This window comes from Serratia sp. JKS296 (genome assembly GCF_900215445.1).
Lineage (GTDB): Bacteria > Pseudomonadota > Gammaproteobacteria > Enterobacterales > Enterobacteriaceae > Serratia > Serratia marcescens.
The window spans coordinates 111,511-169,047 of record NZ_OCMX01000001.1; the positions used below are offsets into that span (position 1 = coordinate 111,511).

Below are 57,537 nucleotides of genomic sequence, written 5' to 3' on the forward strand. Positions count from 1 at the left end.
AATCGTGCCGGGCATTCTGCCGGTGTCCAACTTCAAGCAGCTGCAGCGCTTCGCCACCATGACCAACGTGCGGGTGCCAAGCTGGATGACCAGCATGTTCGAAGGGCTGGACGACGATGCGGAGACCCGCAAAATGGTCGGCGCCAACATCGCCATGGACATGGTGAAGATCCTCAGCCGCGAAGGGGTGAAAGATTTCCACTTCTATACGCTGAACCGCGCCGAGATGAGCTACGCCATCTGCCACACGCTGGGCGTGCGTCCGGTGGCCGCCGCCTGACGGGTCTGTTCCATTTAAAAGGGCGCCGCTTTACCGCGGCGCCCTTTTTTTGTGGGGGAAGGCATAAAAAAACGGCCCCGATAAACGGTGCCGCGATGAGGCGCACTAGCCGGTGTTGCGCATCCCGGCGGCGACGCCGGCGATGGTGACCATCAGAGCCTGCTCTACGCGGGCGTCCGGCTGCTCCTGCTGGCGCGAACGGTGCAGCAATTCGGCCTGCAAGACGTTCAACGGGTCGGTATAAACGTTGCGCAGTGCGATGGATTCGGCGATCCACGGCAGGTCTTCCATCAGGTGCGCATCGTTGGCGATGGTCAGCACCACCTTGATGTCGCTTTCCAGCTGATCGCGCAGCTGTTGGCCCAGCGGCCACAGCGATTTATCCACCAGGCGCTGATCGTAGTATTCCGCCAGCCACAGGTCGGCCTTGGCGAACACCATTTCCAGCATGGCGATACGGGTGGAGAAGAATGGCCAGTCGCGGCACATCGCCTCCAGCTCCGCCTGTTTGCCGGCTTTCACCGCTTCCTGCAATCCGGCGCCGGCGCCGAGCCAGGCCGGCAGCATCAGGCGGTTCTGCGTCCAGGCGAAAATCCACGGAATGGCGCGCAGGCTCTCCACGCCGCCGTTCGGCTTGCGCTTGGCCGGGCGTGAGCCCAGCGGCAGTTTGCCCAGCTCCAGCTCCGGCGTGGCCGCGCGGAAGTAAGGCACGAAGTCCGGGTTTTCACGCACGTAGCCGCGATACATCCGGCAGGAGGTCTCGGACAGGTCGTCCATCAGCGCCCGCCATTCTTTCTTCGGTTCCGGCGGCGGCAGCAGGTTGGCCTCGAGGATCGCGCCGGCATACAGCGCCAGGCTGCTGATGGTGACTTCCGGCAGGCCGAACTTGAAGCGGATCATCTCGCCCTGTTCGGTGACGCGCAGGCCGCCCTTCAGGCTGCCCGGCGGCTGCGACAGCAGCGCCGCATGCGCCGGAGCGCCGCCGCGGCCGATGGAACCGCCGCGGCCGTGGAACAGCGTCAGCGCCACGCCGGCCTTTTCACAGGTTTTGATCAGCGCGTCCTGCGCGCGGTACTGCGCCCAGGAAGCGGCCATCACGCCGGCGTCTTTCGCCGAGTCGGAATAGCCGATCATCACCATCTGTTTGCCCTGGATGAAGCCGCGATACCAGTCGATGTTCAGCAACTGGGTCATCACGTCGTCGGCGTTGTTCAGGTCGTCGAGGGTTTCGAACAGCGGGGCGACCGGCAGCGCGAACGGGCAGCCGGCCTCTTTCAGCAGCAGGTGCACCGCCAGCACGTCGGAAGGCGTGCGCGCCATCGAAATCACATAGGCGGCGATCGAGCCCTGCGGCGCTTCGGCGATCACCCGGCAGGTTTCCAGCACTTCCTGCGTGTCGGCGCTCGGTTGCCATTTCAGCGGCACCAGCGGGCGTTTGGAGTTCAGCTCGCGGATCAGGAACGCCTGTTTATCGGCTTCCGACCAGCTTTCATAGTCGCCCAGCCCCAGATAGCGGGTCAGCTCGGCGATGGCTTCGGTATGGCGGGTGCTCTCCTGACGCACGTCGATGCGCACCAGCGGCACGCCGAAGCAGCGCACGCGGCGCAGGGTATCCAGCAGTTGACCGTTGGCGATGATGCCCATGCCGCAGGCCTGCAGCGACTGGTAGCAGGCATACAGCGGCTCCCACAGCTGCTCGTTGTTCACCAGCAGGTCGTGCGGTTTCAGCACGCGCTCGCCCTTCAGGCGGCCTTCAAGATAAGCCTGGGAACTCATTAGCTGGCTGCGCAGCTGCTTCATGATTTCGCGGTACGGTTCCTGCACCTCATCGCCGCCGGCGCGGGCGCGCAGCTCCGGGGTGCATTCGGTCATCGACAGCTCAGAGACCAGCACCTGGATATCGCGGGTGAACAGGTCGCAGGCTTTCCAGCGGCTGAGCAGCAGCACATGGCGGGTAATTTCGGCGGTCACGTTCGGGTTGCCGTCACGATCGCCGCCCATCCAGGAGGTAAAGCGCACCGGCACCGCTTCCACCGGCAGGCTGTAATCGATGGAGTTTTCCAGCTGTTCGTTGAATTCGCGCAGGAACGCCGGCACGCCTTCCCACAGGCTGTTTTCCACCACCGCAAAGCCCCATTTGGCTTCGTCGATCGGGGAAGGGCGGTGTTTGCGAATTTCATCGGTGTGCCACGACTGGGCCACCAGCTGACGCAGGCGGCGCATGATCTTGTTGCGCTCGTAGTCGGCCAGATCGTTGTGATCGAGCTGGCTGAGGCAGGTGTTGACCTCCACCAGCTTGTGGATCAGGGTGCGGCGGGTGATCTCCGTCGGGTGCGCCGTCAGCACCAGCTCGATGGAGAGTTGCGATACCGCGTGCTGCAGCTCTTTGTCGCTGAGCTTTTTGTCTTTGAGACGGCTGAACAGTTGAGCCAGCGCTTCCGGGTTGCTGGCGGCCTCGCCGTTGGGCGAAATGCTGTGGTACTGCTCGGCGACGTTGGTCAGGTTGAGGAACTGGCTGAAGGCGCGCGCCACCGGCAGCAGCTCGTCGTTGGACAAGTTCTGCAGGGTGGAGAGCAGCTCCTGGCGATGCGCTTCGTTGCCGGCGCGTGAGGATTTGGAAAGCTTACGGATGGTCTCAACGCGATCGAGAATATGCTCACCCAGCGCTTCTTTGATGGTATCGCCGAGCAATTTGCCGAGCATACTGACATTACTGCGCATTGCCGAATATTGTTCGTTCATATAACCCCTGACCCAGTTCTGTATGATTTTTATCTTGTAAATAAATTTCACGCGTCAGGCGCAGACCGCCTGCCTGATCACATCGCGTTCCTGTCCAATCGTCAATTGACACTATTTTTAGCAAAAAAACATCAAAATCGGCGCATTTTCTGAAATTTAATTACGGCGCGTCGGTTATCAGCACGGCTTATTTCGCCGTTTTCTACTTATTTTGAGTTAGGGGAAAGCATAAAGCATTTCCCCTGCTAAATATCGGGTTTATTGCCGGCAAAAGTGATTGACCAGTTGGCCCAGCAGTTTGCGCGTCGGTTCGATAAACGCGGTGTCGATGTACTCGTCCGGCTGGTGGGCCTGATCGATGGAACCGGGGCCGAGCACCAGGGTCGGGCAGACCTGCTGCACGAACGGCGCTTCGGTGCAGTAGTTGACCACCTGCGTGCGGGTGCCCAGCAGCTCCTCGATCACCGCCACCATGCGGTGGTCGGTCGGGCACTCGTAGCCCGGCACCGACGCATGCAGCTCTTCGATGGTCAGGCGGCCCGGCCAGCGTTGGCTCACCGGCTCCAGCGCCTGATGCATCAGTTCGTTAATGTTGTCGAGCGTCATGCCGGGCAGCGGGCGGATGTCCAGGTGCAGCTCGCAGCAGGCGCAGATGCGGTTGGCCGCGTCGCCGCCGCTGATATGGCCGAAGTTCATGGTGGGATAAGGCACGGCGAACGCCGGGTTGTTGTAGCGCTCCTGCAGGGTTTTGCGCAGCTCCATCAGGCGGCCGATGGATTCGTGCATCAGATCGATGGCGTTGACACCGCGCGCCGGATCGCTGGAGTGGCCGGACTGGCCGACGATGCGAATGGCGTTGGCCATGTGGCCCTTGTGCGCGCGCACCGGCTGCAGCGAGGTCGGTTCGCCGATGATGGCGAAATCCGGCCGAATGGCGGTGGAGGCGGCGAAATAACGTGCGCCGGCCATCGTCGTTTCTTCATCTGCGGTCGCCAGAATGTACAGCGGCTTGGTCAGTTTGCTCGCGTCGATGTCGCGCACCGCGTCCAGAATAAAGGCGAAGAAGCCTTTCATGTCGGCGGTGCCCAGCCCGTAGAGCTTGTTGTCGTGCTCGGTCAGGGTGAAGGGATCGCGCGTCCAGCGGCCTTCGTCGTAAGGCACCGTATCGGTGTGGCCGGCCAGCAGCAGGCCGCCGCTGCCTTCGCCGATGCTGGCCAGCAGGTTGAATTTGTGGCGCGATTCCGGCACCGGCTGTACGTCGACGCGAAAGCCCAGGTCGGCAAACCATCCGGCCAGCAAGTTGATTAACGCCTCATTGCTCTGATCGAGGCCGGCATCGGTGGCGCTGATCGACGGAGTGGCGATCAACGCCCGGTACAGCTCAATAAATGGAGGTAATTTCATCTTCACTGTTGACAGCCTTTGGTTAGGATAGTATCAATATTCATGCATTTATTTTGAATAAAAATACAGTAAGCCGAAGCGTAAGGGAACCCGATGCCCGGATGTTTATAAAAGCATCAACGCCTGGCTCCGTGGGTGAACGGCGCAACAACGCTGGCGAGCCCTGTTACCTGGGTCGCAAGCGACCGCACGTCAGTTTAGAAGGTGAAAGGCCACATGTTGAATACGCTGATCGTTGGTGCCAGCGGTTACGCCGGAGCGGAGCTCACGGCTTACCTGAATCGCCACCCACACATGAACATAACCGCTTTAGCGGTTTCAGCGCAAAGTGCAGATGCAGGAAAGTTGCTTTCCGATCTCCATCCCCAGTTGAAAGGCATCGTCGATCTGCCGCTGCAGCCGTTGACCGACGTCGCCAAGGCGGCGCAGGGCATCGACGTGGTGTTCCTCGCCACCGCTCATGAAGTCAGCCACGATATCGCACCGGCCTTCCTGGCGGCAGGCTGCGTGGTGTTCGATCTGTCCGGCGCCTTCCGCGTGCAGGATGCCGGTTTCTATAGCCAGTATTACGGTTTCGAACATCAGCATGGCGCCCTGCTGGAGCAGGCGGTTTACGGCCTGGCGGAGTGGCAGAGCGACAAGATCAAACAGGCGCAGCTGATCGCCGTGCCGGGCTGTTACCCGACGGCGGCGCAGCTGGCGCTGAAACCGTTAATCGAAAAACAGTTGCTGAATCTGGATCAGTGGCCAGTGATCAACGCCACCAGCGGCGTCAGCGGCGCCGGGCGCAAGGCCAGCATGACCACCAGTTTCTGCGAAGTGAGCCTGCAGCCGTACGGCATTTTCACTCACCGGCACCAGCCGGAGATCGCCGCGCACCTGGGCGTGCCGGTTATCTTTACGCCGCATCTGGGCAACTTCCCGCGCGGCATCCTTGAAACCATCACCTGCCGCCTGAAAGCCGGCGTGACCGCGCAGGACGTGGCCGCCGCCTATCACGCCGCGTATGACGACAAGCCGCTGGTGCGGTTGTACGACCAGGGCGTGCCGGCGCTGAAAGCGGTGGTGGGGCTGCCGTTCTGCGACATCGGCTTTGCGGTGCAGGGCGAGCATCTGATCGCCGTGGCGGCGGAAGACAACCTGCTGAAAGGCGCGGCGGCGCAGGCGGTGCAATGCCTGAATATCCGTTTCGGCTTCCCGGAAACCCAATCACTCCTTTAAACCAGCGTGAGTAAACAGCAATGAACCCGTTAATTATCAAGTTAGGTGGCGTGTTATTAGACAGTGAAGAAGCGCTGGAGCGTCTGTTTACCGCGTTGGACAGCTATCGGCAGCAGCACCAGCGCCCGTTGGTGATCGTCCACGGCGGCGGCTGCGTGGTGGACGAACTGATGAAGCAGCTCGCTTTGCCGGTGGTGAAAAAGAACGGCCTGCGGGTCACGCCGGCCGATCAGATCGACATCATCACCGGCGCGCTGGCCGGCACCGCCAACAAAACGCTGCTGGCGTGGGCGATTAAACACCAAATCAACGCCGTCGGCCTGAGCCTGGCGGACGGCGGCAGCGCGGTCGTGACCCCGCTCGATCCGGCATTGGGCCACGTCGGCAACGCGCAGCCCGGCTCGCCCGCGCTGCTCAATACCCTGCTGGGCGCCGGCTACCTGCCGGTTATCAGCTCCATCGGCATCACCGCCGAAGGGCAGTTAATGAACGTGAACGCCGATCAGGCGGCGACGGCGCTGGCTGCGACGCTGGGGGCGGATCTGATCCTGCTGTCGGACGTCAGCGGCATCCTCGACGGCAAGGGGCAACGCATTGCGGAAATGACGGCACAAAAAGCGGAACAACTGATCGCGCAAGGCATCATCACCGATGGTATGGTGGTGAAGGTGAATGCGGCGCTCGACGCCGCCCGCACCCTCGGCCGCCCGGTGGATATCGCCAGCTGGCGCCATGCCGATCAGCTTCCTGCTTTGTTTAACGGCGTGTCGATTGGCACCCGGATCCTCGCTTAATTTTAGAATTAGAAAGGAATAGATCATGCAAAACCAAGGCATCAAAAAAATCGTTCTGGCGTACTCCGGCGGCCTGGATACCTCGGCCATCATTCCATGGCTGAAAGAGAACTACGGCGGCTGTGAAGTGGTGGCGTTCGTGGCGGACATCGGCCAGGAGCGCAGCGATCTGGAAGGCGTGGAGCAAAAAGCCCTGCAGTCCGGTGCCTCTGAATGCCACGTGGTCGATCTGCGTGAAGAATTTATCCGCGATTACGTTTATCCGGTGCTGCAGACCGGCGCCCTGTACGAGGGCAGCTACCTGCTGGGCACCTCGATGGCGCGGCCGATCATCGCCAAGGCGCAGGTCGAGCTGGCGTTGAAAGTGGGCGCCGACGCGCTGTGCCACGGCGCAACCGGTAAAGGCAACGATCAGGTGCGTTTCGAAACCACCTACACCGCGCTGGCGCCGCAGTTGAAAGTGGTGGCGCCGTGGCGTGAGTGGAACCTGCGTTCCCGTGAAGCGCTGCTGGATTACCTGAAAGAGCGCAATATCCCGACCACCGCATCGCTGGAGAAAATCTACAGCCGCGATGAGAACGCCTGGCACATCTCCACCGAAGGCGGCGTGCTGGAAAGCCCGTGGAATGCGCCGAACAAGGATTGCTGGGTATGGACCGTCGATCCGCAGGAAGCGCCGGACCAGCCTGAGCAGGTGACCGTTACCGTCGAGAAAGGCCGCGTCGTGGCGGTTAACGGTAAAGCGCTGTCGCCGTATCAGTGCCTGGAAACCCTGAACGCGCTGGGCGCCAAGCACGGCGTCGGCCGTATCGACATCGTGGAAAACCGTCTGGTGGGCATCAAATCCCGCGGCTGCTATGAAACCCCGGGGGGCACCATCATGGTGGCGGCGCTGCGCGCCATCGAGCAGCTGGTGCTGGATCGCGACAGCTTCAAATGGCGCGAGCAGCTGGGCCTGGAGATGTCCTATGTGGTGTACGACGGCCGCTGGTTCGCGCCGCTGCGCCGCTCGCTGCAGGCCTCTGCCGAAGCATTGGCTGAAGAGGTGAACGGTGAAGTGGTGCTGCAGCTGTACAAAGGCCAGGTGACGGCGACCCAGAAAAAATCCGCCAACAGCCTGTACTCCGAAGAGTTCGCCACCTTCGGCGAAGACGAAGTTTACGATCACAGCCACGCGGGCGGATTTATCCGTCTGTTCTCTCTGTCTTCACGCATTCGCGCGTTGAACGAGAAAAAGAATAAATAATCGATTGGCGTGACTCTGCAAGGGCGCAGCATGCTGCGCCCTTTCGCATAAAAATTCAGGAGTAAGATATGGCACTTTGGGGCGGACGGTTCACTCAGGCGGCGGATCAGCGGTTCAAACAACTCAATGATTCGCTGCGGTTCGATTATCGCCTGGCGGAGCAGGATATCGTGGGCTCGGTGGCCTGGTCGAAGGCGCTGGTGACCGTTAACGTGTTGACCGCAGCGGAGCAACAGCAGCTGGAGCAGGCGCTGAATGCGTTACTGAAGGAAGTCCAGGCCGATCCTTTGGCGATCGTCCAAAGCGATGCGGAAGACATCCACAGCTGGGTAGAGCAGAAGCTGATCGAGAAGGTCGGCGACTTGGGCAAGAAGCTGCACACCGGCCGCAGCCGCAACGATCAGGTCGCGACCGATCTGAAGCTGTGGTGCAAACAGCAGATCGGCGATCTGCATCAGGCGATCGTCCAACTGCAGCAGGCGCTGGTGGAGACCGCCGAAGCCAACCAGGATGCGGTGATGCCGGGGTATACGCACCTGCAACGCGCGCAGCCGGTGACTTTCGCGCACTGGTGCCTGGCCTATGTCGAGATGCTGGCGCGCGATGAGAGCCGTCTGCAGGATACCCTGAAACGGCTGGACGTCAGCCCGCTGGGCAGCGGCGCGCTGGCCGGCACCGCTTATCCTATCGATCGCGAGCAGCTGGCCGGCTGGCTGGGCTTTGCCTCGGCGACCCGCAACAGCCTGGACAGCGTCTCCGATCGCGATCACGTGCTGGAGCTGCTGTCCAACGCCGCCATCAGCATGGTTCACCTGTCGCGCTTCGCCGAAGATCTGATCTTCTTCAACAGCGGCGAGGCGGCGTTTGTCGAGCTGTCTGACCGCGTGACCTCCGGCTCTTCGCTGATGCCGCAGAAGAAAAACCCGGACGCGCTGGAGCTGATCCGCGGCAAGTGCGGCCGCGTACAGGGCGCGCTGACCGGCATGATGATGACGCTGAAAGGCCTGCCGCTGGCGTACAACAAAGACATGCAGGAAGACAAAGAAGGGCTGTTCGACGCGCTCGACACCTGGATGGACTGCCTGCAGATGGCGGCGCTGGTGCTGGACGGCATTCAGGTGAAGCGCCCGCGCTGCCGGGAAGCGGCGGAGCAGGGTTATGCGAATGCCACCGAGCTGGCGGACTACCTGGTCGCCAAAGGCGTGCCGTTCCGCGAAGCGCACCATATCGTCGGTGAGGCGGTGGTAGAAGCGATTCGCCAAGGCAAACCGCTGGAAGCGCTGCCGCTGGCGGATTTGCAGCAGTTCAGCGCGACGATCGGCGACGACGTCTATCCGATCCTGGCGTTGCAATCCTGCCTGGACAAGCGTGCGGCCAAAGGCGGCGTCGCGCCGCAGCAGGTCGCGGCGGCAATCGCCGCAGCGAAACAGCGTTTGGCTTGACGACGACAAGGGCGGCCCTGCGCCGCCCTTGAACCTTTACCCCGCCAGGCGTGCGCACAGATAACGGTTCAGGCTCACGCCTTCCTCCATCGCGCCGATCGCCAGCCGGCGATGCTGTTCCGGCGTCATGCGCAGCACCAGTTTGCCGCTGAAATTTTTCTCCGCCAACGCCTGCGGCGGCGTTTCGCCTTGCGCCAGTATGTCGGCGATCGTTTCGCTCACCACTTTCTCGATACCCTCCAATGCGCCGGTACGCGTGGCGGCCAGCCAGGACAACGAGGGGAATTCGGCGCACAGCCCGACATATTCACGGTCTTGCGCTGACCAGGTGATGCGATAGGTATAGTGTTCATGCTTTTCCATGTTCTTCCTCCATTCTGGCTTCGCCCTTCAATTTAGTGTCATTATTGATATCACTTCAATATCGAAGCATAAAAAATGAGCGTAGGAGGGCAGTGAGGCAAGAGGAGGGAGGAAAATCTGGAAAGCGCTGCGCAAAAAAAAAACCGGGCCTGAAGGCCCGGTAGGTGTGAACGGATAAGGGGCGTTATTCGCCCGGACAGCGCTGACAGCGCTCGATTTCGGCCGTGCCGAGTTTGAGCTTCGCCTGCAGGTCGCGCAGCGCAGTGCGCAAGCCTTCTTCGATCACCGGATGATAGAACGGCATGTCCAGCATCTGGTCGACGGTCATCTGCTGCTGGTGCGCCCAGGCCAGCAGGTGCGCGATGTGTTCGGCGTCCGGGCCGATCATTTCCGCGCCGAGGAAACGGCCGGTGCCTTGCTCGCCGTAGACGTGCAGAATGCCTTTGTTGCGCAGCATCACCCGCGAGCGGCCCTGATTCTCAAACGAGACGTTGCCCACTTCAAAGCAGCCGCAGGCGCTGAACTTCTCGCTCAGCTCGCGGAAGGTTGAGCCGACCATGGCGATCTGCGGATCGGAGAACACCACCGAAATCGCGCTGCGGCGCAGACCCGGATTGATCTCCGGGAATCTGCCGGCGTTGGCGCCGGCGATGCGCGCCTGATCGCTGGCCTCGTGCAGCAGCGGTAGTTGGTTGCTGGCGTCGCCGGCAATGAAAATATGCGGCACGCTGGTTTGCATCGTCAGGCGGTCGGCCAGCGGCACGCCTCGGGCGTCGAGCTGCAAGCCGGTATTTTCGAGGCCTAACCGATCGACGTTGGGGCGGCGGCCGGTGGCGGCCAGCACGTAGTCCACCAGGATCTCCTGCGGTTGGCCCTGCAGATCCTGATAGCGGATAAATACGCGGTCGCCTTCGCGCTGCATCATCTCTACCTTCACGTCGGCGTCGAGGTAGAACTCTTCCCCCAGCGCTTTGGCGGCGTAATCGCGTACGGCGCTGTCGGTCAGCGGCCCGACGGCGCCGCCGATGCCGAATACCTTGGTGTCGACGCCGAGGCGGTGCAGCGCTTGCCCCAGCTCCAGCCCGATGACGCCGGGGCCGAATACCGCTACGGATTGCGGCAAGTCATCCCAGTTGAACACGTCGTCGTTGACGATCAGGCGATCGCCCAGTTCGTTCCACGGCGCCGGCCAGCTGGGGCGGGAACCAGTGGCGATCACGATACGCTGCGCCACGATGCGCGTATGGTCATCGACCTGCAGCGTGTTGTCGTCGATAAAGCGGGCATAGCCCTGAATTTTGTCGGCGGCCGGGATCTCGTCCACGCCTTCCAGCACGAAGCCGACGAAACGGTCGCGTTCGCGTTTGACGCGCGCCATCACCTCGCGTCCGTCGATACGCGTTTTTCCGGTTGGGTGCACGCCAAAGCCCGGTGCACGTTCGATTTGATGCACCGCTTCGGCGGCGGCGATCAATAATTTGGATGGCATGCAGCCGACGCGCGCACAGGTGGTGCCGTAAGGCCCGCCTTCAATCATCACCACGCTGGGGGTAGACAGTTTAGCCGCGCGGTAGGCGCCGAGCCCTGCGGTGCCGCCGCCAATGACCGCGACATCAACGTTCAACAGTTTCATATCCGCTCCTGAAAGGTAAAAAAAGGGCGGGCCGTAGCCCGCCAAAGTTCACGTTGGCTTTGTTATTACTTATTAAGCTGACAGGAAGGTTTCCAGATCGTCGCTGCCGCCGATGTGACGACCGCCGATGAAGACCTGCGGCACCGTGGCGCGGCCGCTGACGGCGCGCAGGCTGATGGTGGTGGCGTCTTTGCCCAGCACGATCTCTTCATACTGAATGCCACGCTCTTGCAGCATCTGCTTGGCTTTGGCGCAGAATGGGCAGCCCGGTTTGGTGAACAGAGAGACCGATTCCTGCACTTTGAATTCCGGCGCCAGGTATTTCAGCATGGTGTCGGCGTCGGACACTTCAAACGGGTCGCCCGGCTTGTTCGGCTCGACAAACATTTTCTCGACCACGCCGTTGCGTACCAGCATCGAGTAGCGCCATGAGCGAGGGCCAAAGCCCAGATCCGCTTTCTCGACCAGCATGTTCATGCCTTTGGTGAATTCACCGTTGCCGTCCGGTACGAAGGTGATGTTTTCCGCATGTTGGTCAGCTTTCCAGGCGTTCATGACGAAGGTGTCGTTCACGGAGACGCAAAGAATGCTGTCGACGCCGTGCTGCTTGAATACGCTGGACAGTTCGTTGTAGCGCGGCAGGTGGCTCGAAGAACAGGTCGGCGTGAACGCGCCCGGCAGCGAGAAAACAATGACGGTTTTGTTTTTGAACAGGTCATCAGTGGTCACATCAATCCATTGGTCGCCCTGACGGGTGTGGAAAGTAACCTGAGGAACTTTCTTGCCTTCTTGACTGGTAAACATTGATTAACCCCTTAATTAGGAAAAGTAATTTTTAGCATTTAGCGCGATATCGCTTCGTTGGGACACATTATTGTCGCTGGGGCTTGATAGATCTAATCGCTCATTGCTATCTTATCTATCGCCATGAGCTATCATGGAATGGAGGGAAACAATGAATATTCGTGATTTAGAGTATCTGGTCGCCTTGGCTGAGCACCGGCACTTCCGCCGTGCGGCCGATTCATGCCATGTGAGCCAGCCCACGCTGAGCGGGCAGATCCGCAAGCTGGAAGACGAGTTGGGCGTCATGCTGCTCGAGCGCACCAGCCGCAAGGTGCTGTTCACCCAGGCGGGTCTGTTGCTGGTGGAGCAGGCGCGTACCGTGCTGCGCGAAGTGAAAGTGTTGAAGGAGATGGCCAGCCAGCAGGGCGAAGCCATGTCCGGGCCGCTGCACATCGGCCTGATCCCGACCGTGGGGCCTTATCTGCTGCCGCAGATCATACCGACACTGCACAAAACCTTCCCGAAACTGGAAATGTACCTGCACGAAGCGCAAACCCACCAACTGCTGGCGCAACTCGACAGCGGCAAACTGGACTGCGCCATTCTGGCGTTGGTGAAGGAAACCGAGGCGTTTATCGAAGTGCCTCTGTTCGATGAACCGATGAAGCTGGCGGTGTATTCCGATCACCCGTGGGCGCAGCGCGAGCGCGTGGCGATGCCGGATTTGGCGGGAGAGAAGCTGCTGATGCTGGAAGATGGCCACTGCCTGCGCGATCAGGCGATGGGCTTCTGCTTCCAGGCGGGCGCGGACGAAGATACTCACTTCCGCGCCACCAGTCTGGAAACGTTGCGCAATATGGTCGCTGCCGGCAGCGGCATTACCCTGCTGCCGTCACTGGCGGTGCCGCCGCAGCGCGAACGCGACGGCGTGTGCTATCTGGATTGCTACAAGCCGGAACCGAAGCGCACCATCGCGTTGGTATATCGCCCCGGTTCCCCACTGCGCAGCCGTTATGAGCAGTTGGCCGAAGCGATCCGCGAGCACATGCAGGGCTACATCGACAGCGCGTTAAAACAGGCGGTTTAAGCCGTTAAGCGCCGCCACCCGGTAGGCTTCGGCCATGGTCGGATAGTTGAAGGTCGTATTAACGAAATACTCGATAGTATTGCCTTCACCTTTCTGTTCCATGATCGCCTGACCGATGTGGATGATCTCCGCCGCACGCTCGCCGAAGCAGTGGATCCCGAGGATCTGCAGGGTGTCGCGATGGAACAGGATCTTCAGGCTGCCGACGTTCATCCCGGCGATCTGCGCGCGCGCCAGATGCTTGAACTGGGCGCGGCCCACTTCATACGGCACTTTCATCGCCGTCAGTTCCTGCTCGGTTTTGCCGACGGAGCTGATTTCCGGAATGGTGTAGATGCCGGTCGGGATATCTTCGATTAGATGGCCGCTGGCTTCGCCGGAAGCGATCGCCTGGGCGGCGATGCGGCCCTGATCGTAGGCGGCGGAAGCCAGGCTCGGATAGCCGATCACGTCACCGACCGCGTAGATGTGCGACAGCGCGGTTTGATACATGCTGTTCACCTTCAGCAACCCGCGGCTGTCCGACTCCAGACCGACGTTCTCCAACCCCAACGAATCGGTGTTGCCGGTACGGCCGTTGGCGTACAGCAGGCAGTCCGCTTTCACCTTCTTGCCGGACTTCAGGTGCACGATCACGCCGTCTTCGGTGCCTTCGATCTTCTCGAATTCTTCGTTGTGGCGGATCACCACGCCGTTGTTCCAGAAGTGATAAGAGAGCGAATCCGACATCTCTTGATCGAGGAACGCCAGCAGGCGATCGCGGGTGTTGATCAGATCCACCTTGACGTTCAGACCGCGGAAGATAGACGCATATTCACAGCCGATCACCCCGGCGCCGTAAATGATCACGTGGCGCGGTTCATGGCTCAGCTCGAGAATGGAGTCGCTGTCGTAGATGCGCGGGTGATTGAAATCGACGCTGGCCGGATGGTAAGGGCGCGAGCCGCAGGCGATCACGATGTGGTCGGCGCGGATGGTGTCCTGGGTGCCGTCCATGTAGCTGACGCTGACGGTGTTGGCGTCGATGAAGCGTGCGTCGCCGGCGAACAGTTTGCACTGGTTCCGCTCATAAAACCCTTGGCGCATGCGGGTCTGCTGGCTGATGACGTTATCGGCGTGGCGTAAAATGTCAGGGAAGGTCGCGCTGAGCGTGCGCGAGTTGTTGTAAAGCGGGTTCTGGTTGAATTCGATAATGCGGCTGACGGCGTGGCGGAGGGCTTTGGAAGGGATGGTGCCCCAGTGGGTACATCCGCCGCCTACGTTGTTGTACCGTTCGATAACGGCCACGCGGGCGCCCTGTTTCACCAGCCCCATGGCGGCACCTTCACCACCAGGGCCCGAGCCAATCACAATGGCATCAAATTGATAGTGCTGTTGCATGTAGGAGAGACCTGTTTTTTTATACAAGATTACAACGGTATCTTAACATCATAGCGCTGCTCACCCAATCACCATTAGGCTTTTTGAGTCAAAGCACAATCGGCTCAGGGCGGAAGTGTGATAGAGCGCGTTAGTATAAATGCTGTTGCAATAAAATTTGCTATATTGCCGAGTCTAGGGCGTTAGACTGAGAGAATGGAACCTATCCGGATATGCATATGGGCGTCAGAGCACAACAAAAAGAACGGACTCGTCGTTCCCTGATCGAAGCCGCATTCAGCCAGCTGAGCGCCGAACGCAGTTTCGCCAGCCTGAGCCTGCGGGAAGTTTCACGCGAGGCGGGCATCGCGCCCACGTCGTTTTACCGCCATTTCCGCGACGTGGATGAGCTGGGGCTGACCATGGTGGACGAAAGCGGCCTGATGCTGCGTCAGTTGATGCGCCAGGCGCGCCAACGCATCGCCAAGGGCGGCAGCGTGATCCGCACCTCGGTGTCCACCTTTATGGAATTTATCGGCAACAACCCGAACGCCTTCCGCCTGCTGCTGCGCGAGCGCTCCGGCACGTCGGCGGCATTTCGTGCGGCGGTGGCGCGCGAGATCCAGCATTTCATCGCCGAACTGGCGGACTACCTCGAGTTGGAAAACCATATGCCGCGCAGCTTTACCGAAGCGCAGGCGGAGGCGATGGTCACCATCGTGTTCAGCGCCGGCGCGGAAGCGCTGGATATCGACGTCGAGCAGCGGCAGCAGCTGGAAGAGCGGCTGGTGCTGCAATTGCGTATGATCTCCAAAGGGGCGTATTACTGGTATCGTCGCGAACAAGAAAAAGCTTCTGTGTCCCACGTATAAAAAAGGTAAACAATGATGGAAAAACCAGGCCGTGAAAATGGCACCTTACTGCTGGCGTTGATTGCCGGCCTTTCGATCAACGGTTCCTTTGCCGCGCTGTTCAGCTCGGTGGTGCCGTTTTCGATCTTCCCGCTGATTGCGTTGGTGCTGGCGGTGTACTGCCTGCATCAGCGTTACCTGAACCGCGCCATGCCCGACGGCATGCCGAAGCTGGCGGCGGCCTGCTTCCTGCTGGGGCTGCTGATGTACAGCGCCATCGTGCGCGCCGAATACCCGCAGATCGGTTCCAACTTCCTGCCGTCGGTAGTGTGTGTGGCGCTGGTGCTGTGGATTGGGGTCAAGCTGAAGGCGCGCAAGACGCTGGATGCGCCGACTCAAGAGCCGTAATGAAACGGGGCGCCATATGGCGCCCCTGTCGTATCAGCGGTGTTTTTCCAGCAACACGCCGCATTCCATGTGATGGGTATACGGGAACTGGTCGAACAGCGCCAGACGGCTGACCCGGTGCGTGGCCTGCAGCGTTTCCAGGTTGGCGCACAGCGTTTCCGGATTGCATGAAATATACAGAATGCGCGGGTAAGCCTGCACCATCTTCACCGTTTCCGCGTCCAGCCCGCTGCGCGGCGGATCGACGAAAATCGTCTCGCAGTTGTAGCCGCTCAGATCGATGCCTTTCAACCGGTTGAATTCGCGTACTCCGTTCATCGCCTGGGTGAAGTCTTCCGCCGCCATGCGGATGATCTGCACGTTGTCGATATGGTTGGCGGCGATGTTGTACTGCGCCGCCGCCACCGACGGCTTGGCGATCTCGGTCGCCAGCACGCGCTCGAAATTGCGCGCCAACGCCAGCGAAAAGTTGCCGTTGCCGCAGTACAGCTCCAGCAAATCGCCTTTGGAACCGGCGGTGACCGCCAGCGCCCATTCCAGCATCTGCACGTTCATGGCCGCGTTGGGTTGAGTGAAGCTGTTTTCCACCTGGCGATAGATCATATCGCGGCCGGCGACCGTCAGCACTTCGTCAACATAATCCTGGTCGAGCATGATTTTGGTCTTCGACGCCCGGCCGATCAACTGCAGGTCAAAACCCTGCGCGCGCAGCTCGTCGCGCAGCTGCTCGGCGCGCTGCTGCCAAACGTCATCCAGCTTGCGGTGGTACAGCAGCGAGGCGATGATTTTGCCGCTTTGCGTCGACAGATAATCGATCTGAAACAGCTTGTGGCGCAGGATCGGCTCCGGTTTCAGCGCGGCGATCAGGGCGCTCATCAGGCGGTTGATCAGTTCGCTGGCGGCCGGGAATTGATCGACGCGAATACGCTGCTTGGTCTGCTGATCGAACATGATGTGATACATGTCGTCCGCGTCGTGCCAGATGCGGAACTCGGCGCGCATGCGGTAGTGGTCGACTGGCGAGCGGAACACTTCCGGCTCGGGCGCCGCGAACGGTGACATCAACGTCTTCAGGCGGGCGACTTTCTCCGCCAGTTGGTCATCGTAACGTTCAATAGGCAAATTCTCGGGCGTCATGTGTGTCTTCTCGTCAGGCAAATTTGATCAGCGGGGATTGTAGGGAATCAGCCCGTGAAGTCCAGTTTTGTCGCGTTTATTATTTGTAACATTAATAGCAGTCTAGACATCTATTTGCATTGATCGTAGCATTGCCGTCCGGCCTCAAGCAGCGAGTGAAAAGGGAATCCGGTGTGAATCCGGAGCTGACGCGCAGCGGTAAGGGGAAGTCACGGCGATAGCGTTTCGACGCAGACACTGTCCATTGCAGGATGGGAAGTCATCGCCCGTTGCCGGTCGCGCCCCGCGGCCCGCAAATCCCAAGCCCGAAGACCTGCCGGTGTTACGTCGCAATGTCCGTGGCCGTCGCGAACTACCGGCCATGATCCTGCGGCATCCGCCAATTAAGTTTGGATGCTTTTCTCATGACAATTACAAAAAATACGCTGCTGGCGGTGGTCTCCTCCGTCACGGCTTTTTCTGGATGGGCGCAAGACAACACCACAGCCACGAATGGCGATAACCTGGTGGTGACCGCCAACCGCTTCCCGCAGCCGGTTTCTTCCGTATTGGCGCCGACCTCCGTCGTCACCCGTAACGATATCGATCGCTGGCAGGCCAAGAGCCTGACCGACGTGATGCGCCGTTTGCCGGGCGTGGACGTTGGCCAAAACGGCGGGTTGGGGCAAAAGAGCTCGCTGTTTATTCGCGGCACCAACTCCAGCCACGTGCTGGTGCTAATTGACGGCATTCGCCTTAATCAGGCGGGCGTCAGCGGCTCTTCCGATCTCAGCCAAATCCCGATTTCTCTGGTGCAGAAAGTCGAATACATTCGCGGCCCGCGTTCGGCGGTATACGGTTCCGACGCCATCGGCGGCGTAGTCAACATCATTACCACGCGTGAAAAGAACGGTACTACGCTCTCAGCCGGCGTCGGCTCCAACGGCTATCAATCCTATGACGCGTCGACTCAACAGCCGTTGGGCGACAGCACCGTGGCGACGGTGGCGGGTGACTACACCTACACCAAAGGGTATGACGTGGTGGCCTACGGCAGCACCGGCATGCAAAGCCAGCAGGATCGCGATGGCTTTATGAGTAAGTCGCTGTATGGTGCGCTTGAGCACCAGTTCAGCGAATCGGTCAGCGGTTTTGTGCGCGGGTATGGTTACGACAACCGCACGGCGTATGATAGTTATTATTCCTCACCGACCAGCCCTCTGCTGGATACGCGCAAACTGTATAGCCAAACCTGGGATACCGGATTGCGCTATAAAGAAGGCATTTACGCAACACAAGTGATTGGCAGCTACAGCCATAGCAAGGATTACGATTACGATCCTCGCCTCGGCATGCATGACAGCTCGGCCAGCCTGGTGGATTCCGAACAGTACAACCTGCAGTGGGGCAATACGCTGCAGGTTGGACAGGGTACCGTAAGCGCTGGCGTCGACTGGCAGCAACAGAAAATCAAACCGGATTCCACCACCGTGAAGGGTGAAAAAAGCCAACGTGATGCAGGCATCTATCTGACCGCGCAGCAACTGGTTGGCCCGGTAACGCTGGAAGGCGCGGTTCGAGGTGACGATCATTCCGAGTTTGGCTGGCATGGCACCTGGCAAACCAGCGCGGCCTGGGAATTCGTCGAGGGATACCGTTTTATCGCGTCGTATGGCACGGCGTTCAAAGCACCGAATATGAGCCAGCTATACGGCAACTTCGGTAACAACACCGATCTGAAACCGGAAGAAAGCAAGCAGTGGGAAGGTGGCTTTGAAGGGCTGACCGGCCCGGTGACCTGGCGCATCTCCGGTTATCGCAACGACATCGACAATTTGATCGATTCCACGGGGGAAACCAACTACGTCTATTACAACGTGGGTAAGGCGACCATCAAAGGGATTGAAGCTACGGCCTCGTTTGATACCGGCCCGTTGACGCATCAGATTGGTTATGACTATGTCGATCCTCGCAACGCCAAGACCAATGAAGTGCTGCTGCGGCGCGCCAAGCAGCAGGTGAAATATGAGCTGGACTGGCAGCTGTATGACTTTGACTGGGCGGTGACTTATCAATATCTGGGTCAACGTTATGACAAGGATTACAGTACCTATCCGGAACAAAGCGTTAAACTTGGCGGAGTGAGCCTGTGGGATCTCGCAGTTTCGTATCCGGTCACATCTCATCTGACAGTTCGTGGTAGAATTGCCAACCTGTTTGATAAAGATTATGAGACGGCCTATGGCTACGCTACTCCAGGAAGAGAATACTACCTCACTGGAAGCTATACCTTCTAACAGCACCGCCACACCTCGCCCGACGGTGCTGGTTTTCGATTCCGGCGTCGGCGGGCTGTCGGTGTATCAGGAGATTCGGCAGTTGCTGCCGGATCTCCACTATATATATGCGTTCGACAACGTGGCGTTTCCCTACGGCGAGAAGTCCGAAGAGTTTATCGTTGAGCGCGTGCTGGAGATTGTCGGCGCGGTGCAGCAGCGTCATCCTCTGGCGATTGTCGTCATTGCCTGCAACACCGCCAGCACCGTTTCCTTGCCGGCCTTGCGCGAGCGTTTCAGTTTCCCTGTCGTGGGCGTGGTGCCCGCCATCAAACCGGCGGCCCGTCTTACCGTCAACGGCATTGTCGGCCTGTTGGCGACCCGCGGCACCGTACAGCGCAGCTACACCCACGAACTGATTTCCCGTTTCGCCACCGACTGCAAGATTGAACTGCTGGGCTCTTCAGAGCTGGTGGAGCTGGCGGAGGCCAAGCTCCACGGCGAAGCCGTGCCGCTGCCGGTGCTGAAGAAGATCCTGCATCCGTGGCTGAGCATGCGCGAGCCGCCGGATACCGTCGTGCTAGGCTGCACCCATTTTCCTCTGTTAGCTGAAGAGCTGATGCAGGTGTTGCCGGAAGGCACCCGATTGGTGGATTCCGGCGCGGCGATTGCCCGTCGCACCGCCTGGCTCATCTCTACGCAGGAAAACCTGGTCTCGAGCCAGGAAGAGAATCTGGCGTATTGCATGGCGTTAAATGAAGATACTGACGCTTTATTGCCCGTTTTGCAGGGCTATGGCTTTAAATCGTTGAAAAAACTGCCGCTTTAACGGTGTTTTGGTCAAACATTCAACGGTTGGAAAAAATATTGAAAATAGGGGTTGCGACCTGCCGAGAACTCCCTATAATGCGCCTCCACTGACCGGGAACAACGACTGATAAGCCGCCGGGTCAGCGAGAAGAAAGCGAAATAAACGCTTGACTCTCCGGGCGAAAAGCGTAGTATACGCAGCCCGCGCCGATGAGTTTCTCGGCACTGCTCTTTAACAATTTATCAGACAATCTGTGTGGGCACTCCACAAGACGATATCCAGCATCTTCGGATGCAAAAAAATATCAAGTCTTGAAGAGTGACTAACTGAAGTAAAATTCATGCAGTAAATCTTTGAGCATCGCTTCTCGAGTGGAAGCAAATCAAGCTTTTAATTGAAGAGTTTGATCATGGCTCAGATTGAACGCTGGCGGCAGGCTTAACACATGCAAGTCGAGCGGTAGCACAGGGGAGCTTGCTCCCTGGGTGACGAGCGGCGGACGGGTGAGTAATGTCTGGGAAACTGCCTGATGGAGGGGGATAACTACTGGAAACGGTAGCTAATACCGCATAACGTCGCAAGACCAAAGAGGGGGACCTTCGGGCCTCTTGCCATCAGATGTGCCCAGATGGGATTAGCTAGTAGGTGGGGTAATGGCTCACCTAGGCGACGATCCCTAGCTGGTCTGAGAGGATGACCAGCCACACTGGAACTGAGACACGGTCCAGACTCCTACGGGAGGCAGCAGTGGGGAATATTGCACAATGGGCGCAAGCCTGATGCAGCCATGCCGCGTGTGTGAAGAAGGCCTTCGGGTTGTAAAGCACTTTCAGCGAGGAGGAAGGTGGTGAGCTTAATACGCTCATCAATTGACGTTACTCGCAGAAGAAGCACCGGCTAACTCCGTGCCAGCAGCCGCGGTAATACGGAGGGTGCAAGCGTTAATCGGAATTACTGGGCGTAAAGCGCACGCAGGCGGTTTGTTAAGTCAGATGTGAAATCCCCGGGCTCAACCTGGGAACTGCATTTGAAACTGGCAAGCTAGAGTCTCGTAGAGGGGGGTAGAATTCCAGGTGTAGCGGTGAAATGCGTAGAGATCTGGAGGAATACCGGTGGCGAAGGCGGCCCCCTGGACGAAGACTGACGCTCAGGTGCGAAAGCGTGGGGAGCAAACAGGATTAGATACCCTGGTAGTCCACGCTGTAAACGATGTCGATTTGGAGGTTGTGCCCTTGAGGCGTGGCTTCCGGAGCTAACGCGTTAAATCGACCGCCTGGGGAGTACGGCCGCAAGGTTAAAACTCAAATGAATTGACGGGGGCCCGCACAAGCGGTGGAGCATGTGGTTTAATTCGATGCAACGCGAAGAACCTTACCTACTCTTGACATCCAGAGAACTTTCCAGAGATGGATTGGTGCCTTCGGGAACTCTGAGACAGGTGCTGCATGGCTGTCGTCAGCTCGTGTTGTGAAATGTTGGGTTAAGTCCCGCAACGAGCGCAACCCTTATCCTTTGTTGCCAGCGGTTCGGCCGGGAACTCAAAGGAGACTGCCAGTGATAAACTGGAGGAAGGTGGGGATGACGTCAAGTCATCATGGCCCTTACGAGTAGGGCTACACACGTGCTACAATGGCATATACAAAGAGAAGCGACCTCGCGAGAGCAAGCGGACCTCATAAAGTATGTCGTAGTCCGGATTGGAGTCTGCAACTCGACTCCATGAAGTCGGAATCGCTAGTAATCGTAGATCAGAATGCTACGGTGAATACGTTCCCGGGCCTTGTACACACCGCCCGTCACACCATGGGAGTGGGTTGCAAAAGAAGTAGGTAGCTTAACCTTCGGGAGGGCGCTTACCACTTTGTGATTCATGACTGGGGTGAAGTCGTAACAAGGTAACCGTAGGGGAACCTGCGGTTGGATCACCTCCTTACCTAAAGATATTAGTTCGAGTGGCGTGCTCACACAGATTGTCTGATAGAAAGTAACGAGCAGAAATACCTTTATAGGCTTGTAGCTCAGGTGGTTAGAGCGCACCCCTGATAAGGGTGAGGTCGGTGGTTCAAGTCCACTCAGGCCTACCACTTCTCGGAAGTGGAAAAGGTACTGCGCGTGACTGTATGGGGCTATAGCTCAGCTGGGAGAGCGCCTGCCTTGCACGCAGGAGGTCAGCGGTTCGATCCCGCTTAGCTCCACCATATAGTCCGGTATTTAATACTTCAGAGTATATTGGCGACAGTATGCTGCGAAGTATTTTGCTCTTTAACAATCTGGAACAAGCTGAAAATTGAAACATGACGGCTGAAATTTATCCCTCCGTAGAAGTACTGGGATGAAGAGTAACCTGTCATAGAGTCTTTCAAATGTTTGCAGCGCGAACGATGGAAACATCTTCGGGTTGTGAGGTTAAGTGACTAAGCGTACACGGTGGATGCCTAGGCAGTCAGAGGCGATGAAGGGCGTGCTAATCTGCGAAAAGCGTCGGTAAGGTGATATGAACCGTTATAACCGGCGATACCCGAATGGGGAAACCCAGTGTGTTTCGACACATTATCATGTCATGAATACATAGTGGCATGAGGCGAACCGGGGGAACTGAAACATCTAAGTACCCCGAGGAAAAGAAATCAACCGAGATTCCCCCAGTAGCGGCGAGCGAACGGGGAGGAGCCCAGAACCTGAATCGGCTTGTGTGTTAGTGGAAGCGTCTGGAAAGTCGCGCAGCAAAGGGTGATAGCCCCGTACACTAAAATGCACAGGTCGTGAGTTCGATGAGTAGGGCGGGACACGTGACATCCTGTCTGAATATGGGGGGACCATCCTCCAAGGCTAAATACTCCTGACTGACCGATAGTGAACCAGTACCGTGAGGGAAAGGCGAAAAGAACCCCGGCGAGGGGAGTGAAATAGAACCTGAAACCGTGTACGTACAAGCAGTGGGAGCACCTTCGTGGTGTGACTGCGTACCTTTTGTATAATGGGTCAGCGACTTATATTTTGTAGCAAGGTTAACCGTATAGGGGAGCCGTAGGGAAACCGAGTCTTAACTGGGCGATTAGTTGCAAGGTATAGACCCGAAACCCGGTGATCTAGCCATGGGCAGGTTGAAGGTTGGGTAACACTAACTGGAGGACCGAACCGACTAATGTTGAAAAATTAGCGGATGACTTGTGGCTGGGGGTGAAAGGCCAATCAAACCGGGAGATAGCTGGTTCTCCCCGAAAGCTATTTAGGTAGCGCCTCGTGAACTCATCTTCGGGGGTAGAGCACTGTTTCGGCTAGGGGGCCATCCCGGCTTACCAAACCGATGCAAACTCCGAATACCGAAGAATGTTATCACGGGAGACACACGGCGGGTGCTAACGTCCGTCGTGAAGAGGGAAACAACCCAGACCGCCAGCTAAGGTCCCAAAGTCATGGTTAAGTGGGAAACGATGTGGGAAGGCATAGACAGCCAGGATGTTGGCTTAGAAGCAGCCATCATTTAAAGAAAGCGTAATAGCTCACTGGTCGAGTCGGCCTGCGCGGAAGATGTAACGGGGCTAAACCATGCACCGAAGCTGCGGCAGCGACGCTTAGGCGTTGTTGGGTAGGGGAGCGTTCTGTAAGCCGTTGAAGGTGGCCTGTGAGGGTTGCTGGAGGTATCAGAAGTGCGAATGCTGACATAAGTAACGATAAAGCGGGTGAAAAGCCCGCTCGCCGGAAGACCAAGGGTTCCTGTCCAACGTTAATCGGGGCAGGGTGAGTCGACCCCTAAGGCGAGGCTGAAAAGCGTAGTCGATGGGAAACAGGTTAATATTCCTGTACTTGGTGTTACTGCGAAGGGGGGACGGAGAAGGCTAGGCTAGCCGGGCGACGGTTGTCCCGGTTTAAGCGTGTAGGGGGTGTGACCTGGTAAATCCGGTTGCATACTAACCCTGAGGCGTGATGACGATGCACTACGGTGCAGAAGTAGTTGATGCCCTGCTTCCAGGAAAATCCTCTAAGCATCAGGTAACATTAAATCGTACCCCAAACCGACACAGGTGGTCAGGTAGAGAATACCAAGGCGCTTGAGAGAACTCGGGTGAAGGAACTAGGCAAAATGGTGCCGTAACTTCGGGAGAAGGCACGCTGGCATGTAGGTGAAGTCCCTCGCGGATGGAGCTGAAGCCAGTCGAAGATACCAGCTGGCTGCAACTGTTTAATAAAAACACAGCACTGTGCAAACACGAAAGTGGACGTATACGGTGTGACGCCTGCCCGGTGCTGGAAGGTTAATTGATGGGGTCAGCCGCAAGGCGAAGCTCTTGATCGAAGCCCCAGTAAACGGCGGCCGTAACTATAACGGTCCTAAGGTAGCGAAATTCCTTGTCGGGTAAGTTCCGACCTGCACGAATGGCGTAATGATGGCCAGGCTGTCTCCACCCGAGACTCAGTGAAATTGAACTCGCTGTGAAGATGCAGTGTACCCGCGGCAAGACGGAAAGACCCCGTGAACCTTTACTATAGCTTGACACTGAACATTGAGCCTTGATGTGTAGGATAGGTGGGAGGCTTTGAAGCGTGGACGCCAGTCTGCGTGGAGCCATCCTTGAAATACCACCCTTTAATGTTTGATGTTCTAACTCGGCCCCATAATCTGGGGTGAGGACAGTGTCTGGTGGGTAGTTTGACTGGGGCGGTCTCCTCCCAAAGAGTAACGGAGGAGCACGAAGGTTAGCTAATCACGGTCGGACATCGTGAGGTTAGTGCAAAGGCATAAGCTAGCTTGACTGCGAGAGTGACGGCTCGAGCAGGTACGAAAGTAGGTCTTAGTGATCCGGTGGTTCTGAATGGAAGGGCCATCGCTCAACGGATAAAAGGTACTCCGGGGATAACAGGCTGATACCGCCCAAGAGTTCATATCGACGGCGGTGTTTGGCACCTCGATGTCGGCTCATCACATCCTGGGGCTGAAGTAGGTCCCAAGGGTATGGCTGTTCGCCATTTAAAGTGGTACGCGAGCTGGGTTTAGAACGTCGTGAGACAGTTCGGTCCCTATCTGCCGTGGGCGTTGGAAGATTGAGAGGGGTTGCTCCTAGTACGAGAGGACCGGAGTGAACGCACCACTGGTGTTCGGGTTGTCATGCCAATGGCATTGCCCGGTAGCTAAGTGCGGAAAAGATAAGCGCTGAAAGCATCTAAGCGCGAAACTTGCCTCAAGATGAGTCTTCCCTGGGCCTTTAAGGCCCCTGAAGGAACGTTTAAGACTAAGACGTTGATAGGCTGGGTGTGTAAGTGCAGCGATGCATTGAGCTAACCAGTACTAATGATCCGTGAGGCTTAACCTTACAACACCGAAGGTGTTTTTAGAGAGATTTTCAGCGAAGTTCCGAGATTGGTTCTGATGGCTTCATGGAAGTGAAGCGGTTGGAATGAAACAGAATTTGCCTGGCGGCAATAGCGCGGTGGTCCCACCTGACCCCATGCCGAACTCAGAAGTGAAACGCCGTAGCGCCGATGGTAGTGTGGGGTCTCCCCATGCGAGAGTAGGACACTGCCAGGCATCAAATAAACGTTATCAGTGTGACGACTGGTAATGCGCAAATCGCAGAACGCGATGTTGCCGGCATCGAAAGATGCAACGTAAAAGAATCGGTGGAGCGGTAGTTCAGTTGGTTAGAATACCTGCCTGTCACGCAGGGGGTCGCGGGTTCGAGCCCCGTCCGTTCCGCCACTTATTTAATTATGCCTGCTTTATTAGCAGGCATAATGTTAAGCGAGATTTAGGGGCGTAGCTCAGTTGGTAGAGCACCGGTCTCCAAAACCGGGTGTCGCGAGTTCGAGTCTCTCCGCCCCTGCCATATTAAGAACCCTTTGCGAAAGCAAAGGGTTTTTTTTTGCCTATTATCCCGATCCTTAGAGCGTTATCGTTTTGGAAAAGAGCGCATCGGGTGCTCTATGCTGATGCTTATCTGATCCGAGTTGCTCCATAGCCTTTCGATCTTTACCCCCGCAGACCTCCTGATTCTCCTACCATTTTGCATTTTCTTCTCTCAGAAGGCGATGGGCGGCTTTTGGCATGATAGACATCCAAGACCACGGTGGCGGCTTTTAAGGCCGCCATGGCGCTTTAGGCTGCGGTATTTAAAGGTATTTTAAGTAATTGCCGAATCAAAGGTTGTTGATCGCTGTTTTGCAACCAGACGGCATACAGTGGGCGGATAATCGGCGGGATCTCGGTGGCGGCCACCAGCTGTGGGTACTCTTTTTCCCAATGGCTGGGCAGGAAAGCGCATCCGCCCGTGGTTTCCAACAGCTGACGCGTCAGGTGAGCGGAGGTGGTGGTAAGCACCGGTACGTTATCACCTTCCAACATGCGGTTTTCTTGTTGGTGGAAGTCGGCTCCCCATTCCAGCTTGATGTAGGGCATTGGGGCCTGTTTGTCACGATAAGCGGATGAGAACAGGCGTAATGAGAAATTGCTCAGTTGCTGGCTGGCCAACTCATCCATCTTCGGCGGTTCAGTGGTGATCAGTAAATCGAGCTGCCTTTCATGCAGTTGTTTTACCAAAGAGTGCCTTAATGCCACCCTGGCTTCTAGCTGCAGCGCCTCGCGTTGTTGATAGAGTGCTTGCAACCAGGGAGTCAGATAGGCCTCCCACAACGAAGCGGTAGCGCCGATCGACAACTCGGTGTGTTGCAGCGAACGCACGACTTCCTTCTTCGCCAACTGCCAGGTGTTCATCAGGCTCTCGGCATAGGGCAGAAGCCGCTCGCCGGCAGGCGTCAGGCGGATGTTATTGCGATGACGGGTAAATAAATTTGCGCCCAACTGGTTTTCTAGCTGACGGATGCGGAAACTGACCGCGGACTGCGTTAAGTACAAAGATTCTGCGGCTCTGCCAAAGTGACGCGTTCTACTGACCTCCAAAAAGGTTTTCAGTAATTCGGTATCCACACCTATCTCCAAAAAAATTTGTCGTTAAGATTTAAATGTTTTGTTTTACACGCTGTCAAGCCTATCTAATACTCCGCGCCATAAACAGCACGGCCATAAGAGAATTAGGAGCGTGTCAGATGGCGGATAGCTTCACCACGACCAATCGTTTTTTTGATAATAAACATTACCCTCGCGGGTTCTCCCGTCACGGCGATTTCACCATTAAAGAGGCGCAATTGCTAGAGCGCTTCGGCTACGCGTTTAACGAGTTGGACTCGGGTAAACGCCAGCCGGCCACTGAAGAAGAACAGCTGTTCGTCGCAGTGTGTCGCGGTGAGCGCGAAGCGGCTACCGAGCAGGAAAAAGTATGGGCTAAATATCTGGCGCGCACACGTCGCCCGAAGAAATTCCATACTCTGTCCGGCGGTAAACCGCAGGCTGACGCAGTAGAAGATTACAGCGACAGCGAAGACTAAAGACGATGGGGCCTGCGGGCCCCATTTTCATTCCAGACTGCGATGCAGTTGTAACAGCAGACGGTCCATACTGCGATAGCCCAGCGCTTCGCTGAGGTGGCGCCTGTCGAGCTCAGCATCTCCCGCCAAATCCGCCAGCGTGCGCGCCACTTTCAAGATGCGCTGCCAGGCGCGGACTGATAACCCCAGCGTGTTTAATGTCGCTTCCAAAAACTCGGCGTCTGCCGCCTGCAAAACGCAATCTCGTTCCACTTCACGGTTGCTCAACAGCGCGTTGACTTTACCGGCGCGTTCGAGCTGCCGGGCGCGTGCCTGCTGCACCCTTTTCAGTACTTGTTCGCTGCTTTCTCCATGGGCTTTCCGATGACTGAGCGTACCCGGCGGCAACAACGGCACTTCGATAGACAGATCGAAACGGTCGAGAAAAGGCCCTGACAGCCGGGCCAGATAGCGCAACACCTGCTGCGGTGAGGCGCGATTGTGCAACCCCTGATAATGCCCTGTCGGGCTTGGGTTCATTGCCGCGATCAGTTGCACCCTGGCGGGGAAACAGACCTTGGCGTTGGCACGCGAAATCACGATCTCGCCGGATTCCAATGGCTCACGCAGCGCATCCAGTACCTTACGCTCGAATTCCGGCAGTTCATCCAGAAACAGCACGCCGTTATGCGCCATCGAGATCTCGCCCGGTCGCGGCAGTGAGCCGCCGCCGACCAATGCCGCCATCGAGGCGCTGTGGTGCGGCGCGCGAAACGGCCTCTGGCGCCATGGTAGCGCGGCGGGAATGTGATGCTGCAAGCTGGCGATCGCCAGGCTTTCCAGCGCCTCAGCCTCCGTCAGCGGCGGCAGCAAGCCCGTGAGACGGCTGGCCAGCATGGTTTTACCGGTGCCCGGTGGCCCAATCAACAGCAGGTTATGCCCGCCGGCGGCGGCGATCTCTAATGCCCGCTTGGCCTGTTCCTGACCGATGATGTCGCGCAGGTCGGCGTTTTCGCACGCGTTGTCCGCATCGGGGGGCGTGGCCGCTACCGGCAGTTCGCCTTGGCCGAGCAAAAAAGCGCAGACTTCCAGCAGGTGTTGGGCGGTATGGGAGCGCGACTGCGCGATCAGGCCGACTTCGGCGGCGTTGTCCGTCGAGAGGATCAGTTGCCGCCCGGCATCAGCCGCCGCCAGTGCCGCCGGGATCGCTCCCCTGACCGCGCGCAGTGAGCCAGACAGCGCGAGCTCGCCAAGAAACTCGTAGCGCGCCAACGGCGCGAGGGGCAATTGCTCGGAGGCGGCGAGGATCGCCAGCGCTATCGGCAGATCGTAACGCCCGCCTTCTTTTGGCAGATCGGCGGGCGCCAAATTGACGGTGATGCGCCGGGCGGGAAAGGTGAAACCGCTGTTGATCAGGGCGCTGCGCACCCGATCGCGCGCCTCTTTTACCGTGGTTTCCGGCAGGCCGACCAGCGTCAGGCCGGGCAGGCCATTGCTGATATGCACCTCCACCGTTACGGAAGGGGCCTGAACGCCGATGATGGCGCGGCTATAGATTAACGCCAGTGACATATCGCTCTCCTTGCTGAGGACGACATGATGCGAGGTTCATCCTGGCATTGCGCGGCGTTATTGGTGGTTTTTCTATGGGTTTCGCAGCGTAATTGCTCATTTTCATCGAAGTAAATGAGATTGTGCGAGCCGCCTCGCAACCTGCGGCAATACCCATTAACAATTCGCTGAAGGCTGCAACACATTAGCGGCCCATACGCATTGCAATCATAGGGTTAACGGGTGTATTTAACAATTGATTAAAAGAAAAATCACTTCTTTAACAAGCTCCGACCGCCGCCGCATTCTGCCCGGCAGCCGCTAAACCTCCTGACTTCGTACTCTACGGTAGGGATAACACTATGTTTGGTTGGACCCCGCTGCAACGCAACGCGGCAATCGCCAGCTTTTCAAGCTGGACGCTCGACGCTTTCGATTTTTTCGTGCTGGTATTCTTACTCAGCGACATCGCGCAATCCTTTCACGTCGGTCTGGAACAGGTCACGTTGGCGATTCTGCTCACGCTGGCGGTGCGCCCGATTGGCGCGCTGATCTTCGGGCGTGCGGCGGAAAAGTATGGCCGCAAACCGATCCTGATGTTGAATATCGTCTTTTTCTCGGTGTTTGAGCTGCTCTCCGCCGCCGCGCCCTCGCTGACGGTCTTCTTGCTGTTGCGGGTGTTGTACGGTGTCGCGATGGGCGGCATCTGGGGCGTGGCGTCGTCGTTGGCGATGGAAACCATACCGGACCGCTCACGCGGCCTGATGTCGGGCATTTTCCAGGCCGGCTATCCGTTCGGTTATCTGCTGGCGGCGGTGGTGTACGGCCTGCTGTTCGAAACGGTCGGCTGGCGCGGCATGTTCGTCATCGGCGCGGCGCCGATCCTGCTGCTGCCGTTTATTTATTATTGCGTGCAGGAGTCGCCGGTGTGGCTGGCGGCGCGTGAGCGCAAAGAAAGCACGGCTTTATTGCCGGTGTTGAAGAGCCACTGGAAGCTGTGCTGCTATCTGGTGCTGCTGATGGCGGCGTTCAATTTCTTCTCCCACGGCACGCAGGATCTGTATCCGGTGTTTCTGAAAGTTCAGCACGGTTTCGACCCTAAAACCGTCAGTATCATCGCCATTAGCTACAATATCGCGTCAATTATCGGCGGTGTTTTCTTCGGTTCGTTGTCGGAAAAGATCGGCCGCAAAAAAGCGATCATCATTGCCGCACTGCTGGCGCTGCCGGTGATCCCGCTGTGGGCGTTTTCCAGCGGTTCGCTGATGTTGGGGATCGGCGCTTTCCTGATGCAGTTCATGGTGCAGGGCGCCTGGGGCGTGGTGCCGACCTACCTGACCGAGTTGGTGCCGGCCAATACCCGCGCGGTGCTGCCGGGGTTTGTGTACCAACTGGGTAACCTGATCGCTTCGGTCAACGCCACGCTGCAAGCCACCATCGCCGAGCATCATGGGCATAATTACGGCCTGGCGATGGCGATCGTCGCCGGTACGGTGGCGGTGGCGATCGCCCTGTTGGTGTTCTTCGGCAAGGATACGCGCGGCAAGGCGATCACCGACGCGGTAGAAAATCCGGGTATGCGCGCCAACGTGTGAAAGATGGGCGATTCGCGTGAGGTATGACCAGATTGCGCCGAATAATAACGCAAAAAAAGTGTTGTCATGCCGCGCGCGACTATGATACCTCTGTAAGCATTAGTTCTGAATGAGCACAGTGAACAAACCCATTATGAAAGCCTTTGCCCAAGTGATTAGCCTAGTCGTGATTAGCGTGGTGGTGATTATTATCCCACCGTGCGGGGCTGCACTTGGACGAAGAAAGGCTTAGCAAACAAGCCGGAATCGCAAGAGAACCCCCGCACCGTCAGGTCCGGGGGTTTTTTATTGGCAAGAGAAAAGTGGAGCAAGGGGCAGAACATGAAAAACAGAACAAAATCCTGCAGTTGTCGAAGTAAGGCGGGGAAATAACCATGAATGGCGCTCAGTGGGTAGTTCAAGCGTTGCGTGCGCAGGGGGTGGATACCGTATTCGGCTATCCGGGCGGGGCAATCATGCCGGTGTACGATGCGTTGTATGACGGCGGCGTGGAACACCTGCTGTGCCGCCATGAACAGGGCGCCGCCATGGCCGCCATCGGCTACGCCCGCGCCACCGGCAAAGTCGGCGTTTGCATCGCCACTTCCGGCCCCGGCGCCACCAACCTGATCACCGGCCTGGCTGATGCGCTGCTCGATTCTGTTCCCGTTGTCGCCATCACCGGTCAGGTGGGTTCCGCGCTGATCGGCACCGATGCCTTTCAGGAGATCGATGTTCTCGGCCTGTCTCTGGCCTGCACCAAGCACAGCTTCCTGGTGGAGTCGCTGGACGCCTTGCCGGGCATCATGGCGGAAGCGTTCGCCATCGCCGCCGGCGGCCGTCCCGGTCCGGTGCTGATCGATATCCCGAAAGACATCCAGCTGGCGCAGGGCGACTTGCACCCGCATCTGATGCCGGTCGACGAAGCGCCGGCGTTCCCGGCGGCGGCGTTGGCCGAGGCGGCTGAGCTGTTGGCGCAGGCGCATAAACCGATGCTGTACGTCGGCGGCGGCGTGGGCATGGCGCAGGCGGTGCCGGCGCTGCGCGAGTTCATCGCCGTGACCCGCATGCCGAACGTCGCCACCCTGAAGGGGCTGGGCGCGCCGGATGCGCAAGATCCGCTGTACCTCGGCATGCTGGGCATGCACGGCACCAAGGCCGCTAACCTGGCGGTGCAGGAGTGCGATTTGCTGATCGCCGTCGGCGCGCGTTTCGATGACCGCGTGACCGGCAAACTGAACGCCTTCGCGCCGCACGCCAAAGTGATCCACATGGATATCGACCCGGCGGAAATGAGCAAGCTGCGCCAGGCGCATGTGGCCCTGCAGGGCGATCTGAAAACGTTGCTGCCGGCGTTGCAGCGCCCGCTGAACATCGCCGCCTGGCAGCAGCAGGTGACGGCGCTGAAAGCCGAGCACGCCTGCCGCTACGATCACCCCGGCCAGCCGATCTACGCGCCGCTGTTCTTGCGCCAGCTGTCCGCCCGCAAGCCGGCCAACAGCGTGGTGACCACCGACGTCGGCCAGCACCAGATGTGGAGCGCGCAACACATGACGTTCGAGCGCCCGGAGAATTTCATCACCTCCAGCGGTCTCGGCACCATGGGGTTCGGCGTGCCGGCGGCGGTAGGGGCCCAAATTGCCCGCCCGCAAGATACGGTGATCTGCGTCTCGGGCGATGGTTCCTTCATGATGAACGTGCAGGAACTGGGCACCATCAAGCGCAAACAGCTGCCGCTGAAGATCGTGCTGCTGGACAACCAGCGCCTCGGAATGGTGCGCCAATGGCAGCAGCTGTTCTTCGACGGCCGCTACAGCGAAACCGACCTGTCCGATAACCCCGACTTCCTGATGCTGGCCGCCGCCTTCGGCATTCCCGGCCAGCGCATCAGCCGCAAGGATCAGGTGGAGGGCGCGCTCGAGGCGCTGTTCAACACCGAAGGCCCTTATCTGCTGCAGGTCTCTATCGACGAACTCGAAAACGTCTGGCCGCTGGTGCCGCCGGGCGCCGGTAACGAAACCATGTTGGAGGAAATATCATGATGCAGCATCAACTCTCGATCCAGGCGCGTTTTCGCCCCGAAATGTTAGAGCGCGTATTGCGGGTCGTGCGTCATCGCGGCTTTCAGGTTTGTGCTATGAATATGGTTTCCCCGGCCAACGCCGACAGCATCAATATCGAATTGACCGTTGCCAGCCCGCGCCCGGTCGCCCTGTTGTCATCTCAATTAAGCAAACTGATGGACGTCTCCTGCGTCGAGATCCAGCAGCCAACATCACAACAAATACGCGCCTGAGGCGCCGAGAAGGATAAATAACAATGACAAAGAAAGCCGATTACATTTGGTTCAATGGTGAGATGGTTCCTTGGGCCGAGGCCAAAGTGCACGTGATGTCGCACGCGTTGCATTACGGCACGTCGGTGTTTGAAGGGGTGCGCTGCTACGACTCGCACTTGGGGCCGGTGGTATTCCGTCATCGCGAGCATATGCAGCGCCTGCACGATTCGGCGAAAATCTACCGCATGCCGGTGTCGCAAAGCGTCGACGAGCTGATGGAAGCCTGCCGCGCTACGCTGCGCAAGAACAACCTGGTCAGCGCGTACATTCGCCCGCTGGTGTTCGTCGGCGATGTCGGCATGGGCGTTAACCCGCCGGCCGGTTATAAAACGGACGTGATTATCGCGGCGTTTCCTTGGGGCGCTTACCTGGGTGAAGAAGCGCTGGATCAAGGCATCGATGCGATGGTCTCCTCCTGGCACCGCGTCGCACCAAACACGATCCCCACTGCGGCCAAGGCCGGCGGCAATTATCTTTCCTCCCTGCTGGTGGGCAGCGAAGCGCGTCGCCACGGCTATCAGGAAGGCATTGCGCTCGACGTGCACGGTTACATTTCCGAAGGGGCGGGCGAAAACCTGTTTGAAGTGAAAGACGGCGTGCTCTATACCCCGCCATTCACCTCTTCGGCGCTGCCGGGCATTACCCGCGACGCGATCATCAAGCTGGCGAAAGACATGGGCTTCGAGGTGCGCGAGCAGGTGCTGTCGCGCGAATCGCTGTACCTGGCCGACGAAGTGTTCATGTCCGGCACCGCGGCGGAGATCACGCCGGTGCGCAGCGTGGACGGCATTCAGGTCGGCATCGGCAAATGCGGCCCGGTGACCAAACAGATCCAACAGGCGTTCTTCGGCCTGTTCAGCGGCAAGACCGAAGACAAATACGGTTGGCTGGATCCGGTCAATCCGTAACGATAAGGTTCGCCGCGCAGCGTGGCGGACGACAAGACAGACAAGATAAGAATATCCAGGCGGTTCGTTCGCCGCCTGTCATAAATACATTTGGAGTGAAAAGAGCATGCCTAAGTACCGTTCCGCCACCACCACCCACGGCCGCAATATGGCGGGTGCCCGCGCATTGTGGCGCGCGACCGGGATGACCGACGCCGATTTCGGCAAGCCAATCATCGCCGTGGTCAACTCCTTTACCCAGTTCGTGCCTGGCCATGTGCATCTGCGCGATCTGGGCAAACTGGTCGCCGAACAGATCGAAGCCTCCGGCGGCGTGGCCAAAGAGTTCAACACCATTGCGGTGGATGACGGCATCGCCATGGGCCACGGCGGCATGCTCTATTCCCTGCCGTCGCGCGAACTGATCGCCGACTCGGTCGAATACATGGTGAACGCCCACTGCGCCGATGCGATGGTGTGCATCTCCAACTGTGACAAGATCACCCCGGGCATGCTGATGGCGGCGTTGCGCCTGAATATTCCGGTGATCTTCGTCTCCGGCGGTCCGATGGAAGCCGGCAAGACCAAACTCTCCAACCAGATCATCAAGCTGGATCTGGTGGACGCGATGATCCAGGGCGCGAACCCGAACGTCAGCGACGCCGACAGCGAGCAGATCGAGCGTTCCGCCTGCCCGACCTGCGGCTCTTGCTCCGGCATGTTCACCGCCAACTCAATGAACTGCCTGACCGAAGCGCTGGGCCTGTCGCAGCCGGGCAACGGTTCGCTGCTGGCCACCCACGCCGATCGCAAGGAACTGTTCCTCAACGCCGGCAAGCGCATCGTCGAGCTGACCAAACGCTATTACGAGCAGGACGACGAGAGCGCGCTGCCGCGCAATATCGCCAACAAGGCGGCATTTGAAAACGCCATGACGCTGGACATCGCCATGGGCGGCTCGACCAACACCGTGCTGCACCTGCTGGCTTCGGCGCAGGAAGGCGAGGTGGACTTCACCATGGAGGACATCGATCGCCTGTCGCGCAAAGTGCCGCACCTGTGCAAGGTGGCGCCGAGCACGCAGAAATATCACATGGAAGACGTGCACCGCGCCGGTGGCGTGATCGGCATCCTCGGCGAGCTGGATCGCGCCGGCTTGCTGAACCGCGAAGTGAACAATGTGCTGGGGCTGACCCTGCCGCAGACGCTGGAAGCCTACGACGTGATGCTGACCCGCGACGAAAGCGTCAAGAAAATGTACTCCGCCGGGCCGGCCGGTATCCGCACCACGCAGGCATTCTCTCAGGACTGCCGTTGGGATTCGCTGGACACCGACCGCAAGGAAGGCTGCATCCGCACCCGTGAGCACGCCTACAGTCAGGACGGCGGATTGGCGGTGCTGTACGGCAACCTGGCGGAAAACGGCTGCATCGTCAAAACCGCCGGCGTAGATAAAGAAATCCTCACCTTCCGCGGCCCGGCCAAAGTCTATGAAAGCCAGGATGAGGCGGTAGACGCCATCCTCGGCGGCAAAGTGGTGGCGGGCGACGTGGTCGTTATCCGTTACGAAGGGCCGAAAGGCGGCCCGGGCATGCAGGAAATGCTTTATCCAACCACTTACCTGAAATCGATGGGGCTGGGCAAGGCGTGCGCGCTGATCACCGACGGGCGTTTCTCCGGCGGCACCTCCGGGTTGTCCATCGGCCACGCTTCGCCGGAAGCGGCCAGCGGCGGCCTGATCGCCCTGGTGCAGGACGGTGACATGATCGCAATCGACATTCCTCATCGCGGCATCCAGCTGGACGTCAGCGAGCAGGAGCTGGCGGCGCGGCATGAGGCGGAACTGGCGCGCGGCGACGCGGCCTGGACGCCGAAAAACCGTGAACGTCAGGTATCCTTCGCGCTGCGCGCCTACGCCTCGTTGGCCACCAGCGCCGACAAAGGCGCGGTGCGCGACAAGAGCAAACTGGGGGGATAAGCAGCATGGCGGTCTCTCAACCCCTACCCAGCGCCCCCTGCGGCGCGGAATATCTGCGAGCGGTACTGCGCTCGCCGGTTTACGAGGTGGCGCAGGTCACCCCGTTGCAGGCCATGAGCAAAATCTCTTCGCGCCTCGGCAACACCATTTTGGTGAAGCGCGAAGATCGCCAGCCGGTGCACAGCTTCAAGCTGCGCGGGGCCTATGCGATGATCGCCGGGCTGGACGAAGAGCAGAAGGCGCGCGGCGTCGTGACGGCTTCGGCCGGCAACCACGCGCAGGGCGTCGCCTTCTCCGGTAAACGGCTGGGCATCAAAACGCTGATCGTGATGCCGGTCTCCACCGCTGACATCAAGGTGGATGCGGTGCGCGGCTTCGGCGGTGAAGTGTTGCTGCACGGTGCCAATTTCGACGAGGCCAAAGCGAAGGCGATCGAGCTTTCCCAGCAGCAGGGCATGACCTTTGTGCCGCCGTTCGATCACCCGACGGTGATCGCCGGGCAGGGCACGCTGGCGATGGAGCTGCTGCAGCAAGACGCGCATCTGGATCGGGTTTTCGTGCCGGTCGGCGGCGGCGGCCTGGCCGCCGGGGTGGCGGTGCTGATCAAACAGCTGATGCCGCAGATCAAAGTGATCGGCGTCGAAGCGGAAGACTCCGCCTGCCTGCGCGCGGCGCTGGATGCCGGCCATCCGGTGGATCTGGCGCGCGTCGGGCTGTTCGCCGAAGGCGTGGCGGTGAAGCGCATCGGCGACGAAACCTTCCGCCTGTGCCGTGAGTATCTGGACGACGTGATCACCGTGGACAGCGACGCCATCTGCGCGGCGGTCAAAGATCTGTTCGAGGACGTGCGCGCCATTGCCGAGCCTTCCGGCGCGCTGGCTTTGGCGGGGCTGAAAAAGTACGTCCAGCAGCACAACATTCAGGGCGAGCGTCTGGCGCACGTGCTGTCCGGCGCCAACCTCAACTTCCACGGGCTGCGCTACGTTTCCGAGCGCTGCGAACTGGGCGAACAACGCGAAGCGCTGCTGGCGGTGACCATTCCGGAACAACAGGGCAGCTTCCTCAAGTTCTGCCAACTGCTGGGCGGGCGCTCGGTGACCGAATTCAACTACCGCTACGCCGATGCCGACAACGCCTGCATTTTCGTCGGCGTGCGTCTGACGCGCGGCCACGCCGAACGACGGGAGATCATCGACGAACTCAACGCCGGCGGTTATCAGGTGGTGGATCTGTCGGACGATGAGATGGCCAAGCTGCACGTGCGCTACATGGTGGGCGGGCGTCCGTCGAAGCCGCTGCGCGAACGGCTGTACAGCTTTGAGTTTCCGGAGTCGCCGGGCGCGCTGCTGAAGTTCCTGCAAACGCTGGGCACGCACTGGAACATCTCGTTGTTCCACTATCGCAGCCACGGCACCGACTTCGGCCGGGTGCTGGCGGCCTTTGAACTGGCGCAAAGCGAGCCGGAATTCGAGCGGCACCTGCAGGCGCTGGGCTACGATTGCCACGACGAAACCGACAACCCGGCGTTCCGCTTCTTTTTGCAGGGGTGAGCCGGATTGATAAGCAACCGTGACGCGTTAGTCAGTTTATAGGTTGCATGGTTGTGATTTTGTCGTGCATTTTTATACTGCCAAGACTTCTGACGTATAGGGATGCACGACAATGAAAACCGCTTTTTCTACGCCGTTCGGTTCTCCCGAAGACGATTTGACCAACGCCGAATTTGCCCGCTTGTTGGGCAATGCCGGGATACAAGAGTTCTATCGCGATATTAATCTGCAAGCCTTGCAGGACTCGCTGGACTGCAGCCTCGCTTTTCATGGCGTGGGAATTATTTTTTCCGACGGGCAAAACTCATTTTTAGTCCGCCCGACGCAGCACACCGGTTATTCGAACGCTTCGCAGGTCACCCACGTGGTCATCAGCAAAACGGTGGCTCATACCTCGCGCGTTGCCGCGACCAATACGCTGTCGGAAGCGTTGAGCAAACCCAGCGTCAGCAAAGAGTTGGCCTCGGCCGCGCTGTCGTGCGGAACGCTGCTGGTATCGGTATTTTTACTGGCGTCGGGCAGCGTCGCCGTGCCGTTTACCGGCGGCACCAGCTCAGCGGTGGCTTATCTGGGCTATGCCGGCATGGCCGCCAGCGCGCTGCAGTGCGGCAATGGGCTATACCGCGTCAACAAGCTTTATGACGGAAAAGGCGATGAATTGGCTCAGCTCGACTCTGAGCAGTGGTATATCGCCACCAGCACCGTACTCGATGTGATCTCGCTGGCCAGCGCGGGGGCCGCCCTGAAGGAAGCGACGATGACCTACCGCGCCATGCGCCGCATTTCGGCGCGCAAGGCGACGGAATGGCTGAAAAGCATGCCCCGCAGCGAAAGGAAGCGGCTGACCGAAAACATCATTCGGGCGGAAAACCCGGGGATTTCCAATAACGTCTTGAAAGAGATGGTGAAGAACGGCTTATACCCGAAGCGCTATCCGACGGAAGCGATCCAAAACGGGCTGCGTCAGCAACTGCATTCGGCGCTCAATAACTCATTGACGTTCGTGGGCAGCGGCATCAGCGGCACCCTGTCTGCGCCGGTGAATGTGAAAACCACCGGGCAGTATTTTGTGGGCATTATGCAGAAATTGCCGCAGATGGTGAGGTAATGGCGGATTGGATGATTAAACGCCTGATCGTGCAGGGCCGGGAGATGGAAAGCCAAATCGCGGCGCGCGATCGTGCGCTTTTCGCCGGCGTGGATGCGCAGCTTGAGCAGCATTTCCTGACGCCGGGCCAGCGGCTGTCACCGCCGGGCGTCGGCAATGTCATGTTGCTGATGGTATGCCTGACGCTGGGGCTGGCGGGCGTGATGGGCCTGGCCACGGACGTGGCGGCCGCCTGGAGCGGCAAGACTTCTGCCGCCGTTCTAATGGGCAGCGGCGCGATCGTGGCGGTGTGGATGACGCTGATCCTGTTCCAACTGGTGCAGGGTAAAAACAGCGGGGTGGTATTGCTGCAATATTACCTTGGCATGCTCGGTCTGTGTTGCCTCGGCGCCGCGGCGGCGTGGGCGGCGGGCATGACCGGCATCGCCACCGGCGCCCTGCTGCTGGGGGGCGCGGTTGGCGGGGCGCTGTTCAGCAACCGGGCGGCGTTCTACCTGTATGTCGCTTATTTCCGCACGCGTCGGCGCGTGTTTATCAAACGCCGTTGGCAGAGGGAAGATCTGCGCAACACCCGATAAACCGTCAGAACGGAAAAACTTATGACGCAACCTTTCTCCGGCTTTAGCCAGCAGGGCCTGAATTTCCTGCAGCAGGTGCGGATCGAGAACGATAAGGCGTGGTTCGACGGCAACCGCGACATCTACGATCGCGAGCTGCTGGCGCCGTTTCGCGCGCTGGTGGAGCAGTTGGCTCCCGGCATGCTGGCGATCGATCCGCAGTTTGAGACTCGCCCGGCGATCGGCAAAACGCTGTCGCGCATTCATCGCGATACGCGGTTTTCTCACGACAAGTCGCGCTACCGCAGCCGCATGTGGCTGACGTTCAAGCGCCCGAGTAAAGACTGGAAAGATGCGCCGGTCTACTTTTTCGAACTGGGGCCGGACATGCTGCGCTATGGGCTCGGCTACTACAGCGCCAACAAGCCGACCATGGATCTGTTCCGCCATACGCTGAAACAACGGCCGCAGCCTTTCCTGGAGGTGGCCGCCTGCTGCCGGCCGCCGTTCGAGCTGGTGGGCGAAAGCTACAAGCGCCCGCTGGTGAAGGAGCAGGCGGCGGAGATCGCCACCTGGTACAACCGCAAGTCGTTTGCGGTGATGGTGACGGACAGCGAAGTGGAAAAGCTGTTCAACGCCGATCTGGCGCCGCTGCTGGCCGGGGCGTTTTTGCAGCTTGAGCCGCTCTACCACTGGCTGATGCAGGTAGAGGCGATGAAGCAGATCGATCCGGCAGACCTTTGAAACCCCGCGTCAGCGGGGATGCAGCAACCGCCAAAAGGCGTCGATCAACGGATCGCTGAGGCGCTTTTTCTGAACGCAGACCCCCAGTTCGAAGGGTTCGACCATCGAGATGTTATCCAGCTGCGAGATGCGGTTGCGCACCGGCTCCGGGCTGTTGTCCACCACCACGCTTGGGATCAGCGCGATGCCGCAGCCCAGGGCCACCATCGACACGATGGCCTCGTGGCCGCCGACGGTAGCGTAAATCAGCGGATTGCTGATGCGGTGGCGGCGGAACCACAGTTCGATACGTTTTCGCGAAGGGCCGTGCTCCGGCAAGATGAACGGGATCTCGGCCCAGTCGGGCTTGTCGGCGAACGCCTGGCTGCGCACCGCGCAGGGCAGCGCCGGCGCGATCAGCACCAGCGGAATTTCGCCGATTTTGGTGAACGCCACGCTGGCGGGCAGCGTTTCCGGCCGGCCGGCGATGCCGAGATCGGCCTCGTTGGATTGCACCTTGTCGACCGCGTCGGCGGCATCGCCGGTGGTCAGCTTGATCTCTACCAGCGGGTGCTGCGCACGGAAGCGATCGAGGATCGGCGGCAGGTGGCTGTACGCCGCGGTCACCGAGCAGAACAGCCGCAGTTCGCCGCTCAGCGAAGGGCCGTGCTGGCCGAGCGAGTGTTTCAGCTGCTGATACTGCAGCAACGTCTGTTGGGCGAATTCTTTCAGCTGTTCGCCGGCGTCGGTGAGTTGCACGGTGCGGTTATCGCGCAGGAACAGCGGCTGCCCGAGGATCTCTTCCAGCCGCTGGATCTGGCGGGAGAGCGTCGACGGGCTGACGTGCATCGCCTTGGCGGTGCGCCCGAAGTGATGGCTTTCGGCCAGATGCAGGAACAGCTTTAAATCACGTAAATCCATATCGATACGCTCGCAGTGAGAGTGTTGCAAAAATTGCAATGTCACGTTCTCAATATATCAATTTAAGCAACGCATTTCCTGTTATACATTGAGTTTAACGAATCTCCGCACAGACAGGGCGGGGAATGAAAATAACAATGCAAGACAACATCAAACCGGAGTACCACCATGGCTAACTATTTCAACACCTTGAACCTGCGTCAGCAGTTGGCGCAATTGGGTAAATGCCGCTTTATGGCGCGCGACGAATTTGCTGACGAAGCCGGCTACCTGAAAGGTAAAAAAGTGGTGATTGTCGGCTGTGGCGCCCAGGGGCTGAACCAGGGGCTGAACATGCGCGATTCCGGTCTGGATGTCGCCTATGCCCTGCGCAAAGAAGCGATTGACGAGAAGCGCGCTTCCTGGCGCAAGGCGACCGAAAACGGCTTTAAGGTCGGCACCTACGAAGATTTGATCCCGCAGGCGGATCTGGTGGTTAACCTGACCCCGGACAAGCAGCACTCTTCCGTGGTGCGTGCGGTGCAGCCGCTGATGAAAGACGGCGCGGCGCTGGGTTACTCCCACGGCTTCAACATCGTTGAAGTGGGCGAGCAGGTGCGCAAAGACCTCACCGTGGTGATGGTCGCGCCGAAGTGCCCGGGCACCGAAGTGCGCGAAGAGTACAAGCGCGGCTTCGGCGTGCCGACCCTGATTGCGGTTCACCCGGAAAACGATCCGAAAGGCGAAGGCATGGCGATCGCCAAGGCCTGGGCGGCGGCGACCGGCGGCCACCGCGCCGGCGTGCTGGAATCCTCCTTCGTCGCTGAAGTGAAATCTGACCTGATGGGCGAGCAGACCATTCTGTGCGGCATGCTGCAGGCGGGTTCTCTGCTGTGCTTCGACAAGCTGGTTGCTGAAGGCGCCGATCCGGCTTACGCCGAGAAACTGATTCAGTTCGGCTGGGAAACCATCACCGAAGCGCTGAAGCAGGGCGGCATCACGCTGATGATGGATCGCCTGTCCAACCCGGCCAAGCTGCGCGCCTATGCGCTGTCCGAACAGCTGAAAACCATCATGGCGCCGCTGTTCCAGAAGCACATGGACGACATCATCTCCGGCGCTTTCTCCAGCGGCATGATGGCCGACTGGGCGGAAGACGACGTGAAACTGCTGACCTGGCGCGAAGAGACCGGCAAAACCGCGTTCGAGAATGCGCCGCAGTTTGAAGGCAAAATCAGCGAGCAAGAGTACTTCGATCACGGCGTGCTGATGGTGGCGATGGTGAAAGCGGGCGTTGAGCTGGCGTTCGAAACCATGGTCGATGCCGGCATCATCGAAGAATCGGCTTACTACGAGTCGCTGCACGAGCTGCCGTTGATCGCCAACACCATTGCGCGTAAGCGTCTGTATGAAATGAACGTGGTCATCTCCGATACCGCGGAGTACGGTAACTACCTGTTCGCCAACGCGGCGGTGCCGTTGCTGAAGGACTTCATGACCACCCTGCAGGCGGGCGATTTGGGCAAAGCCGTGGCGGGTACGGCGGTGGACAACGCGCAGCTGCGCGACGTGAACGAAGCGGTGCGCAGCCATCCAATCGAAACCGTCGGCCGCAAACTGCGCGGCTACATGACCGACATGAAACGTATCGCCGTTGCGGGCTGATTTTCCGCAAGATAAAAAACAAAAAGCCGGCTGCAATGCCGGCTTTTTTATGCCTGAGGCGGCGCGATCAGTTGCCGTTCAAGGCCGCGCCGGATCGCGTGTTTGGCGTTGGCGACCCCCAGCTTCCGCACCGCATTGCCGATGTGAAACTTCACCGTGCCGGTTTTGATCCCCAGGATCAGCGCGATCTCATTATAGGTTTTGCCCTGGCTGGCCCAATAGAGAATTTCCCCTTCGCGCGGCGAGAGCCGATCCTTTCGGCTCGCCTCGGCGCTGGCCAACGCAAGCGCGTGCTGGTGGGTATCGACCAAGACCATCTGCAGGCTGGCCTTTTCTTCCTCCATTAGCTGCCGCAGTTCGGCGTCATCGGCCGCCGTCGCGCTGATCGACAAGATCGCCAGATTGTTGTCGTGATCGTGCAAAACAAAGCTGCAACCGTGCACGATGTCGTACTCCCGCGCCTGGCTGAAGATCTTCCGGTGATGCCGATCCTCGGTGGTGAGGGCGGTGTCGTGCCACATAAAGGGCGCACAGCGGTTATGGGCGGCGCGCACGACGGGATCGATGCGCTGATAGCGATTGGCACTGTAGATGTCCAGCCATTCTTGCGGATAGCTCGATACCAGCAGATGGCGGTCGGGATGGTGTTTATTGAAGGTCAAGTAAGCGTATTTGAATTGGCTGAAGGCCTGTAGCCGGCCATCAAGATGCAGTCTTGCGGCGACGGCGTTGGCGAATGTGACGGCCATCGGTAACCTCCCTGTCGTTCGGCGGCTCAGTCCGACCTGCACCAAAGTCCAGCTAGTCAGTGCGGCGGATTGAAATTTATACTCGGCTAATAAATTCAAAAAGACGGCAATGCCAAGACCCGAGCTTAGCAGCTCTGGGCGGAAATAAGCCAACGCCAGGGAAATTCTTTCAATCATCCTCCGATCAATGCTTCTGGGATCCATTGCGTGGGCGGCGGGGCGACTTCGCCGCCGCCTTATTGATTATGCGGGCATCGCCGCTGCGGGAATGATGGCGCCGCGATGTTGGATCACCGTCGCAGCAAGCTGGTGGCCGCGCTGCGCCGCCTGCCGGGCGCCGCCGCCGTTCAGGCGCACCGCCAGGTAGCCGGCGCTGAAAGAGTCGCCCGCCGCAGTGGTATCCACCACGCGCTCCGGCGGCAGTGCGATCGCCGGCACCTCAAGCCGCTCCCCCTCCACATTGAACACCAGACAGGCATTCGCGCCGCGTTTGATAACGATCTCGCCGACGCCGAGCGCCTGCGTGCGCGTCACTATCTGTTCAACCGGCTGCGCTCCCCACAGCAATTCTTCGTCATCCAGCGTCAAAAAGGCGATGTCGGTGCAGGCCAGCACCTCGCGGTAGGCCTGCTGCGTTTCCTCACGGCTTGGCCACAGACGCGGGCGGTAGTTGTTGTCGAAGATCACCTGGCCGCCGTTGGCGCGACAGCGGCGCAGCAACGTCAGCAGCTTCGTGCGGTCGGCAGGCGCGAGGATCGCCAGGCTAATGCCGCTGAGGTACAGGTAATCGAACTGCGCCAGCCGCGCGCACAGTGCGTCGGCCTGCGGTCCAGCAAGCCAATAGCGGGCGGCGGCGTCATTGCGCCAATAGTAGAAAGTGCGTTCGCCGGCGGCGTCGGTTTCGATCACGTACAGGCCCGGCAGCTTGTTGTCGAACTGCTGAATCAACCCGGTCTCGATCTTCTCCTGCCGCCAGGCCTGCAGCATCTCGCCGCTGAAGCTGTCGGTGCCGAGCGCGGTGACGTAATGCACCTGCAACGTCTGTTTCGGCATTTGGCGGGCGAGGTAGACGGCGGTGTTGAGGGTATCGCCGCCAAAGCCGCGCGTCAGCTGTGCGCCCTGCTGTGACAGCTCGATCATGCATTCGCCGATCACGGCGAGGTTTCGGATAGTCATCGTCAATAAGCCCTGGCTAAAGAAGAAGCAACAGCCACCAGTCTCCACGCAAGGCGGTAAGGGAGTCAATAAATTAAAACAGTGTTTTAATTTTTTATGATCGCGATCGGCCAACGCCGACAGGGTGAAGAGGAAAGCATGCGGCAATTCGTGCTTAAAGTTTTACGTGGCGTGGCCGATAAGTTGGGTAAAGAAACAGCGGCAGCGCTCTCACTTCCCCGCCACGGCGATAGTACCGATGATAACCAATCTGATCTCGGGTCTGCTGGCGCCCTGTTTTGCCCTCTATGCCTGCGCCAAATCGCGGCGCTACTGGCGGCAATGCCGGCGCTTGTATACCTTCCAGCCGATTTATCGCACCAGCGGCGCGCTGTTGGCGGTGGAACTGCTGACGGCGGTGCATCACCCGAATGAGCCGGACAAGCGGCAATCCCCGGAACAGTATTTTGCCTCGCTCGGCGTCGCCGAGCGTTTGCGGGTGGTTCAGGAACAGCTGGCGCTGTTGCAGCGCTGGCAGGCGTTGTTCATCCGCCACGCGGTGATGGTATCGGTCAATATCGACGGCATCGCGCTGCAAGCATTGCAGCGTCATCGCGCGTTGCAACGGCAGATCGCCGAGATGCCCTATCTGCGCTTCGAGCTGGTGGAGCACGCCGCAACGGCATCAAACCGCCCGCTGCAGCAGATTGTCGGCGGCGAGCGGCTGTGGCTGGACGATTTCGGCAGCGGGCTGGCCAACTTCTCCGCCGTCGGTGCCTGGCGGTATCAATACATCAAGGTGGCGCGCGAATTGTTCACCTTGCTCAAACAGTCGGAAGAGGGGGTGCAGCTGCTCGGCACCCTGATCAAGATGATGAACCAGCACAGCGACGGGGTGATCGTCGAGGGGGTGGAAACCGAGCAGGAGTGGCGCCTGGTGCAGCGCTCCGGCGCGTTGGCCGCACAGGGCTACTACCTTTCCCGTCCGGCGTGCTTTGAAACGCTGCACAGCGTGCCGACGTTGTTTGCCGCGCCCGGCGCGCCGGCGTGAACTCCGGCCTATCCTCAGCTAGGCTTAAACGGGGCTGCTAATTCCTTTTCCTTTTATTCGGCAGCCTGGCTTATGCGCTGAGGGAGCCGCTATGACAAGAACAGGAAAGGTTTTCAGCTGGCTGGGCGGCATTGTGCTGCTGGCGATCGCCGCACTGGCGATCTTCATCGCTACCTTCGACTGGAATCGACTCAAGCCCACCATCAACGACAAAGTGTCGGCCGAACTGCGGCGGCCGTTCGCCATCCGCGGCGATCTGGGCGTCGACTGGTCACGTAATCCGGATGAGGGCGGCTGGCGCGCCTGGGTGCCCTGGCCGCATATTCATGCCGAAGACGTGTGGCTGGGTAATCCGAAAAACATGCCCGGCGACAGCATGGTGACGCTGCAGCGCATCGACACCAGCATCGCACCGCTGGCGCTGCTGGGTAAAGAGCTGCTGATCCCGCGCATCTGGCTGAAGCGGCCGAATGCGTCGTTGCAACGCCTGGCCAACGGCGACAACAACTGGACGTTTGACCTGGCCGGCGGCCAGGATCCCAAGCAGCCGCCTTCCGACTGGTCGTTCACCGTTCACGATATCGTGTTCGACAAGGGACAGATCGCCTTTAAAGACGCCACGCTAAAGGCGGATTTCCGCGCCGTTATCGATCCGCTCGGCAAACCGCTGCCGTTCAGTGAAGTGACCGGCAAACAGAGCGGCGGCAAGAGCGCTACACCCGATTATGTTTTCGGCTGGCAGGTGAAAGGCAAATATAACGGCGAACCGCTGAGCGGCAGCGGCAAGATCGGCGGCATGCTGTCGCTGCAGAGCGCCGCTCTGCCGTTCCCGCTGCAGGCCGACGTGCGTTCCGGCAGCACCCGGGTGGCGGTGGCGGGCACCTTGTCCGATCCGCTGAATCTCGGCGGCCTGGACGTGCAGCTGAAATTTTCCGGCGACAGCCTGGGCAACCTCTATGGCCTGACCGGCGTGCTGTTGCCGAACACGCCGCCGTATGCGACCGATGGCCATCTGATGGCTCGTCTGCATCAGCCGGGCGGCGCCGTGTTCGAGTATCAGAAATTTGACGGCAAAATCGGCGACAGCGACATTCACGGTAGCTTGAAATACGTCGCCGGTAAACCGCGGCCCACGCTGAGCGGCGCGGTGAGCTCCCGGCAGCTGAGGTTGGCGGATCTGGCGCCGCTGATCGGCGCGGACTCCAACGCCGCCAAAGCCGGGCGCGGCGAGAAGAGCCGCCAGCCGGCGGATAAGGTGCTGCCGGTCGAACAGTTCGATACGCAAAGCTGGCGCAAGATGGATGCGGACGTGAAGTTTGCCGCCGCGCGCATTGAACGCGGCAGCGATTTGCCGCTGAGCGATCTGGCCACGCACCTGAAACTGAACAATGGCGAACTGCGCCTGGATCCGCTGCGCTTCGGGATGGCGGGCGGCAGCCTGAGCGCCGTCGTGCGCCTCGATGGCGGCAAAAAGCCGATGCGCGGTCAGGTAGATATGCACGCGCGCAAACTCCAGCTCAAACAGCTGTTGCCGAACGTGGCGGCGATGAAGCGCAGCCTCGGGCAGATGAACGGCGACGCCAGACTGACGGGCAGCGGCAATTCGGTGGCCGAGCTGCTGGCGACCAGCAACGGCGACCTGCGTCTGTTGATCAATAACGGGGTGATCAGCCGTAGCCTGATGGAGATCCTCGGTCTGAACGTCGGCAACTATCTGGTGGCGCAGCTGTTCGGTGACGACGTGGTGGGCATCAACTGCGCGGCGGCGGACGTCGGCATCCGCAGCGGCGTCGCCGCGCCGCGGCTGTTCGTGTTCGACACCGAAAACGCGGTGATCAACATCACCGGCAACACCAACCTCGCCACCGAACGGCTGGATTTGTCCATCGATCCGGAAAGCAAGGGGATGCGCGTGCTGACCCTGCGCTCGCCGCTGTACGTGAAAGGCACCTTCAAGCATCCGGACGCCGGGGTGAAAGCCGGGCCGCTGATCGCGCGCGGCGCGGCGGCGGTGGCGTTGGGGGCGGTGCTGACGCCGGCAGCGGCGCTGCTGGCGCTGGTCTCGCCCAGTGAGGGCGGCGAGGAGAATCCGTGCGGGCAGATCCTGCGGGAGATGAAAGGCAAAAAATAATCAGGCGTGCGGCGGCGGCGTGAGCAGCCGGCAGTCGTGATCCTGGATCTCTTCCGCCGAGGCCAGGGTAAACGGCAGCAGGCTGCGCTCGGTCGCCAGCAGCAGGAAATCGCCGTCCGGCAGCGCGGTCATCGCCAGGCCGAAGCTGCCCATGCGCCCGTCGGCGCGCGGCAGGCCGGAGGCCAGCAGGCGGAAGGCGCCCTGTTGTTCCAGTTCGGCGGGGGTCACCCGCCGCCCCAGATAGTCATGCCCCAACAGGCCGCCGGGCAGCGGTTGCCATTGCTCGATGAAATCGGGGCCAATCTGCGCCAGCCGCTGTTTTACCGCCGGCGACAGGCAGGAGATATGAATGTGCAGCTGGTTTTGCGTGCGGCCATATTCCGAGTTGATCGCCAGTGAAATATCGCCGTCGTCGATGGGTTTGCCATAACGCTCCGCCATCACGTGGCGCGCGCGCCAGGCCTGCGCGAAGAAATTCGGCGTGGCGGCGTCCAGCAGCGCCGGGCTTTCGATACCGGTGATTTTGGCGCTGGGCATCAGCAGGTATTGCAACGGCCCGTTGCGATCTTTAAACACCACGAAACCGGCCGGCACATCCACCTGCGCGCAGGGCGCCGGGTTGTCATGCGCTTGCTGATTGGGCAGACATTGCTGGCTGACGATGCGCCATAGCGCATCGGGATGGTCAGGCTTCAACCCGTAATAGAGCGCGATGGCGAGAGCCGCCAGCAGCGCCACGCAGACAAATACCCCACGACGCAAAGACATCGGCCGATCCTGTTACCGAGAGAAACATTCAGCATAGCCCGGTTTTATGACAGGAAACGAACAACGCGTGCGGCCCCCCGCAGTGAGGGGGCCGCAGAGGATCACAGCGACTGGTGGCGGGTTTCTTTCATCAGCAGCAGCGCCAGCAGCGTCAGCCCGGCCATCGCCGCCAGGTACATACCGACGTAGAACAGCCCGTAATGGGCCGCCAGCCAGGTGGCGATATAAGGCGCCACGGACGCGCCGAGGATCGACGCGACGTTGTAGGAGAATGACGCGCCGGTATAGCGCACTTCGGTAGGGAACAGCTCCGGCAGCAGCGCACCCATCGGGCCAAAGGTCAGCCCCATGATGCTCAGGCCGCACAGCAGGAAGCCCATCACCAGCGCCTGGTTGCCGGAACCCAGCAGGGTCGGGAACAGGAACGCGAAGCCGATCATCAGCAGGGTAATGGCGATCATGGTCTTGCGGCGGCCGAACGCGTCCGCCAGCAGACCGGCGATCGGCACCATCACGCCGAAACCAATCACCGCCACCATCAGCATCCACAGGAAGCTGTTGCGGGAGTAACCGAGGCCCAACGGCTGCGGCGCGGTGCCGTAGGTCATCGAATACACCGTCATCAGATAAAACAGCGTGTAGGTCGCCAGCATGATGAAGGTGCCGAGGATGGTGGCTTTCAGATGTTTGCTCAGCAGCGTGCCGAGCGGCACTTTCACCTGTTTGCCGGCCTTGGCCGCTTTGGCGAACACCGGCGTTTCATGCAGCGATACCCGCACATACAGGCCAATCAGCACCAGCGCCGCGGAGAGGATGAACGGCACGCGCCAGCCCCATTCCATAAATTGCTGGTCGCTCAGCAGCCATGAGAGCAGCAGGAAGGTGCCGTTGGCGAAGAAGAAACCGATAGGCGCCCCCAACTGGGGGAAAGAACCGTACAGCGCGCGCTTTTTGGCCGGCGCGTTCTCCGTCGCCAGCAGGGCTGCGCCGCCCCATTCGCCACCCAGCCCCAGGCCCTGGCCAAAGCGCGCCAGCGCCAGCAGGATAGGGGCGAAGATGCCGATGGTTTCATAGCTCGGCAGCAGGCCGATCAGCACGGTGGAAATCCCCATGGTCAGCAGCGAGGCGACCAGCGTGACCTTGCGCCCGACGCGATCGCCGAAGTGGCCGAACAGCGCAGAGCCGATAGGGCGCGCGACAAAGGCGACGGCGAAGGTGGCCAGCGACTGCAGCGTCGCGGTGGTCGGGTCGCCCTGCGGGAAGAAGATGTGTGGGAACACGATCACCGCGGCGGTGGCGTAGATGTAGAAGTCGAAGAACTCGATGGCGGTGCCGACCAGCGAGGCGACGATGACTTTCCCGCGGGAATTCACCGGTGTAGACGCGTCGTCGGCGTCGAGTGGGGGTGCGATGGTGGCTTGCATATCTATTTCTTATTGTTGGAGGGGGTAAAAATCCATCTTAGTGACAGCATTCCGCCTTTTCAACGCTGTAACTTTGGGCAACGCCGCCGCTAACCGGTTAAAAAGACTAATGTTTTACCGGGCTTCTTTTCTGTAGCGTTAAACGTTGAGAAATGGGTTTCATACAGAGGGAATGGCTGTAAAAACGGGAAAGAAAAGTGAATGGGTAGTTTGTTATGCTGGTTTTCCGAATGTCATGCCGCATGATTTAGAGGGATTGACTGGGTTTTTGTTTATTAACCAGAGGAAAGTGCCGGCGTGTGCGATAACACCGGCACGATTGCATGGCTTCAGGGGGCCGGCGGCTCGCGTTCCGGCAAGGCTTTGTCGCCTTGGTAGTCGGCGGTAGCGATCCAGGCGGCACAAAACAGCGTCAAACGGGCGAAGAAGTAGAAGAACGCCATCAGCCCGATCACCGAGCCGAAGGCCGCGCCGGAAGGCGACTTCGCCACCTGCGGCAGCGTCATCGTCATCACGAACTTGATCACCTCAAAACCGATGGCGGCGAGCAAGGTGCCGCGCAGCAGCGCTTTTTTCTTCGGTTTATGGCGCGGCAGCATCCAGAAAATCCACAGGAACAGCAGATAGTTGGCGAAAATCGAGATCGACAGCGCGATCGTTGTCAACGCCGGCCGCAGCCATTCGATGCCGTCCAACCCCAGCGCGTTGACGATCGCCGCCTGCGCCGACCCGGCGACCGAGGTCAGCGACAGCGTAATGATGAGCGCCACCACCAGGCCGGTCAGCGAGATGAAGTCGCGGGTGTACTTGAAATAGATTTTCTCCTGATCCTGCGGATTGCGCTCCCAGACATCGCGTGACTGCGCGCGGATCGCCTCGCGCAGGTTGCCCATCCAACTGATGCCGGAATAGAGCGCCAGCGCCAGACCGGTCAACCCCACGGTGGTGCGCTGCTGAATGGCGGTGTTGACGGTATTCTTCAGCGTGCTGGCCAACGTCGGATCGCTGATGCTGCCGACGATCCGGTTGATCAAGCGGGCCAGCAGATCCGGGTTGGAAGCCAGCACGAAACCGGCGGCGGCGAACGACACCATCAGGATCGGGATCAGCGAGAGGAATGAAAAGTAGGTGATGGCGGCGCCAAACTGGCTGCCCAGCCGATCGTTAAAGCGTTCGGCGGCGCGCAGCAGGTGCGCCACGCTCGGCCAGGCTTTGATGCGTTCAATCAGACGTGAAAAACCGCTGATGCGGCGGTCGAGCGTCTCATGGCCGGTCTTGATGGCGATAAGCGGCTTCGGCGGCGTGTCTTGTGTGGGCTGGCGGCGTTCCTGGTCTGGTCCTGTAGGCATTACTTCACGATTTCCTTAACGTTAAACGGCATGTATCAGCGTTGATTATAGCCAAAGCCCTGCGGCGTTTTGAGCGCCGGGGCGGCAAACGGTCAATTTGCGAGCTTAACGCGTTAGCGCCCGGCATGAAATGCCGGGGATGGCGCGATAGGTAAAATTCCTATGAAAACCCCGTGGCGCCTCGGTTTTTTTCACTTCTCTACCTCCAATTTTTATCTGTTTCGTCGGCGAGAAAGCGTTTACTCATGATGTGGCGTCGCGCTTTGCCGCTCGCCGCTCCGCTGCAGCCGTAGGGGCTGGAACGGTCCCATCCGTCATCAACAGAAAAACTGGAAGGTCTTATGAAATTGCTTAATCACCCCACCTGTCGTCCGTTTACCGAAGCGGGCAATCTGTCGCAGATCTCCGCCTACTATGAAGAGGGGCGGCACATCATGTGGATGCTGCTGCGCGCCGCGCCGCGCCCCTGCTTCAACCAGGCGTTGATTGAAGACATCATGACGCTGGCGCAGGCGGCGAAGGAGTCTTCGCTGCGGTTCGACTTCTGGGTCACCGGCTCGCTGGTGCCGAACATGTTCAACGTCGGCGGCGATCTGCAGTTCTTCGCCGAAGCGATCAAAAACCGCAAGCGCGAGGCGATGATGGCCTACGCGCGTGCCTGCATCGACTGCGTGCATGCGGCGGCACGCGGTTTCGACACCGGCGCGATCAGCATTGCGATGGTTGAAGGCAGTGCGCTGGGCGGCGGTTTTGAAGCGGCGCTGGCGCACCATTTCGTATTGGCGCAAAACAATGCGCGCATGGGGTTCCCGGAGATTGCGTTCAACCTGTTTCCCGGTATGGGCGGTTACTCGCTGGTGGCGCGCAAGGCGGGCATGCGCTTGGCCGAGGAGCTGATTTGGGGCGGCGAGTCGCACACCGCAGAGTGGTTCGAGAGCCGCGGGCTGGTAGACCAGCTGTTCCAGCCCGGCGACGCCTACCTGGCGACGCGCACCTTCATCGATACCATCCGGCCGAAGCTCAACGGCATGCGCGCCATGCTGCGGGCGCGTCAGCGCGTGTTGCAGCTGACGCGTTCCGAGCTGATGGACATTACCGAAGATTGGGTGCACTCGGCCTTTACCATTGAGGAAAAAGACCGTGCCTACATCGAGCGGCTGGTGATGTTACAGGATCGCCATACCCTGAACCTGCGTCGTGCCGGCTAACGTTAACGCGCCCGCCTCATGCGGAGGGTGAGCGCGGGCGATAGGACTGCAGCCAATGCTCCAGCTGTTCCGGGAGCATTGGCCGCGCGAACAGAAAGCCCTGTTTTTCGTCCACGCCGACCTCGTCGAGGAAGTGGTTTTCGCTCTCGGTCTCCACCCCTTCGGCGATCACGCGGAAGGCCAACGCCTCCGCCGCCGCGACGATCGCGCGTACCAGCGATTGCGATACCGGATTGAAATTCACCCCGCGCACGAAGCTTTTATCCAGCTTGATGGCGTCCAGAGGAATGCGTGCCAGCTGCGCCAGCGACGAATAGCCGGTGCCAAAGTCGTCGAGATGCACCTGCGCGCCCAGTTCGCGCAGCCGGGTGATCAGCGCGCGCGCGCGGTTCTCGTCTTCAATCAGGCTGCTTTCGGTCAACTCGAAGTCCAGCAGACAGGGGGCCATGCGGTGACGGTGCAGCACCCCGAGCAGGTCGTTGACGATGCCGTCGTCGGCCAGCTGACGGGCAGAGAGGTTGACCGCCACCCGCAGATTCAATCCCTGCTCTTGCCATTGCGCCGCCTGCCCGGCGGCGGTTTGCAGCACCCATTGGCCCAACGGGCCGATCAGGCCGGACTCCTCGGCATAGGAGATGAACTGCAGCGGCGGGATCAGGCCGCGCTCCGGCGAATCCCAGCGCACCAGCGCTTCCACGCTGTGCACTTCGCCGCTGTGCGCGTCGATTTTAGGCTGGTAATACAGCACCAGCTGATTTTGTTCCAACCCTTTGCGCAGATTGGTGTCCAGCCACATGTATTCGGCGACGCGTTTGTTCATCTCCGGCGAGAAGACGGTATAGGTGCGTTTTCCGTGCTCCTTGGCGACGTACATGGCGGTATCGGCGCTGCGGATCAGGCTGTCGAGATCGTTGCCGTGCTCCGGGCACAGCGCGATGCCGATCGAACAGCCGGTATACACCTCAATCAGACCGATGCGAAAAGGGGTCTTCAGCCTGTCGATAATGCGCTGCGCCAGCGTTTGCAGGCGCTCGCGATCGCTTTGCGGCGCCAGCACCAAGAATTCGTCGCCGCCGAGGCGGGCGAGCACTTGATCCGGGCTCAGGCAGCCGAGGATCGCCAGCGCGACCTCGACCAGCAGCCGATCGCCGAACATATGGCCGTAGGCGTCGTTGACCTTTTTGAAGTTGTCGAGATCGAGGTACACCAGGCCGAAACTCTCTTCGCCGCGCGTGGCGATGGCGTGATTGATCTTGTCCTGGATGGCGTTGCGGTTCGGCAGGCCGGTGATGAGATCGGTGTTGGCCAGCACCCGTAGCCGCTCTTGCGCGCGGCGTTCTTCGGTGATGTCGGTACCGGAACAGATCAGAAAGACTTCGTTTTTGCCGCTGCCGCTGTGCACGAATTTGTTGCGGAACAGGAACAGCCGTTCGCCCTTGACCGTCTTCACCCAGCGTTCCACCTCATAGGACGAACCGTTGCGGAAGAAGCCGGCGATGTTGCGCCGCGAAGCGGCGGCTTCTTCCGGGCTCATAAACAGCTGGAAAACGTTTTTGCCGATCACCTCGTGTTCGTGCAGTCCGGTGTACTCCTCGCTCAGTCGGTTGAAGCGCTGGATGCGGCCGTGCTGATCGACGATCACGATCACCGAGTTGGCTTCGGACACCACCTGCTCGGCGAAGGAGAGGCCGTGCACCAGGTCGCGCGCCACCGATTGGGTGTCGCTGAAGGCGGAAGCGGTGCCCGCCCATTCGAGGTTGTTGACGCGGCGCCCGACCAGATGCAGATGCAGCGGTTCACCGGCCAGCGTAATGGTCAGATCAAGGCTGGCGGTCACGCCGGTCAGACGGCGGATTTTCGCCGCTTCCATGGCGCTGAGCGCCACCGCGATATGAGCTTTGCCCTTAACGGCGGACAGCTCCAGGGCATTGCTGTCAAACGCCAGCCGCCAGTGGGGGCTTTGGGTGCCGAAGTGAGCGCTAAGAAGCTCAGGGCCTTGGTCTGCGGGCATGACGATTCCTCAAAAGAGCACGGGCGGGCGGCACAGCTCCGGGCAGCCTGTTGGCCCGAAAGCGATCGCCGTACGCATCTGTGCATCATATAACAGGTTTTCACAGGCGGGGCGGGTGATGGAAACTATTATATAAGCAATGATTAGTTTTGCGGTGTAAACGTCGCCCGGCGCTGCTTGTCTTAAAGTGTAGGAGAACATCGGATCGTGTGATGCTTACTGATTTCCCCTGCTATCGGAAAACGGTTGATGCAAGGTTGCCGTGCAGGTGAGTAAATTATAGCGATGAGGGGAAAGCGGAAAAATAACTCCACCGGGGGGATTTTTGCCGAGAAATTAAAATTTCCATCAAATAAACGCCATCTTCATAGTTTTCTCATAATTGGTGAATAAATCCGAGACGGGTTTTAAAAAGTTTACACACCCTCGCATTACTTGAAATTTATCAGCCTATTATTATCTCCGACAACGAATGAGCCTGTTAACGTACAGCGCTCCTGATGAAGAAAATTTTTAAGGAAATGATTATGCGTAAATTGACGGCTTTATTTATTGCTTCCACGCTGGCTCTGGGTTCTGCTTCCGCGGCGTTCGCCGCCGATACGGCGACGGCTCCGGCGGCGGATGCGGCGCCGATGAAAATGATGCATCACAAGGGTGAAGGCAAAGGCGGCCCGTTCGCCGGGCTGAACCTGACCGAGCAGCAGCGCCAGCAGATGCGCGATATCATGAAAGAGTCGCACCAGAAGCGCGGGCCGGGCATGAAAGAGGAGCGCCAGGCGCTGCACAATCTGGTCGCTTCCGACAGCTTTGACGAAGCGAAGGCGAAGGCGCAAATTGACGCGATCGGTAAAGCGCAATCCGAACGCATGCTGGCACGCGCCAAAGCGGAAAATAAAATGTATAACCTGCTGACGCCTGAGCAGAAAAAACAATACAATGAGAATTATCAGAAACGCGAGCAAAAGATGATGGACCACATGAATAAAATGAAGGAGCAGATGCCCGCCGGTCAGTAATATCCGCTCGCGGTAAATAATAAAGGGCCAGATTATTTGTCTGGCCCTTTTTCTATTTGGCGTTATCACCGGCAGGCTTTGCCGTGGGTGATCATCATTCTCCGCCGACAATGTGCCGAAACTGTTCGGCAACGGCCTGCGCAAAGCGCGGGTCGTTAATATGATAAGGCGTTTTTATCAACCGGCGTTTGCCGGTGGCGTGCACCGTTTCTTCCAGCGCTTGCGTAAAGGCGGCCAGCGCCGCCGGATCCCAGAACGGTTGGCCGGGCGCATCCAAAGCCGATACGCCGCCCGCCGGGATAACGAAACGCACTTCGCCCGCGCAGGCGTTGATTTTTTCGCCCATCCAACGCCCCATTAACGCATTCTCCCGCGCGCTGGTGCGCACCAGCGTCACTTGCGGGTTGTGATGGTGACGCAGACGGTTGGCATAGTGAGCCGGCACCGTATTCGGCGCGCCGAAGTTGATCATGTCTATCGCGCCGCAGGAGAGCACGCACGGGATGCCGGTACGCGCGATGGCACCGAAACGATCCGCATTGCAGGGCAGCATGCCGCCAAACAGGTAATCGGCCACTTCGGTCGTGGTCAAATCGATGGCGCCGTGCAGTTGGCGGTTATCGATCAGTTTTTCCAACGATCTGCCACCGCTGCCGGTCGCATGAAACGTCAGACAATCCCATTGCGATCCCAGCTCGGCAACCAACGCCTGAACGCAGGGCGTGGTGACGCCAAACGTCGTCAGGCCGATCGCGGGATTGTTGTCGTGATAGTCGACGGCGGCGAAGTGCACTGCGCCGGCTATCTGGCGCGCCGCGTTGCCCAGCACCCGTCGCGAGATGCGATTCAGGCCGGCGAGATCGGTGACCGAATACAGCATGTTGATATCGCTGGCGCCGACATAGGCGGAAACGTCTCCCGCCGCCATGCTCGAGACCATCACTTTCGGCAGGCCGATCGGCAGCTGCTGCATGGCCGGCGTGATGATGGCGGTGCCGCCGGAACCGCCCAGGCCAAGCAAGGCGGCGATATCGCGGCGCGTCAGGATAAAACGTTCGAAAGCGGTCGCCATGGCGGCGATCGCCTGGCCGCGACTGGCGCAGAAGACCGCGTCGGCGCCTGCCGGATGGTGGCGTGCGACGTCTTCTGGACCGATATCGGCCGGGGAGTCAAACGGCAAGCGACGAGTGGAAAGATCGACGGTTCGCGTGGGTAAATTCAGGGCAGCGATCAGCCGCCGTACATACTCCAGCTCTTGTCCTTTCGTATCTGCTGTGGTAGCAATATAGACAAAATTTGAAGTGTATTTCATGTATTTTCCTGGGGTGTTTCTAATTTTTATTTAAAAATCATTTTGTTATATTTTTATGGGGTGCCCTGGTGTTGGCGTTTAAATTAAATTGATTAATGTATTTATATAATGAGACGGCAGTATCATTTTTGCAAGGGCAGCTCAGTGCAAAATGGGACTCCTGTCTCATTTTTGAGCTTTTCAACGTGGCCGGCGCTTTGCCGGCAGCCAGTCGACAGAGGCGCATCCTCTGTTGCGCAAGCGTGTGCAGATGCATGAGGTTTATGTGCCGATAGATGCCTTTCCCACCCCGTTTGATCCTTCACTGACTTCCACCCGGGAAAAAACCTACCGTTTGTTGCTGGCCAGCGCGATGACGCTGTATGACGAAGGGGCGTTTCCTTCGATCACCGAACTGGCGGCGCATGCGCAGGTATCGCGTGCGACGGCCTACCGCTATTTTCCGACCCAGAGTGCGCTGATTAGCGCCGTGGTGGCGGAAAGCCTGGGGCCTATTCTGGAATGGCGCCCGCAAGACGATGACGCCCTGAAACGCATCCGGCAGTTGCTGACTTTCGCCTATCCTCAGATGGAGCGGCACGAGGGAGCATTGCGCGCGGCGCTGCAACTCTCTTTGCAACAGTGGGCGCACGCGACGCCGGGCGAGAAATTCGTGCGCGGCAACCGCAAGCGTCTGTTGGCGCTGGCGGTGGAACCGCTGCAGGGCAAACTGCCGCCGGACTCTCTGCAGAGAGTGATTCATGCTTTCTCGCTGATTTACGGCTCGGAGGTGTTCCTGGTGCTGAAAGATATCTGGGGGCTGGAGCTTGAGAGCATTCAGGACGTCACGCAATGGATGGCCAAAGCCATTCTGCGTCAGGCGGAAGAGGACGCGACGAACTGCAAAAAAACATCAGCAGGATAATCCAATTTTTGCCGATGACCGAGTGAAAAACCAGCATAATTCACTGAGTGAATATTGGCAAAATTTATAATTAAAAGTGATAAAAGACGCCTGTTAAGCACTTTTCAGGCGGCCGCATCCTTTATGTCTCCCTAGGTTATATTTTTATTTATCAGCAAATTATAATTTATCCCTTCACGTGTTATCGCCATTTTGATACCGGCAAACGTCATTGTCATTTCTTATCGGCACTGGCCTGATTCACCCCTGAAACATTCTCTCCTCCCGTCGAGCTGCCGGATGACACATTAAGCGCACTTGAGATTGTTGTGCTTTATTTATTTGGTGTTACCAAACTGTTACACAAAAAATCTTATAAAACATTTGCAAACAACAACGGACGGTATCTGGGATGGAGAAGAAACTTAGAGGAGTCAAATCCGCTCGGGCGGCCTTCGGCTGGCCTGA

At 59.2% G+C, this 57,537-nt stretch carries 44 protein-coding genes, 4 tRNA genes, 3 rRNA genes and 1 riboswitch (1 of these 52 only partly in view); of the genes, 34 read left to right on the top strand and 17 right to left on the bottom strand.

What is annotated here, in order from left to right; translation table 11 throughout:
• A protein-coding gene (metF, locus tag CRO23_RS00575) for a methylenetetrahydrofolate reductase (protein ID WP_004931071.1) crosses the window boundary here: on the top strand, nucleotides 1-280 show its 3' end. The gene continues 617 nt to the left of window position 1, outside the view; 280 of the gene's 897 nt are visible here — the last part of the coding sequence; its start codon lies beyond the left edge, outside the window; its stop codon occupies nucleotides 278-280.
• 105 nt (nucleotides 281-385) lie between these two features.
• Here the strand turns inward: metF and ppc are convergent, their stop codons facing one another.
• Together ppc and argE are read right to left on the bottom strand one after the other, a co-directional pair.
• A complete protein-coding gene (gene ppc, locus CRO23_RS00580) occupies nucleotides 386-3,022 on the bottom strand; it encodes a phosphoenolpyruvate carboxylase (protein WP_004931070.1) in 2,637 nt (878 codons plus the stop codon).
• Between the two features lie 258 nt (nucleotides 3,023-3,280).
• Complete coding sequence (argE, locus tag CRO23_RS00585) at nucleotides 3,281-4,426, bottom strand: acetylornithine deacetylase (protein WP_015379410.1); 1,146 nt, start codon at nucleotides 4,424-4,426, stop codon at nucleotides 3,281-3,283.
• A gap of 216 nt (nucleotides 4,427-4,642) precedes the next feature.
• Between argE and argC the strand changes: the two genes are divergently transcribed.
• From argC to argH, 4 genes are all read left to right on the top strand, one after another.
• Nucleotides 4,643-5,647: an N-acetyl-gamma-glutamyl-phosphate reductase gene (gene argC, locus CRO23_RS00590; protein WP_015379409.1), complete on the top strand. Its 1,005-nt coding sequence runs from the start codon at nucleotides 4,643-4,645 to the stop codon at nucleotides 5,645-5,647.
• Between the two features lie 20 nt (nucleotides 5,648-5,667).
• Nucleotides 5,668-6,441 (top strand): acetylglutamate kinase, encoded by a 774-nt coding sequence (argB, locus tag CRO23_RS00595; RefSeq protein WP_016929723.1) that lies wholly within the window; start codon nucleotides 5,668-5,670, stop codon nucleotides 6,439-6,441.
• A 25-nt stretch (nucleotides 6,442-6,466) separates the two neighbouring features.
• Nucleotides 6,467-7,687, top strand: coding sequence for an argininosuccinate synthase (locus tag CRO23_RS00600; protein ID WP_004931061.1), 1,221 nt, complete (start codon nucleotides 6,467-6,469; stop codon nucleotides 7,685-7,687).
• 68 nt (nucleotides 7,688-7,755) lie between these two features.
• Nucleotides 7,756-9,129 carry an argininosuccinate lyase gene (gene argH, locus CRO23_RS00605; RefSeq protein ID WP_016929724.1) on the top strand — a complete coding sequence of 458 codons (1,374 nt, stop codon included), beginning with the start codon at nucleotides 7,756-7,758 and terminating at the stop codon, nucleotides 9,127-9,129.
• Nucleotides 9,130-9,165: 36 nt separating this feature from the next.
• On the opposite strand, the gene CRO23_RS00610 is transcribed toward argH, so the two are convergent.
• The 3 genes from CRO23_RS00610 to CRO23_RS00620 form a co-directional block, all read right to left on the bottom strand.
• The gene (locus tag CRO23_RS00610; protein ID WP_079450589.1) at nucleotides 9,166-9,492 is read right to left on the bottom strand and encodes a type II toxin-antitoxin system HicB family antitoxin; all 327 of its coding nucleotides are present in this window, start codon (nucleotides 9,490-9,492) and stop codon (nucleotides 9,166-9,168) included.
• Between the two features lie 184 nt (nucleotides 9,493-9,676).
• Complete coding sequence (locus tag CRO23_RS00615) at nucleotides 9,677-11,125, bottom strand: dihydrolipoyl dehydrogenase (protein ID WP_097101202.1); 1,449 nt, start codon at nucleotides 11,123-11,125, stop codon at nucleotides 9,677-9,679.
• 72 nt (nucleotides 11,126-11,197) lie between these two features.
• Complete coding sequence (locus CRO23_RS00620) at nucleotides 11,198-11,929, bottom strand: glutathione peroxidase (protein WP_097101204.1); 732 nt, start codon at nucleotides 11,927-11,929, stop codon at nucleotides 11,198-11,200.
• A 151-nt stretch (nucleotides 11,930-12,080) separates the two neighbouring features.
• On the opposite strand from CRO23_RS00620, the gene oxyR reads away from it, so the two are divergent.
• The gene (gene oxyR, locus CRO23_RS00625; protein WP_015379402.1) at nucleotides 12,081-12,998 is read left to right on the top strand and encodes a DNA-binding transcriptional regulator OxyR; all 918 of its coding nucleotides are present in this window, start codon (nucleotides 12,081-12,083) and stop codon (nucleotides 12,996-12,998) included.
• Here oxyR and sthA read toward each other — a convergent pair.
• Nucleotides 12,981-14,378, bottom strand: coding sequence for a Si-specific NAD(P)(+) transhydrogenase (sthA, locus tag CRO23_RS00630; protein WP_004931047.1), 1,398 nt, complete (start codon nucleotides 14,376-14,378; stop codon nucleotides 12,981-12,983). The genes oxyR and sthA overlap by 18 nt on opposite strands.
• 218 nt (nucleotides 14,379-14,596) lie before the next feature.
• On the opposite strand from sthA, the gene fabR reads away from it, so the two are divergent.
• Both fabR and CRO23_RS00640 read left to right on the top strand, forming a co-directional pair.
• A complete protein-coding gene (fabR, locus tag CRO23_RS00635; RefSeq protein WP_004931044.1) occupies nucleotides 14,597-15,229 on the top strand; it encodes an HTH-type transcriptional repressor FabR in 633 nt (210 codons plus the stop codon).
• A gap of 15 nt (nucleotides 15,230-15,244) precedes the next feature.
• Nucleotides 15,245-15,616: a YijD family membrane protein gene (locus CRO23_RS00640; RefSeq protein WP_016929728.1), complete on the top strand. Its 372-nt coding sequence runs from the start codon at nucleotides 15,245-15,247 to the stop codon at nucleotides 15,614-15,616.
• Between the two features lie 33 nt (nucleotides 15,617-15,649).
• On the opposite strand, the gene trmA is transcribed toward CRO23_RS00640, so the two are convergent.
• On the bottom strand, nucleotides 15,650-16,753 hold the full coding sequence (gene trmA / locus CRO23_RS00645) for a tRNA (uridine(54)-C5)-methyltransferase TrmA (protein ID WP_079450591.1): 1,104 nt from the start codon (nucleotides 16,751-16,753) through the stop codon (nucleotides 15,650-15,652).
• Between the two features lie 122 nt (nucleotides 16,754-16,875).
• Nucleotides 16,876-17,088: riboswitch (cobalamin riboswitch) on the top strand.
• A 69-nt stretch (nucleotides 17,089-17,157) separates the two neighbouring features.
• Between trmA and btuB the strand changes: the two genes are divergently transcribed.
• The 9 genes from btuB (at nucleotide 17,158) to CRO23_RS00690 (ending at nucleotide 25,644) form a co-directional block, all read left to right on the top strand.
• The gene (gene btuB, locus CRO23_RS00650) at nucleotides 17,158-19,029 is read left to right on the top strand and encodes a TonB-dependent vitamin B12 receptor BtuB (protein WP_016929730.1); all 1,872 of its coding nucleotides are present in this window, start codon (nucleotides 17,158-17,160) and stop codon (nucleotides 19,027-19,029) included.
• Nucleotides 18,974-19,837 (top strand): glutamate racemase, encoded by an 864-nt coding sequence (gene murI, locus CRO23_RS00655; protein WP_025921004.1) that lies wholly within the window; start codon nucleotides 18,974-18,976, stop codon nucleotides 19,835-19,837. Before btuB ends, murI begins: the two co-directional genes overlap by 56 nt.
• A gap of 373 nt (nucleotides 19,838-20,210) precedes the next feature.
• Nucleotides 20,211-21,752 (top strand): 16S ribosomal RNA (locus CRO23_RS00660).
• A 74-nt stretch (nucleotides 21,753-21,826) separates the two neighbouring features.
• Nucleotides 21,827-21,903 (top strand) — tRNA-Ile (locus CRO23_RS00665).
• Nucleotides 21,904-21,941: 38 nt separating this feature from the next.
• A tRNA-Ala gene (locus CRO23_RS00670) sits at nucleotides 21,942-22,017 on the top strand.
• 206 nt (nucleotides 22,018-22,223) lie between these two features.
• A 23S ribosomal RNA gene (locus CRO23_RS00675) occupies nucleotides 22,224-25,131 on the top strand.
• 99 nt (nucleotides 25,132-25,230) lie between these two features.
• A 5S ribosomal RNA gene (gene rrf / locus CRO23_RS00680) occupies nucleotides 25,231-25,346 on the top strand.
• The 16S, 23S and 5S rRNA genes sit together here with 4 tRNA genes alongside, the layout of an rRNA operon.
• 94 nt (nucleotides 25,347-25,440) lie before the next feature.
• A tRNA-Asp gene (locus tag CRO23_RS00685) sits at nucleotides 25,441-25,517 on the top strand.
• Nucleotides 25,518-25,568: 51 nt separating this feature from the next.
• A tRNA-Trp gene (locus CRO23_RS00690) sits at nucleotides 25,569-25,644 on the top strand.
• Between the two features lie 269 nt (nucleotides 25,645-25,913).
• Here CRO23_RS00690 and hdfR read toward each other — a convergent pair.
• Nucleotides 25,914-26,741 carry an HTH-type transcriptional regulator HdfR gene (gene hdfR, locus CRO23_RS00695; protein ID WP_028128092.1) on the bottom strand — a complete coding sequence of 276 codons (828 nt, stop codon included), beginning with the start codon at nucleotides 26,739-26,741 and terminating at the stop codon, nucleotides 25,914-25,916.
• A gap of 119 nt (nucleotides 26,742-26,860) precedes the next feature.
• Here hdfR and CRO23_RS00700 point away from each other — a divergent pair, with 119 nt between their 5' ends.
• Entirely contained in the window at nucleotides 26,861-27,199 is a 339-nt protein-coding gene (locus CRO23_RS00700; protein ID WP_004929946.1) for a DUF413 domain-containing protein, read from the top strand.
• 27 nt (nucleotides 27,200-27,226) lie between these two features.
• Here the strand turns inward: CRO23_RS00700 and CRO23_RS00705 are convergent, their stop codons facing one another.
• Nucleotides 27,227-28,750, bottom strand: coding sequence for a YifB family Mg chelatase-like AAA ATPase (locus CRO23_RS00705; protein WP_097101206.1), 1,524 nt, complete (start codon nucleotides 28,748-28,750; stop codon nucleotides 27,227-27,229).
• A gap of 341 nt (nucleotides 28,751-29,091) precedes the next feature.
• Between CRO23_RS00705 and CRO23_RS00710 the strand changes: the two genes are divergently transcribed.
• The 10 genes from CRO23_RS00710 to CRO23_RS00755 all read left to right on the top strand — a co-directional run bounded on the left by CRO23_RS00710 (nucleotide 29,092) and on the right by CRO23_RS00755 (nucleotide 39,465).
• Entirely contained in the window at nucleotides 29,092-30,324 is a 1,233-nt protein-coding gene (locus CRO23_RS00710; RefSeq protein WP_004929950.1) for an MFS transporter, read from the top strand.
• A gap of 133 nt (nucleotides 30,325-30,457) precedes the next feature.
• Entirely contained in the window at nucleotides 30,458-30,556 is a 99-nt protein-coding gene (gene ilvL, locus CRO23_RS00715; RefSeq protein WP_013814970.1) for an ilv operon leader peptide, read from the top strand.
• A gap of 142 nt (nucleotides 30,557-30,698) precedes the next feature.
• Nucleotides 30,699-32,345 carry an acetolactate synthase 2 catalytic subunit gene (gene ilvG, locus CRO23_RS00720; RefSeq protein WP_097101209.1) on the top strand — a complete coding sequence of 549 codons (1,647 nt, stop codon included), beginning with the start codon at nucleotides 30,699-30,701 and terminating at the stop codon, nucleotides 32,343-32,345.
• Nucleotides 32,342-32,599, top strand: a complete 258-nt coding sequence (gene ilvM, locus CRO23_RS00725; protein ID WP_004929955.1) for an acetolactate synthase 2 small subunit — start codon at nucleotides 32,342-32,344, stop codon at nucleotides 32,597-32,599. Before ilvG ends, ilvM begins: the two co-directional genes overlap by 4 nt.
• A gap of 23 nt (nucleotides 32,600-32,622) precedes the next feature.
• Nucleotides 32,623-33,549 (top strand): branched-chain amino acid transaminase, encoded by a 927-nt coding sequence (locus CRO23_RS00730; protein ID WP_016930475.1) that lies wholly within the window; start codon nucleotides 32,623-32,625, stop codon nucleotides 33,547-33,549.
• Nucleotides 33,550-33,655: 106 nt separating this feature from the next.
• The gene (gene ilvD / locus CRO23_RS00735) at nucleotides 33,656-35,506 is read left to right on the top strand and encodes a dihydroxy-acid dehydratase (protein ID WP_033631836.1); all 1,851 of its coding nucleotides are present in this window, start codon (nucleotides 33,656-33,658) and stop codon (nucleotides 35,504-35,506) included.
• Between the two features lie 5 nt (nucleotides 35,507-35,511).
• Nucleotides 35,512-37,056, top strand: a complete 1,545-nt coding sequence (gene ilvA, locus CRO23_RS00740) for a threonine ammonia-lyase, biosynthetic (RefSeq protein WP_016930473.1) — start codon at nucleotides 35,512-35,514, stop codon at nucleotides 37,054-37,056.
• Nucleotides 37,057-37,168: 112 nt separating this feature from the next.
• Nucleotides 37,169-38,164: a hypothetical protein gene (locus CRO23_RS00745; RefSeq protein ID WP_097101211.1), complete on the top strand. Its 996-nt coding sequence runs from the start codon at nucleotides 37,169-37,171 to the stop codon at nucleotides 38,162-38,164.
• On the top strand, nucleotides 38,164-38,742 hold the full coding sequence (locus tag CRO23_RS00750) for a hypothetical protein (protein ID WP_016930471.1): 579 nt from the start codon (nucleotides 38,164-38,166) through the stop codon (nucleotides 38,740-38,742). Before CRO23_RS00745 ends, CRO23_RS00750 begins: the two co-directional genes overlap by 1 nt.
• A gap of 21 nt (nucleotides 38,743-38,763) precedes the next feature.
• The gene (locus CRO23_RS00755; RefSeq protein WP_016930470.1) at nucleotides 38,764-39,465 is read left to right on the top strand and encodes a DUF2461 domain-containing protein; all 702 of its coding nucleotides are present in this window, start codon (nucleotides 38,764-38,766) and stop codon (nucleotides 39,463-39,465) included.
• Between the two features lie 9 nt (nucleotides 39,466-39,474).
• On the opposite strand, the gene ilvY is transcribed toward CRO23_RS00755, so the two are convergent.
• Entirely contained in the window at nucleotides 39,475-40,365 is an 891-nt protein-coding gene (gene ilvY / locus CRO23_RS00760; protein ID WP_004929971.1) for an HTH-type transcriptional activator IlvY, read from the bottom strand.
• A gap of 168 nt (nucleotides 40,366-40,533) precedes the next feature.
• On the opposite strand from ilvY, the gene ilvC reads away from it, so the two are divergent.
• A complete protein-coding gene (ilvC, locus tag CRO23_RS00765) occupies nucleotides 40,534-42,009 on the top strand; it encodes a ketol-acid reductoisomerase (protein ID WP_016930469.1) in 1,476 nt (491 codons plus the stop codon).
• 47 nt (nucleotides 42,010-42,056) lie between these two features.
• Here ilvC and CRO23_RS00770 read toward each other — a convergent pair whose 3' ends face one another.
• Nucleotides 42,057-42,758, bottom strand: a complete 702-nt coding sequence (locus CRO23_RS00770) for a LuxR family transcriptional regulator (RefSeq protein ID WP_079450474.1) — start codon at nucleotides 42,756-42,758, stop codon at nucleotides 42,057-42,059.
• Nucleotides 42,759-43,001: 243 nt separating this feature from the next.
• Nucleotides 43,002-43,934, bottom strand: coding sequence for a sugar kinase (locus CRO23_RS00775; RefSeq protein ID WP_097101213.1), 933 nt, complete (start codon nucleotides 43,932-43,934; stop codon nucleotides 43,002-43,004).
• Nucleotides 43,935-44,172: 238 nt separating this feature from the next.
• On the opposite strand from CRO23_RS00775, the gene pdeH reads away from it, so the two are divergent.
• Both pdeH and CRO23_RS00785 read left to right on the top strand, forming a co-directional pair.
• Entirely contained in the window at nucleotides 44,173-44,964 is a 792-nt protein-coding gene (gene pdeH / locus CRO23_RS00780) for a cyclic-guanylate-specific phosphodiesterase (protein ID WP_097101215.1), read from the top strand.
• 91 nt (nucleotides 44,965-45,055) lie between these two features.
• On the top strand, nucleotides 45,056-47,095 hold the full coding sequence (locus CRO23_RS00785) for an AsmA family protein (protein ID WP_097101217.1): 2,040 nt from the start codon (nucleotides 45,056-45,058) through the stop codon (nucleotides 47,093-47,095).
• On the opposite strand, the gene CRO23_RS00790 is transcribed toward CRO23_RS00785, so the two are convergent.
• From CRO23_RS00790 to yhjD, 3 genes are all read right to left on the bottom strand, one after another.
• A complete protein-coding gene (locus tag CRO23_RS00790) occupies nucleotides 47,096-47,863 on the bottom strand; it encodes a CDP-diacylglycerol diphosphatase (protein WP_016930464.1) in 768 nt (255 codons plus the stop codon).
• Nucleotides 47,864-47,964: 101 nt separating this feature from the next.
• Nucleotides 47,965-49,287 carry an MFS transporter gene (locus CRO23_RS00795; RefSeq protein ID WP_016930463.1) on the bottom strand — a complete coding sequence of 441 codons (1,323 nt, stop codon included), beginning with the start codon at nucleotides 49,285-49,287 and terminating at the stop codon, nucleotides 47,965-47,967.
• 329 nt (nucleotides 49,288-49,616) lie between these two features.
• On the bottom strand, nucleotides 49,617-50,636 hold the full coding sequence (gene yhjD / locus CRO23_RS00800) for an inner membrane protein YhjD (RefSeq protein ID WP_079452489.1): 1,020 nt from the start codon (nucleotides 50,634-50,636) through the stop codon (nucleotides 49,617-49,619).
• Between the two features lie 341 nt (nucleotides 50,637-50,977).
• Between yhjD and CRO23_RS00805 the strand changes: the two genes are divergently transcribed.
• On the top strand, nucleotides 50,978-51,844 hold the full coding sequence (locus tag CRO23_RS00805; RefSeq protein WP_016930461.1) for a crotonase/enoyl-CoA hydratase family protein: 867 nt from the start codon (nucleotides 50,978-50,980) through the stop codon (nucleotides 51,842-51,844).
• Between the two features lie 16 nt (nucleotides 51,845-51,860).
• On the opposite strand, the gene pdeR is transcribed toward CRO23_RS00805, so the two are convergent.
• Nucleotides 51,861-53,855 (bottom strand): cyclic di-GMP phosphodiesterase, encoded by a 1,995-nt coding sequence (gene pdeR, locus CRO23_RS00810; protein ID WP_016930460.1) that lies wholly within the window; start codon nucleotides 53,853-53,855, stop codon nucleotides 51,861-51,863.
• A gap of 527 nt (nucleotides 53,856-54,382) precedes the next feature.
• On the opposite strand from pdeR, the gene spy reads away from it, so the two are divergent.
• Entirely contained in the window at nucleotides 54,383-54,874 is a 492-nt protein-coding gene (gene spy / locus CRO23_RS00815) for an ATP-independent periplasmic protein-refolding chaperone Spy (RefSeq protein ID WP_028128096.1), read from the top strand.
• A 94-nt stretch (nucleotides 54,875-54,968) separates the two neighbouring features.
• Here spy and CRO23_RS00820 read toward each other — a convergent pair whose 3' ends face one another.
• A complete protein-coding gene (locus tag CRO23_RS00820) occupies nucleotides 54,969-56,186 on the bottom strand; it encodes a Tm-1-like ATP-binding domain-containing protein (RefSeq protein WP_097101219.1) in 1,218 nt (405 codons plus the stop codon).
• Between the two features lie 250 nt (nucleotides 56,187-56,436).
• Between CRO23_RS00820 and CRO23_RS00825 the strand changes: the two genes are divergently transcribed.
• Nucleotides 56,437-57,090 (top strand): TetR/AcrR family transcriptional regulator, encoded by a 654-nt coding sequence (locus tag CRO23_RS00825; RefSeq protein WP_097103062.1) that lies wholly within the window; start codon nucleotides 56,437-56,439, stop codon nucleotides 57,088-57,090.
• Nucleotides 57,091-57,537 lie beyond the last annotated feature (447 nt).

What these genes read in the sequence shown, in the direction of transcription:
- ppc (WP_004931070.1), bottom strand. Translation starts at nt 3,022, where the DNA reads ATGAACGAACAATATTCGGCAATGCGCAGTAATGTCAGTATGCTCGGC.
- argE (WP_015379410.1), bottom strand. Translation starts at nt 4,426, where the DNA reads ATGAAATTACCTCCATTTATTGAGCTGTACCGGGCGTTGATCGCCACT.
- argC (WP_015379409.1), top strand. Translation starts at nt 4,643, where the DNA reads ATGTTGAATACGCTGATCGTTGGTGCCAGCGGTTACGCCGGAGCGGAG.
- argB (WP_016929723.1), top strand. Translation starts at nt 5,668, where the DNA reads ATGAACCCGTTAATTATCAAGTTAGGTGGCGTGTTATTAGACAGTGAA.
- CRO23_RS00600 (WP_004931061.1), top strand. Translation starts at nt 6,467, where the DNA reads ATGCAAAACCAAGGCATCAAAAAAATCGTTCTGGCGTACTCCGGCGGC.
- argH (WP_016929724.1), top strand. Translation starts at nt 7,756, where the DNA reads ATGGCACTTTGGGGCGGACGGTTCACTCAGGCGGCGGATCAGCGGTTC.
- CRO23_RS00610 (WP_079450589.1), bottom strand. Translation starts at nt 9,492, where the DNA reads ATGGAAAAGCATGAACACTATACCTATCGCATCACCTGGTCAGCGCAA.
- CRO23_RS00615 (WP_097101202.1), bottom strand. Translation starts at nt 11,125, where the DNA reads ATGAAACTGTTGAACGTTGATGTCGCGGTCATTGGCGGCGGCACCGCA.
- CRO23_RS00620 (WP_097101204.1), bottom strand. Translation starts at nt 11,929, where the DNA reads ATGTTTACCAGTCAAGAAGGCAAGAAAGTTCCTCAGGTTACTTTCCAC.
- oxyR (WP_015379402.1), top strand. Translation starts at nt 12,081, where the DNA reads ATGAATATTCGTGATTTAGAGTATCTGGTCGCCTTGGCTGAGCACCGG.
- sthA (WP_004931047.1), bottom strand. Translation starts at nt 14,378, where the DNA reads ATGCAACAGCACTATCAATTTGATGCCATTGTGATTGGCTCGGGCCCT.
- fabR (WP_004931044.1), top strand. Translation starts at nt 14,597, where the DNA reads ATGGGCGTCAGAGCACAACAAAAAGAACGGACTCGTCGTTCCCTGATC.
- CRO23_RS00640 (WP_016929728.1), top strand. Translation starts at nt 15,245, where the DNA reads ATGGAAAAACCAGGCCGTGAAAATGGCACCTTACTGCTGGCGTTGATT.
- trmA (WP_079450591.1), bottom strand. Translation starts at nt 16,753, where the DNA reads ATGACGCCCGAGAATTTGCCTATTGAACGTTACGATGACCAACTGGCG.
- btuB (WP_016929730.1), top strand. Translation starts at nt 17,158, where the DNA reads ATGACAATTACAAAAAATACGCTGCTGGCGGTGGTCTCCTCCGTCACG.
- murI (WP_025921004.1), top strand. Translation starts at nt 18,974, where the DNA reads ATGGCTACGCTACTCCAGGAAGAGAATACTACCTCACTGGAAGCTATA.
- CRO23_RS00700 (WP_004929946.1), top strand. Translation starts at nt 26,861, where the DNA reads ATGGCGGATAGCTTCACCACGACCAATCGTTTTTTTGATAATAAACAT.
- CRO23_RS00705 (WP_097101206.1), bottom strand. Translation starts at nt 28,750, where the DNA reads ATGTCACTGGCGTTAATCTATAGCCGCGCCATCATCGGCGTTCAGGCC.
- CRO23_RS00710 (WP_004929950.1), top strand. Translation starts at nt 29,092, where the DNA reads ATGTTTGGTTGGACCCCGCTGCAACGCAACGCGGCAATCGCCAGCTTT.
- ilvL (WP_013814970.1), top strand. Translation starts at nt 30,458, where the DNA reads ATGAAAGCCTTTGCCCAAGTGATTAGCCTAGTCGTGATTAGCGTGGTG.
- ilvG (WP_097101209.1), top strand. Translation starts at nt 30,699, where the DNA reads ATGAATGGCGCTCAGTGGGTAGTTCAAGCGTTGCGTGCGCAGGGGGTG.
- ilvM (WP_004929955.1), top strand. Translation starts at nt 32,342, where the DNA reads ATGATGCAGCATCAACTCTCGATCCAGGCGCGTTTTCGCCCCGAAATG.
- CRO23_RS00730 (WP_016930475.1), top strand. Translation starts at nt 32,623, where the DNA reads ATGACAAAGAAAGCCGATTACATTTGGTTCAATGGTGAGATGGTTCCT.
- ilvD (WP_033631836.1), top strand. Translation starts at nt 33,656, where the DNA reads ATGCCTAAGTACCGTTCCGCCACCACCACCCACGGCCGCAATATGGCG.
- ilvA (WP_016930473.1), top strand. Translation starts at nt 35,512, where the DNA reads ATGGCGGTCTCTCAACCCCTACCCAGCGCCCCCTGCGGCGCGGAATAT.
- CRO23_RS00745 (WP_097101211.1), top strand. Translation starts at nt 37,169, where the DNA reads ATGAAAACCGCTTTTTCTACGCCGTTCGGTTCTCCCGAAGACGATTTG.
- CRO23_RS00750 (WP_016930471.1), top strand. Translation starts at nt 38,164, where the DNA reads ATGGCGGATTGGATGATTAAACGCCTGATCGTGCAGGGCCGGGAGATG.
- CRO23_RS00755 (WP_016930470.1), top strand. Translation starts at nt 38,764, where the DNA reads ATGACGCAACCTTTCTCCGGCTTTAGCCAGCAGGGCCTGAATTTCCTG.
- ilvY (WP_004929971.1), bottom strand. Translation starts at nt 40,365, where the DNA reads ATGGATTTACGTGATTTAAAGCTGTTCCTGCATCTGGCCGAAAGCCAT.
- ilvC (WP_016930469.1), top strand. Translation starts at nt 40,534, where the DNA reads ATGGCTAACTATTTCAACACCTTGAACCTGCGTCAGCAGTTGGCGCAA.
- CRO23_RS00770 (WP_079450474.1), bottom strand. Translation starts at nt 42,758, where the DNA reads ATGGCCGTCACATTCGCCAACGCCGTCGCCGCAAGACTGCATCTTGAT.
- CRO23_RS00775 (WP_097101213.1), bottom strand. Translation starts at nt 43,934, where the DNA reads ATGACTATCCGAAACCTCGCCGTGATCGGCGAATGCATGATCGAGCTG.
- pdeH (WP_097101215.1), top strand. Translation starts at nt 44,173, where the DNA reads ATGATAACCAATCTGATCTCGGGTCTGCTGGCGCCCTGTTTTGCCCTC.
- CRO23_RS00785 (WP_097101217.1), top strand. Translation starts at nt 45,056, where the DNA reads ATGACAAGAACAGGAAAGGTTTTCAGCTGGCTGGGCGGCATTGTGCTG.
- CRO23_RS00790 (WP_016930464.1), bottom strand. Translation starts at nt 47,863, where the DNA reads ATGTCTTTGCGTCGTGGGGTATTTGTCTGCGTGGCGCTGCTGGCGGCT.
- CRO23_RS00795 (WP_016930463.1), bottom strand. Translation starts at nt 49,287, where the DNA reads ATGCAAGCCACCATCGCACCCCCACTCGACGCCGACGACGCGTCTACA.
- yhjD (WP_079452489.1), bottom strand. Translation starts at nt 50,636, where the DNA reads ATGCCTACAGGACCAGACCAGGAACGCCGCCAGCCCACACAAGACACG.
- CRO23_RS00805 (WP_016930461.1), top strand. Translation starts at nt 50,978, where the DNA reads ATGAAATTGCTTAATCACCCCACCTGTCGTCCGTTTACCGAAGCGGGC.
- pdeR (WP_016930460.1), bottom strand. Translation starts at nt 53,855, where the DNA reads ATGCCCGCAGACCAAGGCCCTGAGCTTCTTAGCGCTCACTTCGGCACC.
- spy (WP_028128096.1), top strand. Translation starts at nt 54,383, where the DNA reads ATGCGTAAATTGACGGCTTTATTTATTGCTTCCACGCTGGCTCTGGGT.
- CRO23_RS00820 (WP_097101219.1), bottom strand. Translation starts at nt 56,186, where the DNA reads ATGAAATACACTTCAAATTTTGTCTATATTGCTACCACAGCAGATACG.
- CRO23_RS00825 (WP_097103062.1), top strand. Translation starts at nt 56,437, where the DNA reads ATGCATGAGGTTTATGTGCCGATAGATGCCTTTCCCACCCCGTTTGAT.